The following is a 57,671-nucleotide window of genomic DNA, read 5'->3' on the forward strand; positions in this document are numbered from 1 at the left end:
GATTGTATTGCTTCCAGTTAGTTGTTTTATAGCGAGGTTTTGACACGATTGATGGGTGAGTTGATAGGCTATGCCGATCAGATCACCAGCTATGGTTTTAGTTCAACTGATTTAGGAAACAAAGCCCCTGAACACAGCCAAATGCAAATACCTCAACATCAGCAAACGAAGCTAAGTTATATTCAAGTACCGCACGCTGAAAGGGATGATCTTCTAAGACTAATACCCGAATCTTACTCATCAAATGTCCTTCAAATCTAACCATCTAAAATCTCATAGTATCCTTTCAGAATGAACTACAGCTTCCAGTTGCAGATAAATAGCTATACTTAGATAGGTTGCGCCACAAGTCGCTACAAGTTGCAACATACGTAAAGGGCGCCACCTAAATGTTATGAGTAGTAAAAAATAGTTCTCATTTCGTCTATCCTACGATAATTTTAAAAAAGAAATGCCTGAACACTGCGTAGGAAATATCCGAATAGCTATCTAGTATTTCCTACAAGAGCTTACAAAGGATAAAATCTGTACATAATGGTTATGGAGTTTTATTGATGAAGAAAAAAATATTAATAGTTGATGATCATCCGGTTGTAATCTTGGCATTGAAAATTATTCTTGAGCAAAATAACTTTAATATTATTGGTGAGACTAATAATGGCGTCGATGCTCTCAGGTTAATTAAAGAACTATCACCAGATGCTGTTATTTTAGATATAGGAATTCCACAACTTGATGGACTGGAAGTAATTGATAGATCACGAAGATTAAATAATAATCCACCTATATTAGTATTAACCGCACAACCATCAGAGCACTTTGTTTCTCGCTGTATTCAAGCGGGAGCATCTGGTTTTGTTTCAAAACAAAAAGATTTAACAGAAGTAACAGGTGCATTAAAAGCAATTCTTTCAGGGCACTCCTACTTTCCAATATTGGCAAATAGCAATGTGATCTCAAAGTCTAGTCAGGATGAAGCCGAACTAATTAAAAAACTCTCAACTAGAGAAATGGTTGTATTGCAACAACTCGCAACAGGGTTATCTAATAAAGAAATTGCTGATAGGATGTTGCTTAGTAATAAAACCATCAGCACTTATAAAACTAGACTTTTAGAAAAACTAAACGCTAAAACACTAGTAGACATAATAGAAATTGCGAAGAGACATAATTTATCATGAAAATTGCGACTATAATAAATCCAATTATTATAATAGCCATCACTATATTATCTTTTCACAAATCAACTGCACACACACTCGATAGTGATACTTTTTTACTGAAGGGACATCCGAATCTAGAAGCTGAGAGTACAGCATTAACTAAATCCGAAGAAGAATACCTGAGAAAATTTAAAATCATAAGAATTGCAATAACTGAGCCTAATTTCCATCCCTATGATATCGCTGATAAAGAAAGTCAATACTATCAAGGGATTAGTGCAGATTTTTTACAGCTAATAAAAGATTCTCTCCATACACAGGTTGAAATTATCCGTTTTAAAGTCAGAGAAGACGCAATTAATGCAGTCAAAAATGGAGATGTGGACTTACTAACCACAGCAAATAGTTACGAAGAATATAACGGGTTAAAGCTATCCATACCCTATATCTCAGATCGTCCAGCATTATTTAAAAATACGTCATTAAATGCTGAGGTCAAAACGATCTCAATGGCATATGATTACTTAGCAGATAAAGTTGTTAAAGAATACTTCCCGAATAAAACGATCATCAACTATCCAACAAAACAAGCAGCAGTTGCTGCTGCGGCTTTTGGTAAAACTGATGCTGTTATCATGGATTTATCTTCAGCAAATTACATGATAAATAACACATTTTACAAGAGGCTTCAGCTAGACGATTACTTACATATCGACTCAAAAGGCATTGCATTTGCAGCTAGTGATACCAATGATATGCTGCTAGAAATTTTTAATAAAGCGATAAAAACAATATCTAAAGATGAAAGCCGACTAATTCGTAAACGATGGAGTGGAGGTGGATATATTATTCCAGAAAAAAGCGAATTGCCTATATTTAATGAAGAAGAAAAAAACTGGATAAAAAGGAATGGAAAAATAAATGTTGTCTTTAACGAGTATATGGCTCCTCTATCCTATCTTAATAGTTCAGGACGTCCTGCAGGATACGCAATTGAGATCTTGGAGTTATTAAGATTATACTCTGGATTAGATATTGATTATACATCTTCAAAAGACTTTAATGAGCAGCAGGAACTAGTTTTAAAAAGCAAAACGCCATATATCACCATATTAACACCAAATAAAAACAGAGCAATTTTTTTTGACTTTTCATCAGAATTTTCCAGCTCACCTTACATTATTGTCCAAAGGAAAAACAACGTTGAAATTAATGATCCGATAATAGCAATACCCCGTGGTCATGCTATTGAAGAATATACTAGACAATATATTAAATTTAAAGAGATAAAGCTAACATCTAACTTTATCGAGGCTCTAGATACAGTAAAAAACAGTGAAGCTGATTACACCATTATACCATTAAATATTGCAGACTATTATAACCATGGCTATTTTGATGACATACTTGAAGTTAAAGAGGTGGTGGAGAAAATTCCGACTGCCGCGGCTAACTTTGCCGTGAAAAAGGAAGAGCACATACTGGTTGACATTATTAACAAAACATTAATTGCGATACCACCAAACGAACTACAAACTTTAGAAAATTACTGGAGAAGTAATTCTCTACCAGCAAAACAGACCTGGAAAGATTATCGTTATACAATTTATACCATTTTAATTTCATCATTAATTTTAATTTTAGTATCGATAGGTTGGACACTATACACTAGACAACACTATAGACAGCGGCTAAAAGCAACAAAAGCTCTTGATGGGCAATTGTTATTTATGCAACAGATCGTTGATGCTATACCACACCCCATCTATGTAAGAAATAAACGACGTGAACTTACTATGTGTAACGAAAGTTACCTTAGAACATTCAATTCTTCACGTGAAGAGTTATTGCACAAAACAACTATAGAAGGAACTATTCGTGCTATTGAGGCACCTCTGGTTGATAAGGAATATATACAAGCTTTAGAGGACGGCATTCCCATATTTAAAGATAGAGAGTTACATATTGACGGTGTAAAATATAATATTTACCACTGGTTCAAATCCTATGGTGACGATGCTGGAAATATTGAAGGTATTATTGGCGGATGGATAGATGTTAGTGACCGAGTCAAATTAATTAAAGAGTTAGAAAATGCAAAAGAAGTTGCAGATACGGCAAGCCAAGCCAAAAGCACTTTCTTAGCGACTATGAGCCATGAAATCAGGACCCCAATGAATGCTATAATTGGCATGTTAGAGTTAGCGCTTAAGAGTCCAAATTTACCAGTTTCGGAACTAAACACGATTAAAGTAGCTTACGACTCTGCAAACGGCTTACTTGAACTTATTGGCGACATTCTTGATATAGCACGCATTGAAGCAGGGCAATTAACATTATCTCCAGTAAGAACCAATTTAAAATCAATTGTTACTTCCGTGGTTAGGGTGTTTGAGGGACTAGCACATCAAAAAGGCTTATCACTAGAGCTTAACTTTGATACTCATATTAAAAATGATGTGCTAGTAGATCCCATGAGGATAAAGCAAATACTATCAAATTTAATCGGCAATGCAATTAAATTTACCGCAGTTGGCAGCGTAAAAATATCTGTCAGTTGTGCGAATCTAAGTAACAGCCAATGTTGCTTTATTTTCACGGTTATAGATACAGGCATAGGAATTTCACCGGAAGATCAGCTAAAACTCTTTATGCCATTTTCACAAGGTCATGAATCCCATAATAAATATGGTGGAACCGGATTAGGATTAATGATTTGTCGTTCATTGTGTGAAATGATGGGTGGAACATTAGAATTAAAAAGCCAGCTAAACTCAGGAACAGAGATTAGAATGGAGCTGAGATTAAATTTACTCGAAGAACTACCAAAAATAGTAGAAACACAGATAATAGATTATCATAAGGAAGAACAATCCTATAATATACTCATTGTGGACGATCACCCAGCAAATCGATTATTACTTGCTCAGCAATTAAAATTTTTAGGTCATAATGTTATTGAATCTGACAATGGAAAATCTGCTATTGATCTTTTTAAAGAAAACGAAATTCAGTACATTATTACTGATTGCAATATGCCTGAGATGGACGGATATGAATTTTGCAAGAATATAAGAAATATTGAAAAACACTATAGTAAGATTGCTCCTATTATAATTGGCTATACTGCTAATGCTCAAAAAGAGGTTAAGGACGCATGTTTAAAGGCAGGAATGAATAATTGTTTATTTAAACCTATTAGCTTACAAGAATTAAGTGATGCACTATTAATTCACAACCAAGTTTATAATAGTGATATTTCCGAGATCAGTTTTTCACCTGATGTTGTTAATAACCTAACTGGTAACAATAAAGAGCTGATTATAAAACTACTTACTGAACTTACTAAGAGTAATAAATCAGACAAAGAGACTTTAATCCAAGCTAAAAAAGGTATGGACTACCAAAGAATTAAAGATATTGCCCATAAAATTAAAGGCGCTGCAAGAATAATTGATGCGAAAAGACTTGTTGCATGTTGTGAAATCCTTGAGCAATCAAGCCATAACTCACTTGAAAATGATTTCTTATTACTCATTGATACGCTAGAAAAATTAGACAATGAAATTTCAGATTACATAGAGAAAAACAATTCTATTGAATAATTTCACTAAAAAATTTAAGCCAAAAGAGCACTGATAGCCCTTTTGGCTAATTTATTAACTTAGTATGTCTCGAGTTTATAACACCATCATCATCAATGTAGTCAAACTTAATTTTAATATCTTTAGAATTTAACACTTTGTCTTGACTAACTATGTTAATGGATTTGCTAGAGAATGGCGACAAGGTTTCTGGATAAATTTCAACTTCATTAAAACCATCTGAAATCGAAACCTTACTATAAACAATAAAAAATGGTGAATCATTTTTTATTGTTAATTTATTATTATCAATAGAAAAATATTGTTTATCAAATCTTGTATCCTGCTGCATTTTTAATTTAATTGGCCTTAAAAATACTTTTATTTGTGTTCTTATGGTTAAAATCATCAATTGATTATCAGAACTAGATACATCGTTACCTGGCTGAGGCGGTATTTCATAAATGTTTAGCCAATACATTTCTTCCTGATCACGCTTTTCAGTGTGATTCAAATTGATCAATCGAATACTTTTATGTTCTCCTGGGGTGAACTTTAACATTCCAGGCACAACCATTATTGGCGCCTTAGTATTTTCTGGCGTAGCATTGATATCACCATCATCAACCCATAATTGAGTGATTACAGGAAAGTCATTCGTATTAGCCAATGTTAGCTGTTGTGCTTGCTCATTGTCATACATAACGACTCTGGTTTTATCCATGACTACGCCTGCAATACAGTTTGTACTGGCCAACAAGATGAAGCCTAAGATAGCTATTTTATTGAACACGAATAAGCACTTGAGCCTGTGCATAATATTTACCTGCCGTAACGGTCACACCCGGTATTTTGGTTAATTTTGCCGTATAGGTTTCGTGCAAAATAGTCACTTTATTAATCGGATCATAGTCAATATTTGTACCAATGAATTTGCGCCAACCATCCTTACTGGAGTCATATATTCCCGTTCCAAGATCTGGGAAAGTTTTAATCACAAATGGTTGTGTAAGACCGTCTTCACGTTCCAATATCACCCCAACCCCTTGTGCATAACCAGGACTCCCATAGTTTCGGCTCAACAGATGACTCACGGCGGCTTGATCTGTTAGTCCCATAGCTTTAGCCCTATTAAAGCTATTTGTATCAATCTTAAAGCCAACAGCAAAATTTCCAGCTTGAGTGCCCGAAATAAAATCCCCCTGACACCTATAGCTCAATGACATATTGACGTTTACAGAGTGACCCTGCTCAAGCTCCTTGATTGTAGTTGTAGGAAAAAGAACATAGGGAGCAACGCTACTTACGGAGCAAGTTCCAGGAGTACGTCTTACTAGCATTTGTTGATAAAAACTAATATTGCCTGGCCATTGCGCGTACCAACCAGGATAATGCGATATATGGTCGATTCCCTCCGTGGGATGAGTTATTCCTGGGCCACCAAACGCGATATAACCCGCAGGTTGATTATAGGTATAAGCACTCTCGTATGGCCTATTAATAGCGCTGCTACCACTAACACCTCTAACATCCCGGATCCTAAATAACTCTACCGTAATATCAGTGAAGTTTTTCGCTTTCACTAAAATACGCCCTTGTGCATCTCGGTCTAGTCCTGTCATTGCCCGCTTTTGCCATATACGCGAAAAATATTCACCACTCTGATTATTTTTAAGCCTCGCAACAACATTTTTTATGTATGTTGAATATCCTTTATCCACACCATCAGCAACACCATCTTCATACATACCACTATATGCATTGTCCGCATTTACCGAATAGTATTCAAAGATTTCATTCTCATCCGCTGCATCGCAACGAAACAGTACCTGTTCAGGATCATAACCTCCTCTTTGCCCGTAAGTAATAAACGGTACTATTGATGACGCTAACATGGTTCCATTAGGTTGAAATGCGGTATCTGATATATGCACTATGGGTAAATTGAGGTCACCACGATTGGAGTCATGTGCACCATCCCAAATTGCGGTTTTACCATACAGAGGGTCAACATAGGATCCATTGGTTGGACTCGTAGTAGTGGTTGAGATACGTTGACATTTTGCATTCGCACCACTGGCGATTAATAGTCCCGAAGCCAACAAAAAAGTGACTGCAAACTTATAACAATTTTCGTTAGTTACACTCTTAAACATATCCTATTCACTCCTAGATGCTTGACTGACAATTAACAGGCATACGCACCAGTTCGGACGATAACTCAGCGTCTGATAAGGCATAATCAAAACTGCAAGTTTGTTCACTCAACTCACCCCAGGTCACTTTTAAATGCCCATTAGATGCAGGAGTACGGATATAAGCCATTCCAGCTTGGCCAACCATACCTAATATTTGGCCATTTTCATCGACCACTTCCGCACCAATAGGAATAACACCACCACTGGTCTTTTGAGTCATAAATAACACGGCATAGCCTTCGCGAGTCTCAAACTTCAACTTCACAATTGCCCCAGCATAAGGCGCAATCTGCTGCTGGGTCTCGAGTAATTCGGATGTACCAAGCATGTTTCCGGAGTCCAACGTCACGCGGTTCATTCTATAGGGGGTCAATGTTGGTATAACGGCATAACCGGCGGAATTAACTTCAGTCCCCCAGCTATTAATCACTTTTGCCCCATTTGCACCTTTGGCTTCAACAATAGCGAAGGTATCACTTAAATTTTGGCTTAATGTCAGACCGCCGGCATGAGCAACAACAGCACCACTTATTCCAGCACTCATTTGTTGATAGGAATCTGCTATTGAGTAACTGCCCGAAAGCGTTGCTTGGCTAAATCGCTTCTGTGTATTCACTCCAAGGCTCTTACTTGTACCATCATCACTCTGTAATGAAGCATTTACACCATACGTCCAAGATTGGTCTTCCAATACAGTTCCAGATACGCCCATGTTGTAACTATTCATTCCGCGCGATGAATGGCTGGCTCCCATGTTGACCATGTTTGATTGCCGACTCCCCAAGGGGATAGAAATCGTCAAACTCAGCAGATCTTCCTTGGTTCGTGGAGCGTTAAAATCTGTTAACGAGTCAAGATAATCATCGTTATAAGCATACTGCACTGGGACTTGACTCGAATATTGACGAGAGAATGTCAGCCCTAAACTCCATTGACCTAGATTGACCGAGTAACCGAGTTGTAGCTGGTCATCATCATCTCGACCATCCCTATATTGTCGTTTAGAGCCGCTGACATACAGAAAGCCGTAGTCATCAAGGCTTTGGTTAATACTCAAGCTCATCTCGCTTCGTTGCTTATAGGTCTCAGACGTGAAAATATCTGATCTTTCAAGCGCTTTTCGTACGCCTAAAACATCATTCAATTCGCGGAACGACTCAGTTGAATAATGATATCCAGCAAGTGCTACAGAGGTCCCCGTCTCAAAAGAACGACTATAGTTAACGCCTAAACGCCAACCATTCTCCCAATCATCAAGGCCAGCTTCCTTCGAGAGCTGAGAAAAAGAGTGGACAGCTGTAATACCAACGGCTCCCCACTCAGTCCCTAAAACTGTTCCAAGGCTGAGTGCATAATAATCTTCACCAATCCGTCCACCCGAATTTAGGGTCAGCATATTGTTAATGCCGTACTCATAATTCAAATCGATAAAGTAATTACCAGACCCTAAATAATTCACTTCACCAGCAGATAAACCATATTGTGAGTGACCTTCCCGAATTGAACCGGGAACCGCACTAAACGGAACAGTAAAGTCAGAAATTTTGCCATCTGCCTCTGTGACTTCTACAATTAAATCACCTTCATAACTCGTTGGATATAAGTCATTGATCACAAATGGCCCTGCGGCGACAGTCGTTTGGTATATTGCAATACCATTCTGTTTAATAACAACTTTTGCAGTAGAATTAGCTAACCCTCGTACAACAGGCGCATAACCTCTCTGCGAGTCGGGTAGCATTCGATTATCCGTCTGCAACTGAAACCCAGTAAAAGGTAAACTCCCTAAGACATTACCTCGGGTATATGAATCACCAAGTAGTAATTCACTTTCTATATTAGGTAGCGCGCGCATAGCATAAGTTCTTATTGAATTAAAATTATCTTTAGAATTGCTATCATAATCATTGTAATTATAGCTAGATTGATTTCTCAGACGCCATAAACCAATATTTACTCCAGAATTAAACCCAGTATAAAATGCACGCATATCACCGCCATTACCCGAGCTATTTGTCTGATAAAGGTTGGTGTTATAGCTAATATATCCTGCAGTATCTCCCATGTTCCATAATTCAGGATGCACATATCCTCTAGGAGATTTTTGCATATAAGCTTGGGGAATTGTTATGTCTAACTTCAATCTTTCAACGTCGAATTTAGCTGTTGCACCATTCACAGTCAGCTCAGGTGCTTGACATTGTTTATCTAGTAATTCTTGATTGATATAGGTAGAAATGACTGGTGATATTTTCCAAAAATTGGCATCAAGACATGGATAGATTTCATTTTCACCTTCCTTCACAAAATCAACAATTTGCCGACTTACGCGTATGCCATTAATATAAATATCAACCTGATATTTCCCTGGTGTAGCCTGTCCTACCGTATTAAAACGGGCGAGGTAGCTCTCTCCGTAGCCACCACCCAAAAGCAAGCTATCATCGAAAGTAAACTCCTGAAAATCATCCTCTTTAAGCTCGTCGGCAATCAATAAAGGCGCAACACCAAAATTGCAATAAAACAAGCCCAATAAGGATAACTTTGTGGCCAATGTAATACACTTTCTCATAATAGACATTTCACTTAATTTTATTATTTTATTTCATATTCATACTTTATAAACCCACCAAAATCATTGACGATAGTGAATTTAACTTTCATTGGATGAATAGAAACAAACTGTTGATTATATACCTTAATAAGCTTATTCCCTTTTGGCTCAACCATATCAACTGGAATTTTAAGCTCTTGATTGCCCGAGATAAGTTTCACGTCCACAAATGAAGCATAAAATGGCGATTTATTATTAACATCAACCTCTATACCACCATTCATATTTTTCACGTTAAAGCTAATTTCTTTTCCAATATTTTCAGGATTCGACCTAATCTCAACTGGCCTATAAAAAATCTTGACTCTATTTTTAAGCATAACTAACATCTGGTTTTCACCCGCATTATCTTTAGATATTGGGGGAATTTGTAAAAAGTTAAGATAAAATAAGCTTTCCCGATCTTTAGGAAGATTATCACCACTGTATATTAAGCGGAATAATTGTCCTCGATTAGGCTCTATTCTAAAGATCGCTGGTAACGCTAAAAATGGACCATCTGCATTTTCAGGAGTAGACTCAGAATTATTAATATCTGTCCAAACCTGAACTACGTTTGGAAAACTATCATTATTTCTTAACTGAACACTACGCTCTTTAGCATCACTAGGATAAATCACTCGAGTATTGGTCATCACAACACTTGCACTCGATGGGAAAACGATAATTAGTAATGAAATTAGAACTGATAAGCGCACAGATAAAGGAAGAATTGACATATTATTTCCACAAAGCCGGAGTGCTCACTCAGAGAGCTGAGTGAGCAAGATCAGAATTTAGCTTTAATTACAGGTAAGAAATCGCGTATTGAACAGAGCTAACTACAGTACCTGCTGTTGCTGCACCTTCAGCATAATATTGAACAGCAAAGTCATGTGATGCAGTGCTATCACCAGCGGCTACATTCAAGCCATCAACTGTTGCAACACCAGTCAAATCAACAGCATTACCACCAACAGCATCTAAAATTTGTAGCGATACGTTTGTTGCAGTACCTGTGTTACCTAAGTTACCAGCTGCAGTAACGCTGTTACCAACGAAAACAGTTTTAATTGGAAGAGCTTGAGTAGCATTGATAGTACAACCACTTACAGACAGAGTGAATGGTGTTTCACCAGCAACAGAGCCAGCGGTAGCTAAATCAGCAGTTGAAACTGTTGGTAATAATACCGTTGGATTAGCAGTTGCACCATTGATAGCAACTTCGCAAGTTTGATCAGAAACTTCACCTAAGAAAGTAATAGTATTATTTGCGTGAGCATTAGCGCCAAATAAAGCAGTTAAAACTAGTGCAGAAAGAGTTAATTTTTTCATCAGAAATTCGATCCCATAAAATTGTTAATGATACAATGGGTTTACTTATTAAACCTGCGTATACAATAGCAATAATATTCAGCAGTCCCCATAGGACTAACCTTGCACTGCTGTAGGAAATGTCTGATCAACTAATATCAATTATATAGGCAGCCTTAAATATTATGGCTGCCTATAATTAAACGAAGTTACTATTAGTTATAATTAAATGAAATCATCACTTCATTTCTATCCAACTGATTAAAGACCAGTGAGTTTATTTGGCTAAAATTAGTTGGAATATTTTTGGCAATGCCATCAATAGAAGTGATTTCGGAAAAGTTAAAGGATATTGCTTGAGTGTCGAATTGATGTGTAGATTGATTATAACAACTGATGGAAGATAAATCAGAGTAGCAACTAGGTTCTGCCACCTCACCTCGAAATGTAAGGGTACTAAACTCTGTTGCAGCTACCACTGAATTCAAACCCACAATGAGTAGTGCAGCACTACAGAGCTTGCCCCAAAATGTTAATTTTCTCATAAAGCACCTCTTCCGGCGTTAAGGACACATGATAAGTATCGGCCAGAATAGAGATGTCTGAAGCTAATTTTTCAAAATTAACAACAAATTATTTACTATGAATAACTGATTAAATTTTGAGATGACACACTAAAATTTAATATAAATATGAAATTTTAAACTTTAATTTAGTATACTTCCTCCATAAAGCTCTGAATTATTTAATTCTATCGTGTGTTTTTTCCACTGAATATAATAGATATTTGATATATTACTCGGCAATAGCCAACGAACTCTATCATCCTCTAAGAAGTATGGAATTTCATTAAAATCAAGAAATTCAACCAACTTTTGCAATGAAAATTGGCAAACAACAACAATCGATCCTAAAAAGTCGCTTAGGGTAATATCTCTCATATCACAGGGCATACCCTTGCTTAATAGCCAAAATAGGCTCTGCTGATACGCCTCAATCGAGGCCCCATTTCTGAAAGCAACTCCCCAACCAGGCTCTGAAGATAGGGCTAATTTGGAAACCATAGTGACCATAATTATCTGACCTACATATTGATGAAAAAACCGCAAAATGGGTATTAAACTTTGCCATGTTAGATTTGAATTCCCTGTTAATTTTTATCCATAACGACTCAATCTAACTCCCTAAGGCATCCTTACCAAATGACAAAGCCAAACCCATAATGCGAAGAGCAACACTATCGATATCAAGCTTCGATAATCACTTTTGAATGAGGCTCAAAAGTAAACATATTTTAAGAAGGATTCACTAGAGAATGCTGTAGGACAATTCCGTTAATAACGACGAAAAACCTTAGAAAGAGTTAAATATGCTATAAACAAACTAATTTTCACCATCATTAGTGAAATCTAGACAACAAAAAACCTGCCGAAGCAGGTTTTTGATATCTTGTCTTGAAAGAAAACGTAGCCTAATTAGGCTTCCATACAGGCTTTAAGCTTGTTCATGGCGTTTTTCTCAAGTTGGCGGATACGTTCTGCCGATACTTGATAGGTTTCTGCCAATTCCTGCAGAGTAGTTTTATCATCGTCTAACCAACGGGCACGCAGAATATGCTGGCTACGCTCGTCTAAGGTTTTGATGGCCGACAATAAACGACCTTGGGCATTAGATTCCCAGTTATCGTTTTCGATGTTTTCGGCTAAATCCGATGAATGATCTTCAAGATATTGCACTGGGGCAAAATCCTGCTCATCATCGTTATCACTGCTCAGATCAAACGCAGGATCCTGCGCCGCCATACGTGATTCCATCTCTGTCACATCGGCCTTAGAGACACCTAAGTTTTCTGCGACCATTGCGACTTCATCATCGCTAAACCAACCGAGGCGAGTTTTCGCTTTACGGATATTAAAGAACAACTTGCGTTGCGCTTTGGTGGTAGCGACTTTAACAATGCGCCAGTTTTTCAGCACATATTCGTGAATTTCAGCTTTAATCCAGTGCACAGCAAAAGACACTAGACGGACACCCACATCGGGATCGAAACGCTTAACCGCTTTCATCAGACCGATGTTGCCTTCTTGGATCAAATCCGCCTGCGGCAGACCGTAACCTGAGTAGCCCTTAGCAACGTGCACCACAAAACGTAAGTGCGACATAATCAGTTGCTTCGCTGCTTGCAGATCACCCGTTTCCTGCAAACGCTTGGCTAACTCATACTCAGTCTCAGCGTCTAACATTGTCATGCTAGTCACTGAATGGATATAAGCTTCTAAACTACTGCTGCCCTGAGGGACTGTTAGTGCCATTGATTGCGTTTGAAAGGTCATTCGCGCTCCTACTTTCTTGCTACTTATCAAATATAAGTCAATTTCATCCTGTGGTTTCACTCAAAACACCCTAAGGATGAGCTGACGAACTATCGGCTAATTGACAGAGTATGTCAACCTTCGCTCGTCTGGGGTGTTACTTTTAACCCCGTTGAATAGACATTGCAAGTGAACAAAAGTTCATCGCCAGCCATATTTATCAAGGTATTTAAACTATAAACGATTGATCATTAAGAAGGTTCAATCGATCTTAAATGTTGCCTTACCGAAAGGTAAGAACCTAGCCAACCTAAGAAAGAAGCCAAGCCCACTAATTGTAGCAGTTCGGTAAAGGTCAGAGACTTCATCTCTAGCTGACTACCATACAAACCGAGCAATTCGGCTAGGGCAGAATCCAGATACCAAACCAACAAGTTAATGATAAGCCAAGCTAATACACCGCCAATCACTCCGTACCAAATACCGGTATAAAGGAAGGGACGCTGAATAAATGCCTCGGTTGCTCCGACTAACTTCATCACTTCTATTTCACTACGGCGATTCATAATGGCTAAGCGAATCGTGTTACCTATCACTAATACCACCGCCAAGACGAGTAACGCCGCAATCGCCATTACTGTTCGTTCGAGTAAACGCACCACAGCCTGTAGCCGCTCTAACCATTCAATATCTAAGCGACCAAAACTGATTTCAGGCTCGCGCTCAAGCTTAGTCAATAATTCGCGGGCTCCCACTGGCGTGGAATAGCGCTGGGTTGGTGTCACGGTTATTACCGCTGGCAGCGGATTTTTATCAAGATAGGCTAACGCCTCACCAAATCCAGATAGACGCTGAAACTCCTCAAGCGCTTGATTGCGGTCGATATACTGTACCTTTTCTACCTCGGGATAAGCGCGGATACGCGTTAACAAACTTTGAATAGTCTGCTCGCTGCGATTTTCATCGATAAAAAGTGAAATCTCCGCCGCGCTATTCCAAGAAGTGGTAATAGTCTCGGCATTTTTAACTAGCACTTGCAGTGCTGCGGGCAAGCTTAAGCTCACCCCAAGCACCGCCATCGTCATCAAAGAAGAAACGGGACTGCGCCATAACTCGCCCATACTCGCCATGGCTTGCTGCACATGACGAATAAAAAACATCACGATGCGCCCTGAGATGGGCAACTTACTGCGCGTTAATTTGGCGTTATCACTCATAGCGCATTACCTCGAGCAGTCGCGTGTCCATGATGTAATTCCTGGGCACCGAGCATACGCCCTTGCTTCAAGGTAAAAGTGCGGTATTTCATCCGCGCGATCAGTCCCAGATCGTGGGTGGCAATGAGCACGCTCGTGCCTGCATCGTTAAAGGTTTCGAATAGGCGCAAAATATCCATCGACAATTTAGGGTCCAAGTTGCCCGTCGGTTCGTCTGCCAGCAATAGTGGCGGTTTATTAACGATCGCGCGGGCGATACCGACACGTTGCTGCTCACCACCGGATAACATGATGGGGTTATGGCGCTCTTTGCCATATAAACCCACCATATCCAACGCGCCAGCGACCCGTTTGCGGATCTCCCCATGGGAGAAACCTTCAATCACTAATGGTAAGGCAACATTGTCGAATACGCTTCTGTCCATCAATAGATGATGATTTTGGAAAATCATCCCAATATTGCGACGCAAATAGGGCACGTGTTTGGGGCTGATTTTGGCAATATCGTGGCCATTAATCGCCACACGGCCAGTGGTGGCGCGCTCGATCACTGTGATTAATTTCAACAGGGTACTCTTACCCGCGCCCGAATGGCCGGTTAAGAATGCCATTTCACCTTTTTGTAGATGAAAATTCACTTCCTCCAGCGCCATTTGGCCACCAGGATAAATCTTACTGACCTGCTGAAAATCAATCATAAATTAGCTATCCGCTTTCTCTTGAGTGAACAAGGCATCAATAAATTCTTTAGAATTAAAGGTACGCAAATCATCAATTTGCTCACCCACGCCAATATAACGTAGCGGGATTTTAAACTTATCGGCAATCGCAAACACCACGCCGCCCTTGGCGGTACCGTCGAGCTTGCTGATGGTCATGCCGGTAACGCCAACGGCTTCTTGGAATAGCTGCGCCTGGCTAATCGCATTTTGGCCAGTGCTCGCATCTAAGGTCAGCATCACTTCGTGCGGCGCTTCTGGGTCGAGTTTCTTCATCACTCGCACTACTTTCTTTAACTCTTCCATCAGATGCGACTTGTTTTGTAAGCGACCCGCTGTATCAGCAATTAATACATCAATTTTTCGGGCTTTAGCCGCTTGCAGCGCATCAAAAAGTACCGAGGCACTGTCGGCGCCGGTATGTTGGGCTATCACAGGGATATTATTGCGTTGGCCCCAAACTTGTAATTGCTCCACAGCTGCTGCGCGGAAGGTATCGCCCGCCGCTAACATCACAGACTTACCTTGGCGCTGGTATTGCTTTGCCAGTTTGCCAATCGTGGTGGTTTTACCCACACCGTTAACACCGACCATAAGAATCACATAGGGGCCGTTAGCATTTTCAGGCACTAATGGGATTGCCACAGGATCGAGTGTCTTTTGCATTTCATCGCGCAGCAGATCGTAGAGTGCTTCGGCATCCTTTAATTGCTTGCGCGACGCGTGTTCGGTCAGGCTCTGGATAAGGCGTGAAGTGGTTTCGACACCCACGTCGGCGATTAAAAGCTGTTCTTCCAACTCTTCAAACAGTTCATCGTCGATTTTTTTACCACGGAATAACCCGATGAAACCGCTACCAATATTTTCGCTAGTACGCATTAAGCCGCGTTTTAGACGCGCGAAGAAGCTTTCTTTGGCGGGTTTTGCCTGGGGTTCGGGTTGTTGCTCAAGGGGTTGTTCAGCTTGGACCTGTGCAGCGGCAATTCGCTCTGCTTCTGCTTGGGCTTCAGCAGCCTGCTCTGCGGCAACTCTTTCGGCTTGTGCTTGTTCAACGGCTAACTGCTCTGCCTGCGCTTGCTCCGCCGCTAAACGCGCGGCTTCGGTCGCTTGTTGTTCGGCTAAACGCGCAGCTTGCTCTTCGGCAACACGCTGTGCCTCTACTTGGGCTTTTGCGGCTTGTTCTGCGGCGACTCTTTCCGCTTGGGCATTTTCAGCGGCTAACTGCTCAGCCTGCGCTTGCTCCGCTGCTAAGCGCGCGGCTTCAGCCGCCTGTTGTTCGGCTAACTGTGCAGCTTGCTCTTCGGCAACACGCTGTGCCTCTGCTAGGGCTTTTGCGGCTTGTTCTGCGGCAACTCTTTCCGCTTCTGCTTTTTCGGCTGCTAATTTGTCGGCTAGAGCCTGTTCGGCGGCCGCCTTTTCAGCCGCGAGACGGGCTTCTTCAGCTTGCTGCTTTGCTAATGCTTCGGCTTGCTCGGTTTGCGATGGAGTAGAGACTGGGGTTTGCTCGACAACCTCATCTTGTGATTTATCTTTACGAAACCAGGAGAAAAAACCTTTCTTTGCCATGTGTAATTCCAGCGCTCTACTTCAGTGTTGAATTTAAAATAAGACCCTGCCGTTATACCAGATTACCGCGGCAATTACGCCCAAAAAGTCGGCAATTAGTTCTGCTCTATCAGCCTTCTCACCTTTTACTAGGAGTTTGATATAAAATAGTGGCCTTTATAAAGGTGGCATAGTCTACCACTTTCTTTCTTCAGGCAAAATCACGGGGGCACTTTGGCTAATAATCGTGCAAACAACAAGCAAGTGACCAAGAGTCAAACGGCCAACAAGAAAGCCGGTAGTGGCCAGGTGCGGATCATTGCTGGGCAATGGCGTTCGCGCAAACTGCCCATCCATGATTTAGACGGCCTGCGGCCGACCACAGATAGAGTCCGTGAAACCCTGTTTAACTGGCTTGCCAATGATATTGCCCACGCAAGGGTGCTCGACTGCTTCGGAGGCAGCGGCGCCTTGGCGCTTGAGTCCCTCTCACGCTATGCCAGTTACGCCAAGATTATCGAGTTGCAACGTCCAGCTGCCATGCAACTTAAAGCGAATCTCAATACCCTCAAGTGCGACAATGCCGAGGTACTCAACGCCGATACCTTAGTCGTACTGCAAAATGGCTGCGAGCAAGGGTTTGATGTGGTATTTATCGATCCGCCTTTCCGCAAAGGCTTAGCAGAAAAAACCATTCAACTGTTGGACAGCCAAGGTTGGCTTAATGATGGCGCGCTCATTTATGTGGAGATTGAGTCGGAATTAACTCAAATGGCAGTCCCTGCGACTTGGCAACCGCTCAAAGACAAAACCGCAGGGCAAGTTAGCTATCGCTTATATCAATACCAAGCCGAAGATACTCCGGCTAACACCGAGGAATAGCATGTCGTTTCTGATCAATATGGGCAAAGCCATTACCTTAATCGCGTGGCTGATGATGGCTTATAACCTTGTAATGCCTTTTGCAGGCAATATCAGCATTATTCTCAATATCTTGCTCGGCATTACTTGCTTGATGCATTGCTTCCAGGTTGCCATCTTCCATATGCTGTTTAAAAATCTGCTGACGCTGCGCAAACAAGATTATCTGCAAGTGTTTATCTTCGGCGTATTTAGTTTATTGAGCTATCGTCGACAGGTGTTAGCGCAGGCGTAAGCGCACTAAACCTTTGTCGAAAGGCACTCGGGGTTAGGCCGGTAATACGAGTAAACGCTTTGCGACAGGCACTCACATCCTCATAGCCAACTTGGTGCGCTATGGTCTCGAAACTCAGAGAACTATTTTCGAGTAAGTCGCAGGCCTTTTGGATCCTGAGTTTTTGTAGGTATTCATTAGGCTTATGCCCTGTCGCTTTCACAAAACGTCGCAAAAAAGTTCGCTCGCCCATACAGCACTGCTGCGCCAAAACCGCAACACTCATCGGCTCACCATAGTCGGTTTGTAGGCGATTTTGCAGACCCAAGATCACAGCATCCCCATGATCTCGTTTAGGTAAAAACTGTTGGTAATAACGCTGTTCACGCCCACCAGTGTCGATAACAAGGTACTTACCCAGTTGGCGCATGACTTTCACATGGCAAAACTGCGCGACTAACTCTAGCCCCAAGTCGAGCCACGACATCATGCCAGCAGCCGTGATGATATCGCCCTCGTTAACCATGATTTTTTCGATCTCGAGTTTCACCTGCGGATATTGGGTCTCAAACGTTTCCACTAGCCCCCAATGGGTTGTCGCCTTGCGGCCATTGAGTAAACCCGCTGCGGCCAGCACAAATGCTCCCGCACAGGCAGAACAGAGAATAGCTCCTCGGGCATGTTGCTGCTGTAACCATAATCGCAATGAAGGCGCTGCATTGAAGTAAAGCTCAGTCTCGATGCTCGGCGGGATAATCACTAACTGATAGCGATCTTCGAGATTCATCTCCTCTAGGGATAACCGAGTCACAGCAAAGCAACTTGAGCCTAGGGATTTATTTTCGTCAGCTAACATCAGCTTATTAGCCACCAGCAACATCTCTTCTAAGCCAAATACGGCTGAAGTTAAACAACCGGGTATGGCTAATATCGCCACTTTTAATGGGGATGGCTCGGCAAAATTTGTCAATTTAAGCACCATAGATGTCATTTCTGCCACTCTTAATGGCAATGAATCTACCGCAAACTCTCCTTCGAAGACATCTTTTGCAAGAGAAAACGAACAGGAGAAAAATATGTCGAGCTTAAACCAGATCCCAGAGAACAGCGCCTTAGTGATTATTGATGTGCAGAATGACTACTTTCCCCATGGGGCTTACCCACAATGGCAAGTCGATGAGGCATTAGCGCGCACCTTGCACTCAGTGCAATGTGCCCAGCAACAGGCAATACCGATTATTCTCGTGCAGCATATCGCCGATACTGCTCAGGATGACGCCCCCTTTTTTAACCCACACACTCAAGGAGTTGAAATCCATCCAGCGCTTTTAGCTGAGCTACCCAATGCCCCAATTGTGGTAAAACAATTTGCCGACAGTTTCGATGGCACAGAGCTAGCCAACTTACTCCAAGATATGCAAATCAAGCATTTACTCTTATGCGGTATCATGACTCAAAACTGCGTGACCCATACAGCGCTATCACCCGCGGCACAAGCCTATTCAGTGCAAGTGATTGCCGATGCCTGCACAGCTCCCACGCAAATGGTGCATCAAATTTCGCTAAGCGCCTTGTCCCGCAGAGTGGCATTAATCAATAGCCAAGACTTATAAGACGAGAAAGCAAAAAACCCTCGAAAGAGGGCTTTTTATTTGAATATCAAGCTATTGAAGCGCTAAACCTTATCCTTTTGGATAGGGGTGAGCAACACCTTTGTGGCAGTCCACGCAGGTCTTTCTTGCTTCAGGATCTTTCTTGAAGTTGTTGGTGTGCATTCTCACAGCCATTGGCTTCATTGTTTCAGGTTGATTTTCATAAATACGAGTATGGCAGTGTTGACAGTTAGCAGAGTCATTACCACGGAAGTAAGCTAAAGCTTTGTCAGCTTGCTCTTTGCGGTTTTCGTCTAGCCAAGCTTGAGTGTTAAAGCCATCGATAGTTAAGAAACCGTATAAGTCCTTAGATACGATGATTTTCTTGATCAAGTAATCCACTGGAGCATGTGGTAAGTGGCAGTCTTGACATTGTACGGTCACACCAGCACGGCCACCGCCATGGGCAGAAGCTAACACTTCATTTTTCAATGAGTGGTTGCTATGGCAGCTCATACAGAATGCGTCTTCACTCGTCGCATGTAAGGTTTGTTGGGTTGCAAAGTAGCCCACAACACCAATAACGATACCAACAACCAGTAGCGCTAGGATGGAATATTTCGCGCTGGGTTTAAATAGTGCACGCCAGTTCATCACTCTATCTCCGAAAATATGGTCAAAATTAGTTTTTATAAGACTATTTTATATTTTTTCATTTATTAGAAATTTGATTTCAAGCCTAAAATGCCGATTAATGTAAACTTAAAAGCGCAAAATGAGACTTAGCTCTAACTCTGAATAATACGACTCGCTAAAACCAGCTTAGCAGAGCATTAGGGTACTTCAACTCTCACTAATACATTCATCATTATGCTAAGCGACAAATGATTAAGTACTACCTTAAGAAGCTAAGGCAATGAAATCATTTTTAGAATACAAAAATGTGATCAAGACGACATTTAACCTTTGCTATAAAAGCCTGACGCCTAAAACTAAACTCAAAATGAAACTTTTTATGCAATTTGTTGGTCTTTAAGGATAGGTACATTGGCAACGGTTTTTTTTATGGCTAAGTTTTGGATCACCATAGCACTGTTATTTTCACTTATCGCTCAGTCGGCGATGGTGAATGCTATGCCAACTTCAGCGATGAATGACTTTCACGATATATCCAGCATGCAAATGGTTGATGGCAAAATAAATTGCACTATGCCCGATTGTCCCCCAGACGAATGCATGTTGCATTGCCAAGACTCTCTTACCAACCATTGCAAAACTCATTGCGTTGCACAGCTTTACCTCTCAACATCACAACCACAACTCGCGTTGATGAGTCATGCTAGTAATCGTATTACGAACAAAAGCTGGGCGATTCAAACCGCCGACCTTGGGTTGACCACACCACCACCCAACTCCGATTTGCTGTAACCGATCTTAATCATTAAATCGATTCAATCGCTCGCGAAGCTGCCACCACGATTTGGCGCTCACGCGATCACGCAAATTTTGGAGTTTATTATGAAAACGACCTTATTTAGTAAAATTTTCGTTGGCGTTACATTCATCATCAGTACTATTGCTATCAGCATGACGGCGAGTGCTGCGACCTTGAAAGGCACTGATACACTCAATGTGGTCAGCATTAATGGCCAAGCAACTAAATCCTTTAAACCAGTACAACTACCTGAAGGTAAAGTGCTAATTGAAGTAAAATATCAAGATCTATTCAGTTATCGCGCCGATGACAGTGGCACTTGGGTGAAGTCTGAGCCTCTATTCTTTACCCTAGATGTTGCACCACAGTCGAATTACCAGATCAGCACTCCAACATTAACTAGCGAGGCTGATGCCAAACGTTTTATCAATAACCCTCATATACAGCTCAGTGTAGATGGTGCCACACCACTGCCACTCGTCTTGCAAAATCACAGTCAGTTAATGGCAGAGATCTTACAAAATCAGGTCGCTAGATAATCCAACCTTAGGAGCGATGAGCTGAGGCATTAACTAAAATGTGAGTTAACGCATTGCAGCATAATGCCTCTGTGCTAGAATCCAAGCGTTCATTATCTGGAATTATTATGCATCAAACACTTAGTCGTTATTTATTAGTCATATTCACTTTACTCGCATTGGTCGGGCAAGGTGTTGTGTCTAATGGACACGCTATGGTGATGCGCTCAATGGAAATGGGCGCTATGGTTCATAGCCTTTCCAACCAAGGAATGGATCACGCGGCAATGATGCAAATGAACACCGAGCACCACGCTGACGCCAGTGCAATGGCCAATACAAATTGCTGTAACGATCAAATGCTTCCCGGCGCAAAACAGCATTGTTGTAATGGCACCACGTCCTGTCTTAACGATTGTGGACATTGCTTGACGATCTCAGTTGCTGGTACGCTTTTCAGTCCACATCTTTGGCCAAGTGTGAGTCTGAGTGATACCCCTATGGCCACTCCTATGCCTCATTTCCACTCTATCTCTTTATCGTCGGCCTTCAAGCCACCGATAGCCTAGTCCTAGCCTCATTGTGCCCTTTTTTCAGGGCGAACCAAGCTAACTATTTATTTTGCCGTTTATTGTGGTGCCCTCTTATAAAGCACCCAGAGTAAAGCTAAAACGTTGACTGTGCACGATGCTACCCATGGCATTAGTTTTGAGTATGCACTCAAGAAATAAGCTCAATCACGTTTTATGCACTCATATTCGGCCCTAAAACCCGATGGAGTGAATATGAAAACCTTAACTAATCTTGCCTTAGTTGCATTTTTAATGACCAGCACCAGTGTGTTTGCTACAGCAACACCCCATGAGCATCACCACCACAATGCCGCGCCACAGGAACAAACTGTAGCCTATGTTTGCCCAATGCATCCCGAAGTTACAGGTAACAAAGGCGATACTTGCCCTAAATGTGGCATGAATTTAGAGCCTAAAGCGACGACAGAAAAAATGGCTGACGGTGCAATGCACAAAGATCACGCGCACCACTAAGCTAGGCTGGAGATGAGGCATATGAACCAATTTTACAAAGTAAAAAAACCGTGCACTAAGGCTGTATTGATACTCAGTAGCTTTCTGCTGGGCACTCCTTGGTTAACCCAGGCTCAGCTTGTTGATCCTGCGGCTCAATCAGAGGCGGGGCATCAGCATAACAGCAATAGCGCCAATCAAGTCAAAACATATACTTGCCCTATGCACCCTGAAGTAGAAAGCCATGAACCCGGCCGCTGCCCTAAGTGCAATATGTTTCTCGTTGAGAAGGAAGAAACAAGCAATACTGCACAACATGACGAACATCAAGCACATACACAAAACGCCAACGCGGCTCAAGTGTTTGATACCCCAACGCCTAAAGCCAATAACTTAGTCAAAAATCAAAATTCTGGCGCAACGATTAAGTATGTGTGCCCAATGCATGCCCACATCATTAGTGATTTCCCAGGTACTTGCCCTATTTGTGGGATGAATTTAGAGAAGGTCGAAACAGGCGGCAATACGCAGGAAATTAACATTAATGTCTCTGGCGGTATGCAACAAGCACTTGCCCTTAAAGTCGCCAACGTTGAGCGCGATACCCTATGGAAGTTTGTCGAAACCGTGGGTCAAATAGACTATGACGAGAGCCAGATCAGCCATATTCATGCCCGCGTTACTGGCTGGGTTGAAAAGCTAATGGTTAAATCCATGGGGGATACCGTCAAAAAGGGGCAGCTACTTTATGAGATCTACTCACCCGATTTAGTCAATGCTCAGGATGATTATCTGCTCGCCTTAGATACAGCGAAAACCTCCGGTAGCCAAAGATACCAAGATCTGGTCCGCAGGGCAGGCTTAAGGCTGTCGTTCTTAGGGTTTAACGAACAACAAATCAAACAATTAGCCAGCTCACGCCAAACCCAATATCGAGTACCGTTTTACGCACAACAGGAAGGTGTTGTCGAAACACTCTCCATCCGTGACGGTATGTATATTGAGCCTTCTACTGAAGTCATGTCATTGGTCGATCTTTCTAAGGTATGGGTCATCGCCGATGTGTTTGAAAATGAACAAAGCTGGATTAGGGTTGGGCAAAAAGCCGAAGTCTCTGTGCCCGCGATGAATATCAACGGTATTGAAGGCACGGTTGACTATATCTATCCCGAGCTAGACCCTGTTACCCGTAGTTTGAGAGTACGCGTGGTACTGAATAATACCGATGTCTCTTTAAGACCCAAGACACTCGCTAAGGTTTCGCTCTTTGGCGGCCCAAATAAGGATGTACTCGTGATCCCACAGGAAGCGCTCATCCAAACGGGTAAAGAAAACCGCGTAATAGTCAAACAAGCCGATGACAGCTTTATCGCAAAAGCTGTCACTGTAGGCATGATGAGCCAAGGCAAGGCCGAGATAGTCTCGGGCCTAAGCGAAGGTGAACGTGTCGTCACCTCAGGGCAATTCCTGCTCGACTCCGAGGCCAGCCTCAAGGGCAGCCTAATGCGTTTAAGCAGCGGTCATCAGCACTAGGAGCGCATTATGTTGAAATATATTATCGAGTCCTCGATCAGACAAAGACTTATGGTGTTAATTATCGCCATCATGGTTACTGTCTGGGGCGTGCAGGAGTTGCGTAAAACGCCGCTCGATGCCCTGCCGGATTTATCCGACGTGCAGGTGATCATTAAGACCCCTTATCCAGGGCAAGCACCAAAACTCGTTGAAGAACAAGTGACTTACCCATTATCGACCGCCATGTTAGCCGTACCCGGAGCAAAAACCGTGCGGGGTTTCTCGATGTTTGGTGACTCTTATGTGTATGTGATCTTCGAAGATGGCACCGACATCTATTGGGCGCGTTCACGGGTGTTGGAGTATTTAAGCCAGATCAGCAGTCGCTTACCTCAAGGGGTACAACCCTCACTCGGCCCTGATGCGTCAGGTGTGGGCTGGGTGTTTGAGTACGCGCTGGTCGACCGCTCCGGCAACTTAGATCTCTCGCAACTTAAAAGCCTACAGGATTGGTACCTCAAACTCGAGCTGCAAAGCGTCGCAGGCGTATCTGAAGTTGCCACGGTAGGCGGTATGGAGCAGACCTATCAGATCGTGCTCGAGCCAGACAATATGGCGATCTATAAACTCGATATCGCCACCGTCAAAGAGGCGATAGAAAGAGCCAATAGCGAAGCTGGTGGTTCAGTGGTCGAAATGGCCGAAGCCGAATATATGGTGCGCGCCAAAGGTTATCGTCAAACATTAGCTGATTTTCGTGAAATCCCATTAGGGATTACTAGCCCTTCCGGAACAGCTTTACTACTCAAAGATGTCGCTACCGTGCGCAAAGGCCCCGCTGCTCGCCGCGGTATTGCCGAGCTTGATGGCGAAGGCGAAGTCGTGGGCGGCATTGTGGTGATGCGGTACGGTGAAAACGCACTTTCCACTATCGATGCGGTTAAAGCTAAACTGGAAGAGTTAAAAACAGGTCTGCCTGAAGGGGTGGAAATCATTCCAACCTATGACCGCTCTCAATTAATTCAAAAGTCTGTCGACAACCTATTCAGCAAAGTCATTGAAGAAATGTTGGTAGTGGGCTTGGTTTGCCTATTATTTTTACTGCATGCACGCTCAACATTGGTCGCGGTGATTACTTTACCGCTGTCGATTCTTATTGCCTTTATTGTGATGAATAAAATGGGGGTGAATGCCAATATTATGAGTCTTGGTGGCATCGCTATTGCCATCGGTGCCGTAGTAGATGGTGCGATCGTCATGATCGAAAACCTGCACAAACATTTAGAGCACTTTAAAACCGAACATCAACGCGAACCGTCGGTTAAAGAACACTGGGAAATTGTTAGCGCAGCTTCTATCGAAGTGGGTCCTGCACTGTTTTTCTCACTGATTATTATCACCTTAAGTTTTGTACCCGTATTTGCGCTAGAAGCGCAGGAAGGACGCTTATTTGCGCCACTGGCTTACACTAAAACCTTTGCCATGGCGGCAGCGGCATTATTATCCATTACGCTAGTGCCAATTCTGATGGGTTACTTTATTCGTGGAAAAATTCCTAGCGAGCGCAGTAATCCCATCAGCCGAGTGCTAATTACTCTGTATCAACCGTCGTTGAAACTGGTGCTGAAGTTTCCAAAAGTAACCCTACTAATTGCTTTAATGGCACTGGCCAGTGCTTGGTATCCCATGACACGTATGGGCAGCGAGTTTATGCCTGCGCTCGAAGAAGGCGATTTACTCTATATGCCAACGGCATTGCCAGGCATTAGCGCCAGCAAAGCCGCCGAAGTGCTACAACAGACGGATCGTTTGATTAAAACCGTCCCTGAAGTCGCTCGCGTATTTGGTAAGGTGGGGCGGGCCGAAACGGCGACAGATCCTGCGCCACTCACCATGCTCGAAACCACAATCATGCTAAAACCCCACAACGAATGGCGTGAAGGCATGACCTTAGATGGCATCATTAATCAGTTACAGCAGACGGTAAAAGTGCCTGGCCTCACAAACGCTTGGGTACAACCGATTAAGACACGTATCGATATGCTATCAACGGGCATTAAAACCCCCGTGGGCATTAAAATTACCGGTGCAGATGTCAATGAGCTGCAAGCCCTAGGCACCAAAATTGAGGCTATCTTAAGCAAGGTCCCACACACTAAATCGGCCTATGCAGAACGGAGTGGTGGTGGACGCTACATCGACATTACGCCAAAACTGGATGTTGCCGCTCGTTATGGTATGTCATTACAAGATATTCAGGATGTAGTGCGTTACGCCATCGGTGGTATGGATATTGGCGAGTCCGTACAAGGTGCTGAGCGTTACCCTATTAACCTGCGCTATCCAAGAGAGCTGCGTGACAATATCGAGAAACTGCGTGAATTACCTGTGATCACTAAATCGGGAAATTACTTACCACTTCGCAATTTAGCCGATATCGAAATCACCGATGGTGCACCAATGCTCACCAGCGAAAACGGGCGCTTAATCTCTTGGGTATTTATCGATATTGAGGGCACTTCTATTGGGGAATACATTAACACCGCGAAGCAAGCTTTAAATGCCGAACTCAAAATGCCGCCCCGTTATAGCTACAGCTTTGCGGGCCAGTACGAGTATATGCAGCGGGTCGACGCCAAACTAAAGCAAGTCATCCCAATGGCATTAGGGGTCATCTTTATCCTACTGATGATGACCTTTGGCTCTACCATGCAAGCGAGCATGATCATGCTGAGTCTACCCTTTGCCTTAGTCGGCAGCACTTGGCTATTGTATCTACTGGATTACAACATCTCTGTTGCCGTCGCTGTTGGTATGATTGCCCTTGCTGGGGTAGCAGCAGAATTTGGGGTGATTATGTTGGTCTATTTAAATAACGCCATCAAACATCGACAGGAGAAAAACCTTTACCACAGCGTTGAAGACTTAAAAGAAGCCTTGATAGAAGGTGCGGTCATGCGGATACGTCCTAAAGCGATGACAGTTGCCACCATCTTCTTCGGCCTACTCCCCATTATGTGGGGCGCAGGTTCGGGTAACGATGTGATGCAAAAAATCGCCGCCCCAATGGTCGGTGGAATGGTGACAGCACCAATACTGTCGTTGTTTGTACTGCCGGCACTGTATCTTCTCATTTACTCGCGTAAATTAAAGCAAGACGCAGTTCACTGATAGCACAGGCATAAAAAATCCCCCAAACCATAATAGTCTGGGGGATTTTTATTCAACCGCATTTAAAAGGGGTTATTGAACCGTGTTAACAAACACAGGGTTAGAATAGAACCACAGGTCGTTATAGTTACGATCATTAATCTTGTTATACCAAGACTGTACCGATTCACCTTCAGCTTGATTAATCACAGCTGACTTCAAAGGATTACCTCTTTCCGTCAGATTAGCTTGGTTATAATCTAAATTAGTCCCACGCAGACGGAAATATTGATGCCGATCCGCGATAAAACTGTAACTCATACTGTAGTAGCCATCGGCATCTTTATGCCAGTCGGCACGAGTAAAGGTTTTAACGACTAAGGTTGAATCGTTTGTTTCTTTTCTGTAAGCCGCGGTCCCAGGCTCAGCACGCTGACCCACGTTACCCGCAATCAAGTCTATGTGGTTTACACCAGGGTTAATTCCAGCATAAATTTCATTACCTATATCGGACTCTTTATTATTCAACGCCGGACTTTTAAAGCGGATAGTGAGTGTTAACTTATCGCCAGGTTTAGCCACTAAAGTTTGTCCCATGGTAACGCTATTCTTATTGCCATTTTCAAGCTTAAAATCCAAGGCATCGATCAAATCACCAAACACAGAAAAGCTATTACCCGAGCGTAATCCCTTCAAAAGCGCTGTAGTATCTTTGCCATCGACCCAAGTGTAACTTTTCGCATATTCACCGGGATAATAACTACTAGCGTAGGGAGTACGTGTTTTGAAGTGGATATCCGAGTTACCCATGTTCCAAATTCGACGACCTTCACCCAATAATGCATCCCACCAGCCACCGACCTCAGCAACAACCGGATCGACGCCGCCGTACACTCCACTACTACGCTCACCATAGTCACCACGGTTACCACTGAACTGGCCACCGACAAGACCTTCAACCATAAAGAAAACATTCGGAGCAACATCGTTCAGCTCTCTAACATCTTGAATCGTATAACTGGATAAATAACGGCGAGGATGATTTAGCATCCCGTAGCTGCTGTCTGGATAATGAGTCTCTAACCACTTCAAAGCAGCAATAGCATCCTCATGAGTCTTATTTTGACGGGTATCCCCCGCAGCCGTCCATGCAGCAACATCTTTGGGATCAAAGTTCGTGATATCATTTTTACTGCTAAATCTGTACTCAAAGGTCTTAACCGCAGACAGAACTTTGGCTTCATCACCTAAAATACCAATGTTAAAGTGCTCATGGGTTGGCATATCCCACTCAAAACTTGAATAAGCAATCTTGCCCTCATAGTTAGGCATGTTCTTCTTTAAACCGGGAATTTCATACTGAGTTAACGCATCGTAAAATAGTAATCCACCGACGTCGTTATCATCATTATCTTGACTGTTGTTACGCATATGATTTGATAATGAAACATAGTCTAAACCGAAGTCACCAAAGGCCCATTTCAGAATATCAGACTGGGTTTCACGAGCATCCTGCGAAACCGCAGTGTGAACGTGTAAGTCACCTTTTAGCCAACGCCCACTGGGCTCAATGGGTGTAGGATCAGTCTTATCAGAGTCAGAATTACAACCAGATAGCACTACTAGAGACGATAATAAAACAACATTGAGATTTATGACCTTATGCATGAATAACCTCTTTATATTCAAAAGTTTTAGCAATAAAACCCAAATATAAGTCGAATGCATGACACCCTAATGACACTGATGTTTGCGATCCATAAAATAAGCCTCTCAGTTTACAACGCTTATATGTACCATTAACGCAGCGCACCACAGAATTGACTCGACTCACTGCTGTAGAAAGGATGCCATCACATGACTAAGCCATCTTGTTTAATTATCAGCCAAATATGGCCACAAAGACTTTTCCTTAAAAAACGATTACATGTTTTACTCGCTTCGTTCAGTTTATGCTCTGCACTAATCATGTCAGCAGCACCCGCATATGCCATCCCCGCCACAGGGGAGTTTATTGCCAATAAACGCTGTGAATTGTTTCAGTCTAAAAATAAACAAACCAATCCCGATGATTGGCAGAGCAATATCGGTGAACGTTATCCCGTTACGGAGATTTTAGGAAACAGCGTCAATCCTGACTGGATTCGCGTCCGCACCAATGCCATCAGTTCACCGTTACGCTGGATTAAAGGTGATTGTGGACAATACAATACCAATGTAGCGGCGGCAGAGACTTATCAGCCAAACTCAACCAAAGAGCCTACGCAAACCACTACAGCCTCTGATATCAAAGCCATCAATCGTGAAAGCCTAAAAGAACGAGGTACGCCGGAGAAACGCCAAGGCCATGTGTGTCAAATCGAGGATAATTACGACTCCCATGTGCTTGCCTTAAGTTGGCAAAGCACCTTTTGTGAACTCTATGGCAGTCGTAAAGCAGAATGCCGCGCCTTAAGCCAAACCAGTGATGCGCCTCAATGGCAACACTTTAGCCTGCATGGCCTCTGGCCTAATCGCCAGCAATGTGGCACTCGTTACGGCTTTTGCAGCAGCGTAAAACAACAACCAAGTGATTTTTGCGATTATCCTGAAGTACCACTCAATGCCTCTGTGCAAAAGAATCTGGAAGAAGTGATGCCAAGTGCTCGCTACGGCACCTGTTTAGAACGCCATGAATGGTGGAAGCACGGTACCTGTCGCAATCAAGACCCCAATGACTATTTTTTACTGGCGACTCAGCTGACGCAGGAAGTCAATGCCTCGACATGGGTACAACAATTTATCCATGAAAGAATTGGTAAAAAAGTCACACAACAAGAGTTGAATCAAAGCTTTGATACTAGCTTCGGTAAAGGTGCACACACTAAGATCACGCTTGATTGCGCCAAGGGACTCTTAAGCGAAATCCGGATTAATCTTCCACAAGAGATCAAGCTATCAGACTCAATTCCGAGCCTACTTGCTAAAGCACCCAAGGCGAAAAAGACTAACTGTCCGGACCCACTCTCTATCGACAAACCAAACTAACTTAACCTGAACTTGGGGTAACGAGTGTCGAAAAAATCTAAATTTAACAAACCAAGATAATGCCATAAACTATTGTTTTTAAAATACAATTTCTTATGACTGAATGCGCAGATTTTTGTGCATATCAAGGCGCTCTGTCGTATGCCATAGCGAGCTATGGTTAGACAGAGCAACGCAGAGAGGCCCGAAAAGATGCCTATTCAGCGGCGCTACTTATCCCTGCTCAGGTTAACTTATTGGTTTTCATTTTGGGATAGGTGTATTACCGCGAAAGTAGCACCTTGGGCGTCAGCAATAACCGCAAAACGTCCCACATCAGGGATATCGCTTGGCGGCACGCATAGCTGTGCGCCCAGCCCCTGCGCCTTAGCGGCAAAAGCATCACAATCCGCCACCACAAAATAAGGCATCCAATGGGCGGGGATCTCGCCCCATTCCGGCATCATTTTCATCATGCCCCCCATAGACTGACCATCAATTTGCCACTCGGTGTAATCGATGCCGGGCACATGACTGGGGAGCGCGGTCCAAGGAAACACTTGAGTGTAAAAACTGGCTTCGGCGCTAGGTTCACGGCAAGCCAGCTCCACCCAACACAGGGTATTTTCTTCACCTTGGCGACGTGAGCCCGAGTGATTTTTCGCTTGCCACAGGGCAAAGCGCGCGCCTTCGGGATCGCTCACCTGCGCCATCACACCCGCATCACCCACCACATGCGGTCCCATGTGTAATTGCCCACCCGCAGCCAGGATGGCGGCAACCGTCGCTTCGATATCCTTAACCGCAAAATAAATCCGCCAATGGCTAGGGATCTGTGGTTCCGACTCAGGGATTTGATACATGGCCCCTAAATCGTCCCCCTCCAGATTGAACAGCGAGAAATGACCATTAGGAATTGCCATTTCCACCGCATTCCAACCAAACAGCGCATGGTAAAAACCCTCTGCACCCTGCCAGTCATGGCTCGCCAATTCAACCCAACAGGCCTGTCCCTGTGCGTACTGAGTAATCCTCATTGCAGACTCCAATCAAACAGATAATGTGTTCGAGTTAAGCTGGAGTTTATGCAACTGTCCAGTTTTGGCGGTAAAAAGATGAATACAAAGAAAAAGCCCTCTATTTGAGGGCTTGATTTGCGAGCGAAATACTTAGGAGAACTGTGGTAATAAATTCGCCATCGCGAGTAGATGACAAGCACCCGTCACGACACCAAACAACACCACAAGGATAATTAACGGCGTGCCACCAAAGACCCTAAAACCTTGATGATTAGGGAAGAGTTGTCTCGACTTGTAGGCCATCAGCGCTGGCACGATAACAGCCCATACGGTTGCCGCTAAGGCTGCAAATCCAATGGCAATTAAAAAGCCATCGGGAAACAGCAAACCAAATATGGTGGGCGGCACAAAGGTGACAATCGCCGTTTTCATCCGGCCAGAGCGCGTATCGTCGAATCCGAATAAATCGGCCAAATAATCGAATAAACCTAAGGTCACACCGAGGAAAGAAGACGCCACAGCTAAATTAGCAAATAGGGTTAACATGCTGTTTAACCAGCTACTTTCCATTACTTTCGACAAGGCGCCGACTAACACACCCATATTGCCACCCTGGGCAATAATCTCACTAAACTGGCTGCGGGGAATATTGCCCATAGTGGCGACCAACCAGCAGGCATAAATAATCAGCGCGATAAAAGTCCCGACAAAAATAGCTTTGAAAATGGTCGATGAATCTTTGCCATAATACTTCACCAGACTCGGCACATTTCCATGGTAACCAAAACTGGCTAGACCAAATGGCAAAGCCGCCCACAGATAAGGCATAAAGCTTTGCTTTCCATCCGGTTCGAGCAACTTAGTCACATCGATTTCGATCAGCAAATTACCAATCGCGAGGAAGAAAGTAATAATCATCCCGCCGAGCATAATCGTCGTAATACGATCCACCGCCTTGGTACTGATCAACACGATACAGGCGAGCACGACAGCAAATACTAATCCGGCGACACTTTGAGGCAGCTCAATCCCCATACCTTGGAGGCTATGGTTAACAATCGAGCCACCGCCACTGATGTAGGCGTAGGTTAAGATGTAGAGCACGAAGGCAATGGACACCCCATTCACGATGCGCCAAAACTGGCCCAGGGTTTCCTTGGTCAGGGTATCGAAACTCGCCCCCGGCTCGAAATGCAGGTTGGTTTCGAGCAGTAACAGTCCCGACATCAACATGCAAAACCAAATACCGAGTAACATCAGTACCGAGTAACCAAACCACATGCCAGCGCCCACGACAGGCAAAGAAAACATCCCCGCCCCTACTGTGGTACCGGCAATAATCATGGCACCACCGAGCAAAGACTTGCCCACCGGCTTATTCTTCGCCGCATTCATATGGTTAGCCATTAAGCGATATGCTCCGCGGTCACGCTGGCGACAATCGTCTGCCTTACAGAGGCTCTGAGTAAGCTATTAGCTTGATCGCGAATGCGCTCAACATCAGATTTATCTTCCTTACCAGAGAAATAACCCAACTCTTTTAGCTTAACACTCAAGGTGTTATAGAGTTTCTTATCGTAAAATTCTGGTGCGGTAATTCCATGCAGCGCCCCTAAACGTTGGGCAAGCAGATGGCTTTCAGACTCGAGATCCGAACGCTCCATCTTAGGTCTGTGGGCCAGCAGATTGAAGATAATGGCATAGCGTTGCAAGGTCTCACTAACGCTGCCAGCCAACAATAACATTTGGCAGGTGTGCTCTGTCACAACCGACAACATATCGCTTTCCTGCACTAGACCTTGCTCAATAAACAGCTCAAGCACTTGATTCACATAGCTTGGGAGATCTTTGATCCCCATAAACAATTCCGCCTTCAATAACGGATAAAAGTCGTTCACTATCCCAAGGATTTGCGCTCTTGAAATCTGTTTATTATTGATTAAACAGCTGGCAATTAATGACGGAATAATAAATAAGTGAATGATATTATTGCGATAGTATGTCATTGACGTCGCTTGTTTTTCATCAATTGACACTATCTCACCCAAAGGATCGGCATTGATGGAGAACTTGTTAAGCTCTAATCCTTGTTGTACTAAGTGCTTGCCATCACCTTCGGCAACCGACGTAAACGACGTGTAAGGCACACGCTTAAGCAAGGTCAGGTATAAATCTAACTGACGCTCGAGCAAACAACGCTCTAAGGCATTTTGCTCTGACGCCAACAACACTAAACTGGTCAAGGTAATAGAGCTGGCGGCAGCGGCGTCGTTAATCCGCGTCATCACCCGATTTGCTAACACGTTCACCGCAGGAGTTAACCAAGTCGGTTTTTGCTCAGGATCATCAGCCACTTCACTGCGCCAGTTTGGTGCCGTTTCATTCAAGAAGTTCTGCAATGTAATCGGCTCACCAAAGTTGACATAACCTTGGCCAAAATTACCTAATTTACGAATAGCACCAAAGACTTGCCATACAGATTCTTTCTGTTTTTTCTTACCGCTTAGCTCTTTGTGATAGGTCGCCACTTCCATCACGTGATCGTAGCCTAAATACACAGGCACTAAGGTGACTGGGCGTTCGATACCACGCAGCACACTGTTGATCGTCATAGCGATCATGCCCGTTTTAGGCGCCAATAGACGACCGGTACGAGAACGGCCACCTTCAGAGAAATACTCAACCGAATATCCCTTAGCAAACAGCTGATCGAGGTACTCACGGAACACGGCCGTATAGAGTTTGTTGCCGTTAAAACTACGGCGAATAAAGAAAGCCCCGCCACGGCGGAACAGCGGCCCCGCAGGCCAGAAGTTTAGGTTGATACCCGCAGCAATATGCGGTGGCACCATACCTTGGTAATACAGAATGTAAGATAACAGCAGGTAATCCATATGGCTGCGATGGCAGGGCACATACACAATCTCATGACCATCGTGGTGTAACTGCCGAATATGCTCGGCACCTTTGATGTTAATACCGCTGTAGAGCTTGTTCCATAACCACGTTAAAAAGCGCTCAGCAATACGTACGAGACTATCGGAATAATTCGCCGCAATTTCATCAAGATATTCAATTGCTGTTTCACGCGCTTGGGTTTCAGAAATCTTCTTGCTCGCGGCTTCTTCCTGAATCGCCTTGCGTAAGGATTCAGATTTCAGCAAGGAATGGAATAACGCCTGACGATTAGGCAACACAGGCCCCGTCATCACCTTACGTTGGCGGCGGAAATGCACTCTCGCTACTCGAGCCAATTTATGGGCAATGCCCATATCGGTACCATGTTCGTCGGCCATGTAACGCAGCGATACCGCATTAGAAAATTGCACAAAGTTATGACGACCTAAAAATAGGATCATCAAGCACTTACGTAACCAAGTAGGGTTCTCGCGCTCAAGCACTGCCGCCTTCATGGTGTCGTCTTCTTTACCCGGAGTACGACCCCAATACAGACTCACAGGCACCAGCTGTATATCTAACTCTGGCTTTTCCTTATGGACGGCCAACAAACGCATAAAACATTCGAGGAATGGCTCATTGCTGGCGCGTTCACCAAATAAGGGCTTACGACCTTCAAGGCATACCACCCGTGGCGCCACAACGCCATTCACCACCAGCGGCTCGTAAGGGCTTGGCAAACCAAGTTTCGTGGTGATCTCGCTTAACGCAGCAATATCACTCAGGGATTCTGTTTTCATTACATAAGCAAGCGGTCTGGAGGCATCCAGATTCAGATCGGCAAAGGGATCCTGTGGCACAACAATAGTGTGCACTAAGTGCTTTTGGATCCAACGTAATGATTTCAACCAAAGAGAGTCTTGTTTAGGCATTATTCTTATGCAATGTAAGTACGTTCATTAGCCCCATAGAATACCAGATTCTAGAGAATATACCCAAACAACCTAAAGATGCAGGATTCAGCGGCTGATTTTAATGACTTAGTAACGCACTTTAGGCAACGCCATTTATTGCTACCGTGCAAATGGCATTCACCCCATAGATGACGATTACGGTTATTTGCAGATCTAGCTGACCAAGTTAAAAGTGGTTAATACTTGCACTACCAATAATACTGTATATACTAACAGTAACTGTATAGAAAAACAGGAAAGACCATGAGACCGTTGACGCCACGCCAAGCCGAAATTTTAGAGCTGATTAAACGTAATATTGCCGAGACTGGCATGCCACCCACTCGGGCCGAAATTGCCACCCGTTTGGGTTTTAAAAGTGCAAATGCCGCAGAAGAACACCTTAAGGCATTGGCGAAAAAAGGCTGCATCGAGATCATGCCTGGTACTTCCCGCGGGATCCGTCTCCCTGTAGAGGAAGAAGTTAACCGCGAAACAGGCTTACCACTAATTGGCCAAGTGGCAGCGGGTGAACCGATTCTCGCCCAAGAGCATGTCGAACAGTATTACCAAGTCGACCCCAGCATGTTCCACCCTGCTGCCGATTTCCTGCTGCGCGTAAAAGGCGACAGTATGAAGAATATCGGCATCCTTGAGGGTGACCTGCTTGCCGTTCATAAAGTACAACAAGCACGCAATGGACAAGTTGTTGTTGCTCGCGTTGATGATGATGTAACCGTAAAACGCTTTGAAAAAAAAGGTAATTTAGTCTACCTACATGCCGAGAATGAAGACTATTCACCGATTAAAGTCGATTTGAGTTTCCAAAGTCTAACAATTGAAGGGCTCGCCGTAGGGGTGATCCGCAATGGAGATTGGCTATGAACAAACTATTAGGTAATGCCCCGCGTCACCCCGGTTTATGGCTCGATACGGTTCGAGATACAGAGACCGACTGGCAGCATACATCAATAGTCACTATGCCAACTCAGAGCCAAGGGCGCCAAGAGCTGACACAGCTGAGCAAACAACTTGCCCAACTGAGCCAACAGGGAAGATGGATAGTGCTCATCAACCCACCTAGTATTGGCTACAAGCAGCTATTAGCAAACGCAGGTGTGCGTATGGATCGCGTACTATTGGTTCACGCAAAAGATGAGGTCGAAACCCTTTGGGCGATGGAAAAAGCCTTAACCAGTGGCACATCTAGCGCAGTGATTACTTGGATTAACGCCCTAGATACTCGCGATAATCGTCGCCTACAAATTGTAGCAAAGAGCGCACGTGCAATGGGAATCGTGCTCGAAGGTACAACAATTGACTTGCCTTCAGATGCCAATCTCACACAATCGGCTAAATTTACTCAACCCGCATTTTTCAGCTCTGTTCATTAAAAATTTTTCACACCGTATTTAGCCTTGAAAGCCGCCTCACCTGTGAATGTGAGGCTTTTTTTTGGCAATTTTTCAGACAATTAGAAAAAGAAGTGATCTTGATCAATTTTTAAACAGCAAGTATGTTTGATTTAGGCGCACATGATATATCGCCTGTTTAGGCAGAAATATCGCGTTATTTTCGAATATCGCTCGCCCACAAAAATTGAGAATAATGGGTTTATTCAGCAGTATGTGCCAGTGTGGCTAATAACAGCAGTAACAATACTTGATCATAAGTAAGCCGCCAACGCACGTTGAAGTCAAAAAAGCTTTTTTGGGAACTGAAGAGTTTGCATAGAGTTGAGACTTACTGTGTTGCTCTTCTTTGTAGTTGCTATTTGCAATTAGCAGAGGAGAAGTCTTGTGAAGCAATGGTTGTATTGTTTACTCGTGGTGCTATTCGCCCCACCGTTGGCCGCAGCAGACATGCGGTTCAATATGACGCTTGGCGTAACAGAAATCAGTGGCAAGGTATACCACCTGCACATGACGATTCTGTATATCTGCTGCGCGATAGGCTTAGTGGTTTTTGGCGTTATGATTTATGCCATGATCAACCACAGAAAATCCAAGGGCGCGGTCGCGTCACACTTCCATGAGAGTACAAAAGTTGAAATCGCTTGGACGATAATTCCCTTTATCATTCTGATCTTAATGGCGATTCCGGCAACTAAAACTCTGATTGCCATGGAAGACCCCAGCAATGCCGATCTCACGGTAAAAGTCACAGGATCGCAATGGAAGTGGCATTACAGCTATTTCGATCAAGATATTGAGTTTTACAGTATTCTCGCCACACCAAGACCTCAAATCGAAGGTAGTGAGGCCAAGGGAGAGCACTACTTACTCGAGGTCGATAAGCCCCTTGTCCTGCCTGTAAATAGAAAAATCCGCTTTCTGATGACTTCTGAAGATGTTATCCATTCATGGTGGGTACCAGATTTTGCATTGAAAAAAGATGCTAACCCAGGGTTTATCAACGAGGCGTGGACCCGTATCGATAAACCCGGCATTTACCGTGGTCAATGTGCCGAACTTTGCGGCAAAGATCATGGATTTATGCCGATAGTGGTTCAGGCACTGCCCGAAGCCGAGTTCGATGCTTGGGTTGCAGAACAAAAACAAGCTGCCAATGCCGCAGCACAAGCCGCACAAGCCGCCTTATCGCAAACACTGAGTAAAGAAGAGCTGATGACTCAGGGTGAGCAAGTTTACCTTGGTCACTGCGCAGCCTGCCATCAACCTAATGGCGAAGGTCTCAAAGGCGTATTCCCTCATCTCAAAGGCAGCCCCATAGCTACTGGGCCGCTGAGCGGTCATCTTGAAATCGTGCTCAATGGTAAAACGGGTACGGCCATGCAAGCCTTCAGTAAACAATTATCGCCCCAAGAAATTGCCGCAGTGATTACCTATGAGCGTAATGCGTGGGGCAATAACACGGGGGATGCGGTGCAAGCCAAAGACGTTGATGCCCATAAATCCGGTGGCACCAATAGCGAACCAGTAGCAACGACTCAGCCCCCCTCAACCACCGATGCGCCCAAAGCAGCGACAGAGCCCATCGCCAGTGTCGATCCCGCGAGTCTTCCCACGCTCAGCCATGATGAACTGATGGCCGAAGGAGAACAGACCTATGCCACAGTTTGCGCCGCCTGCCACCAGCTAACGGGTGCAGGTATGCCTCCCGCCTTCCCCGCCCTTGCTGGTAGCGTTATTGCAACAGGCCCAGTCGCCAATCACATCGATATAGTGATGCACGGTAAACCGGGCACGGCGATGCAGGCATTTGGCAACCAACTCACGCTACAACAGCTTGCCGCCATCATTACCTATGAGCGCAATGCGTGGGGCAACAATACTGGCGATACAGTGCAACCCGCTGATATTGCTCGCCATGGACAGTAGGGGATTAAGATGAGCACACTGACTCAAGATCAAATTGCCGCCCATGATGAACACCATCACGGTGCACCTAAAGGCATCATGCGCTGGTTACTCACCACCAACCACAAGGACATTGGCACCCTGTACCTATGGTTTAGTTTCATAATGTTTTTAACCGGTGGTGCGATGGCCATGGTGATCCGCGCCGAACTCTTTCAGCCCGGATTACAACTCGTTGAGCCTAACTTCTTCAACCAGATGACTACAGTACATGGGTTAATCATGGTATTCGGCGCCGTGATGCCAGCCTTTACAGGGCTAGCTAACTGGCTGATCCCGATGATGATTGGCGCGCCTGATATGGCACTTCCACGGATGAACAACTGGAGTTTTTGGATCCTACCCTTCGCCTTTACTATTTTACTGAGCTCACTATTTATGGAAGGTGGCGGCCCTAACTTCGGTTGGACCTTCTACGCACCACTCTCGACCACTTACAGCCCTGACAGCACGGCATTATTTGTATTCTCGATTCATATCATGGGGATAAGTTCGATCATGGGCGCCATCAACGTGATCGTAACCATAGTCAACCTACGTGCTCCCGGCATGACGTGGATGAAGTTACCGCTGTTTGTCTGGACTTGGCTGATTACCGCCTTCTTGCTGATCGCCGTCATGCCAGTGCTCGCAGGCGCCGTCACTATGGTGTTAACCGATAAGTTTTTCGGTACTAGCTTCTTCGAGGCGGCAGGCGGCGGCGACCCTGTGATGTTCCAGCATATCTTCTGGTTCTTCGGTCACCCCGAGGTCTACATCATGATTCTGCCTTCCTTCGGCATTATCTCCGCCATAGTTCCGGCCTTTAGTCGCAAGAAATTGTTCGGCTATTCATCCATGGTGTATGCCACGGCGAGTATTGCGATTCTGTCCTTCCTCGTGTGGGCACACCATATGTTCACCACCGGTATGCCTGTGTTTGCCGAGTTGTTTTTTATGTACTGCACTATGCTGATTGCCGTGCCGACTGGGGTAAAAGTGTTTAACTGGGTAGCGACCATGTGGCGCGGCTCATTGAGTTTTGAAACCCCAATGTTGTTCGCCGTGGCCTTTATTATCCTGTTCACTATTGGCGGCTTCTCTGGTTTGATGCTCGCCATCACGCCAGCCGACTTCCAATACCACGATACTTACTTTGTGGTGGCTCACTTCCACTATGTGTTGGTCACGGGTGCGATTTTCTCCATCATGGCGGCAGCCTATTACTGGCTGCCTAAATGGACCGGACATATGTACAGCGAAAAGCTCGGCCAGTGGCATTTTTGGTGTTCGGTGATTTCGGTCAACGTGTTGTTTTTCCCGATGCACTTCTTGGGTCTTGCGGGTATGCCAAGGCGTATTCCCGATTACTCGATTCAATTTGCCGATGTAAACCAAATCGTATCGATTGGGGGTTTTGCCTTTGGCCTATCTCAGCTGATCTTCCTCGTGCTGGTAATTAAGTGCATTCGGGGCGGTGAAAAGGCGCCCGCCAAACCTTGGGAAGGCAGCGAAGGCTTAGAGTGGACGCTACCAAGCCCCGCACCCTACCACTCTTTCACCACACCACCCGAGGTGAAATAACATGCAAGGCCAACCCCATCAGCCCAACATCAAGTCCAACCGTAAGCTTATCAGCCTACTGGTGTTGGGCTGCCTTGCGATGTTTGGCTTTGGGTTCGCCTTAGTGCCGCTCTACGATGTGCTGTGCGAAAAACTGGGCATTAATGGCAAAACCTCCAATACTGCCAGCAGTTATCAGGCGATCACTGTAGATAAGAACCGTGTGGTAACAGTGGAGTTTATCTCGCAGGTACAGACGGGAATGCCGTGGAAATTTGAGCCACAAACGAAACGGCTCGAAGTGCATCCTGGAGAACTCATTCACACGGCATTTCTGGCGCAAAACGTCTCGAATAGAGCGACTGTGGGCCAGGCGATTCCCTCTATTTCGCCCGGACAAGGCGCGGCATATTTCAATAAAACCGAATGTTTTTGTTTTAACCAACAACACTTAGCCGCCGCGAGTCGTGCCGAGCTACCGTTGATCTTCTTCGTGGATCCTCAATTACCCGAGTCTATCCACACCTTAACCCTCTCTTACACCCTCTACGACATTACCGACAAGCAGTTAGCGTCTGCCATAGAGCAAGGAGCTGCAAAATGACCACTAAACATGAGACTTACTACGTCCCCGCCCAGAGTGCTTGGCCAATTGTGGGAGCTATTGGCTTATTCTTAATAGCTTTTGGCGCAGGGCAGTTTGTAACACAATTAAAATCCGGCAACTCTGGAGGTGGATACATCCTATTTGCGGGAATTGCCGTGATCTTATTTATGCTTGTAGGCTGGTTTAGAACCGTGATCCAAGAATCGATGACGGGCCTCTATTCCCATCAAATGGACAGATCGTTTCGCCAAGGCATGAGCTGGTTCATCTTCTCCGAGGTGATGTTCTTTGCCGCCTTCTTCGGTGCCTTATTTTACGCCCGCATGGTCGCAGTGCCTTGGCTAGGCGGTGCCTCCAACAATGCCATGACCCACGAAGTCCTGTGGCCACACTTCGAAGCCGTTTGGCCACTCCTCACCACGCCAGATGGCACCAAAACCGAAGCCATGCCATGGAATGGGCTACCGCTAATCAACACGATTGTGCTGCTGACTTCCTCAGTCACGCTGCATTTTGCCCATATCAGCTTAGAAAAGGGTAAGCGTTCGGCCATCACCCTCTGGCTAGGGCTCACGATTTTACTGGGAATTAGCTTCCTTGCTTTGCAGGCGGAGGAATATAGCCATGCCTACCATGAGATGGGGCTAACGCTCACCTCGGGCGTGTATGGCAACACCTTTTTCCTGCTGACGGGTTTCCACGGCATGCATGTCACCTTGGGCACTATCTTTCTATTAGTCTTGTTTTTCAGAGTGTTAAAAGGCCACTTTAGTGCGGATAAGCATTTTGCCTTCCAAGCAGGCAGTTGGTACTGGCACTTTGTCGATGTGGTTTGGCTCTGCCTGTTTATCTTTGTTTATGTACTTTAAATATTCATTAAAACAATAAGTTGAAAACTTAAGGCGTGGGATTGAGACCAAGCAGTCCAGTCCCTAAAGCCACCAGCAAGAGCAGGATAACCAGTACAGAAAATATCACCCTTCGGCCCAAATAGCGGCTCATTGGCACCGGGTGTTTAGCGGTTTGGTCGTCACCTTTAACCATAATAATTAAGGCTCTGCCTAGGTTAAAAATGATAAACAGCAACAGCAGTACTAAAACACACTTAAAAATGAGCGGGATGTTCATACGCTATCCTTATGTTTTGCTGACCAAATTGATTTGGTTACCAAGATATATTTGGTTGCATAGGGGAGTGTCGTTACTACTGATATTGACTGTGGTGGTATTCGTGGTTTTGGTCAAGCTAGGTTTGTGGCAAATGGATAGGGCAGTTAAAAAAACCGAACTACTCGCACAAATGGAGGCAAGACAATCCGCTGCCACACTCAATCCTGAACAGCTCATCGCTGAATTGGCTAAAGGCAGCGTCACGGGCTACCGCTTACAAGTTCAAGCAAAACCCGCGAATCCACAAATCTGGTTACTCGACAATCAGGTCTATCAAGGGCAAGTGGGCTATCTCGCCTTTCAATTACTGCAAATAACGTCAGCAAATCAGGCAAGTAATACCGAGCAGCCTTGGTTGTTACTCGAACTCGGCTTTATCGCCGCGAAATCCCACCGAGATGCCTTGCCCGAAGTCAGCCCCATAGTCGGTGAACTGGCTCTTACAGGCCGTCTCTATCAAAAACAGATTAATCCCTTAAGCCATCACTTATTGGCAGAACCCTTCACCACGGAACAAGGCGAACGGATTCGGTTTCAAAATCTTAATCTACCCGAAATGGCACAAATGTTAGGACATCCTATCCTGCCCGCGGTGTTACAACCCGATGCCTTACCCCAATTACAACCCGCGCAGGCCTTACCCCACCCTTGGCAGCCTTTCCCCCTCTCGGCCCAAAAACATTGGGGTTATGCATTGCAATGGTTTGCCATGGCAACTGTGTTTGCGGGGCTGATGGGTTGGCAAACAATGAAATACCTCAAAAAATCACGACAACGGCATCAAGCCGATAAGGAGGCGACTAAGACCGAGTGACAGATATCAGCAAGATGTTAATAAAAAACAATAAAACAAAGCATTAGGGACAATAAGAGGAGCAAATATGGACTCCCAACAAACAGCCAAATACCGCGCATTGGGGTTATTACTACTGGCCTTTATCGCGCCTGTGGTCATCGCTAAGTTAGTGCTGAGCATGCATTGGTATCAAGGCGGCTCCACCAACTACGGTGAGCTCATCAGCCCAGAAACCAGCTATACCAGTCTTGGCCTTAACAATCCTCAGCCTAAGGAATGGCAACTGCTGTATTTATTGCCCGCAAAGTGCGATGAAGCTTGCCGCGAACGCTTGTATATCCTGCGTCAGAGTCATACCGCCTTAGGGCCAGATCAGGCTCGCGTCGAACCGCTTATTCTTGTGAATCCAGACAGTGACTTAAACGCATTAACCAGCTTTAACTTCAACACTCAGCCCGCCAGCCAAAGCCTCAGCCATTGGCTTGACCAACAGCAGCTGATTATTGTCGATCCACTCGGCGCACTCGTGCTGCGTTATCCCCAAGTGCAAGGTAAGGCGGCGCATTTAGCTCAGGGTAAAGCCTTGGTCGCGGATCTGCGTAAGTTATTAAAACTCTCGAGGGTAGACTAATGCAACTGACTTGGCTCCTACGCATCACCATAGTCTTTACCCTGTTAGTAATTTTAATGGGGGCTTACACTCGGCTCTCGGACGCAGGACTTGGCTGCCCAGATTGGCCCGGTTGTTACGGCCATATCAAAGTACCCACCCACGACCATGAGATCTCCCATGCCCAAACCCTGTTTCCCGACCACGATATCCATCCCGAAAAAGCCTGGCTCGAGATGATCCACAGGTATATCGCGGGCGCCTTGGGCATCCTAGTGTTACTGATTTTGATCCTTTGCTTGAAAACATCCCAAGCCCCAAAAAAGCTGCCCTTTGCCATAGTGTTACTCATCATCTTTCAGGCGGCGTTGGGGATGTGGACTGTGACAATGAAATTAATGCCGATTGTCGTGATGTCCCATTTAATTGGCGGCTTTAGCTTGCTCTCGCTCCTGCTCTTGCTGTATCTGCGAACACGTCCGAGGCGAATTTTCGAAACCGCTGATATTCACAATCAGCGTGTTGCGAGCGCAGGATTTAATGGCGCCCATGGTTCGCGGATAGGCACGAGCCTTAAATTTCTCGGCCAGAGTAAACACTTACCGAAACTGGCGTTGCTAAGTCTGGTGGTGCTTATCGGCCAAATCATGCTCGGCGCTTGGACCTCCTCCAACTATGCCGCCCTCGCCTGCACGTCTCTGCCGATTTGCGAAGGTAATTGGATGGATAATCTCGCGATTGCCGATGCGTTTTCCCCTTTCCAAGGGCAACATCCAAGCTTTGAATTTGGCGTATTGGATTACCATGCGCGCATGACCATTCATATCGCCCACCGTGTTGGCGCCATCATTACCGCCAGTCTATTGTTGTTGCTCGCCTATCGGTTATTTTTCAGCACCCAGCTCAAGGCTCTAAGCCTGTTGTTGGTCGCCTTAGTGATACTGCAGGTGAGTTTAGGGATTTCAAACGTGGTGATGCATTTACCACTGGGGATTGCCGTTTCCCACAATGGCGGCGCGGCGCTGTTACTACTCACCTTAGTCGCGATTAACTATTTCCTTTGGCGCAGGGCACCTTAATCATCGGGGGATTTATCATGGCAAAACCACTTTCTATCAGCAGTAACCCCAGTGTTCACTTGGCTTGGCGTGCCTATTTCGAGATGACCAAACCTAAGGTGGTGGCCTTAATGCTGCTCACCGTCTTAGTCGGCATGTGTTTAGCCATGCCCACCATACTGCCCGTTAAACCTTTAGTGGCAGGCTTGCTCGGCATCGCTATGATGGCGGGGTCGGCCGCCGCCTTGAACCATCTGATTGACAGGCGAATCGACGGCATGATGGCACGCACCTATAACCGTCCGCTGCCCAAGGGCCGAGTTTCGGCGACGAGGGCGCTGTTGTTTGCGGCACTCTTAGGCAGCCTAGGTTTTGTAATCCTCTATGTTTTTACTAATCCACTCACCGCTTGGCTCACCTTTGCCAGCTTGATTGGTTACGCCTTGATTTATACCGCCTATTTAAAACGGGCCACGCCACAAAACATTGTCATTGGCGGTTTAGCGGGTGCGATGCCGCCGCTCTTGGGTTGGACGGCGGTGACGAATCAATTCCATGGTCATGCGCTATTGCTCGTCATCATCATATTCCTGTGGACGCCGCCGCATTTTTGGGCGCTGGCGATTCACAGACGCGCAGAATATGCCAAAGTGGATATTCCCATGCTACCCGTGACCCATGGGGTAGAATTTACTAAGACCTGTATCTTGCTCTATACGATTTTGCTGGCGATTGCTTGTCTATTGCCCGTACTAGTCGGGATGAGTGGACCGCTCTACTTTGTGTGCTCAAGCTTGCTCAGCACGGGATTTATTTATAAAGCGTGGCAGTTAAAGTATCAGGACAGCGAAGGGCTGGCGATGCAGGTGTTTCGTTTTTCGATTTATCATTTAATGTTGTTATTCATGGCATTACTGCTCGACCACTATCTTTGGGCTTAATGTGCAACGAGCAATGGGGCGAGCATGGTCAAAGGACAAAATATGCAAACAAGAATCTCCAACAAGATCTTAGTGATAGCGATTCTATTAATAGGATTGGGCGGACTATTTGCAGTAAAGTTCAATCCACCTAAGCCCGTTGAGTTAGAGAGCGGTTTTTTGTTTCCCGAGGCGTTCGAGCTAGCGCCCTTTGAGCTTGTCGATCAACATCAACAACCCTTTACCAATGCAAGTTTGAAGGACCAATGGAGTCTATTCTTTATCGGCTTTACCTATTGCCCCGATGTCTGCCCGACCACCTTAAACAAACTCGCCGCCGCCTATCCTGAGCTGAAAAAAATTGCGCCCATTCAAATCGTGTTTTTATCCGTAGATCCGAAGCGGGACACCCCAGATAAACTCCTCACTTACGTGAATTTCTTTAATCCTGAGTTTAAGGCGGTGACGGGTGAGCAAACCCAAATCTTCCCCCTCACCCGCAGCCTAGGACTCACCTACGCTATGGTAGGTGAAGGAGAAAATTATCAGGTCGATCATAGTGCGGGCTATGTGCTGGTTTCCCCTCAAGGCACGCGGGTAGCGGTGTTTAAACCCGCAGTCACCTTAGGTAAAGCACCTCAGATTCTAAACGAGGCCTTAATCAGCGACTTCGATAAAATCGTCAACAGCTATAAACCTAAATAGCCATCGCAGATGAGACTATTCTTTGACCCAAGAACCGTCGTCTTTGGGTCTCACCCAAGGCTGAGAAAACCAGTAAAAACCATTGCGCGTCTTACTTGGTGCCGTACAGTTGTAGCGCGAGCGGCCAGCTGGCAAGGCTAAATCGGCTTGAATGCTAAACTCGTTTTCACTTAACCAAGTAGGTGTTTTAGCGCCTTGCCCTTGGATATAACACATCACTTGCTTGGCCGAAATATCGCTCATATCGAGCTTCACCTTAAGCTCGGGGCGCCAATTTCCGCCCTTAAGCTCAGGATCGCTAGGTGTTTGCTCAAGCACTGGCATATTGAGGCTGTATAACTTGGCTTTTAGGCTCTTTAAATCCGCATATTGCCCCGCCACAGGGAAGCGCGGCAGCGCCGTGAGTGGCGAATAAGGCCCCGCCGCCCCTGACTGCTGGCCAAAGGCAACGAAGCCGTTTTCGGTCAACATGTCTTGAATCGCTTGATTGTATTCGCCATAGGGATAGGCCAGCATTTTAAAATTCTGCCCCGTTGCCTCGCGAATCGCATTTTCGGTGTCCTGAATATTGGCCTTAATTCGCGCCAACCATTGGCTTTGAGATTCATTGTCCAGCCTGCGGATCAGATGCTCATGGGCCCAGCTGTGGTTAGCAATATCGGCCCCTTCTTTGGAGAGCGTGATGAGCTGCTCCCAAGTCATCATCTCGGTAAACTTTTGTTTAATAGGCTCAATTGCCACAAATAAGGTGTAGGGAAAACCAAATTCCTTTAGGATGGGATGCGCTGTGGTCGCAATGCTGCGATAACCATCATCGAAAGTAATCGCCACCGTTTTGGCGGGTAAATCTTGTTTGTTTTTTATCGCTTCGACCACCTGCGATAACGGAATCACCTTAAAGCCATCATCCGCCAAGAACTGCATTTGCTCACGAAATTGTGCAGGCGTGACGCTCGTCGCCGCCGGCGTGGTTTCTGACACATGGTGATACTGTAAAATGACCACGGCATTGGCCGAAAAAGTCATCAACCCGAAGAGTGCCAATAACGCACGTTTAACCATAATGTGAATACCTCCAATATCAATGACTACTGCAAAATCTACCGCACTCGCGCTGCTGTTTAATGGCGCTAAAAATCGCCAACTGTTCGCGCTTGCACTGCCGATGATCCTCTCCAATATCACAGTTCCGTTATTGGGATTAGTGGATACCGCTGTGATAGGGCATTTGAGTGACGCCTATTATTTAGGGGGCGTCGCACTCGGGTCAACGATTATCACATTAATCATTTGGTTATTAGGCTTTTTACGAATGGCGACCACAGGCTTAGTCGCACAGGCCTATGGCGCAAACGATACCGCGAGCCAATTAAAATTGCTGGTTCAAGGCGCGATGCTGGCGACTGGACTGGGTATCGCGGTGATCCTATTGCAGCTCCCGATATTGAATTTAGCGCTCGGCCTCTCCGAGGCGAGTATGGAAGTGGAGCGTTATTGCCGAGAATATTTTCAAGTCCGCGTTTGGTCGACGCCATTCGCCCTACTCAATTTAGTTATGCTCGGCTGGCTCCTTGGCCGGCAACAACCCAAGGCGGCGATGTGGCAGCTTATCCTCGCCAATTTAGCCAATATTATACTCGATGTACTGTTTGTAATGGGATTCGGCTGGGGCGTAAAAGGCGCAGCACTCGCTTCAGTATGTGCCGACATCACCGCCTTTAGCGTTGCGCTCTACATGGTATTACAACAGCTTAAGCTGTCGTCTCAATTTAAATTTGACCAATTGCGTGTCCATCTGACGTTTGCCGGTTACGGCAAACTGCTCAAACTCAATAGCGATATTTTTATCCGCAGCCTATGCCTGCAAGCTGCCTTCGCCTTTATGACCTTTCACGGTGCAGGCCTTGGGGACAATACCGTCGCAGCCAATGCAGTGTTATTGAATTTACTGCTATTAATCTCCTACGCCCTCGATGGCATCGCCTATTATGCCGAGGCCGAAGTGGGCAAAGCCTATGGTCAAAAGCGTGCGCAGCAATTGCATGAAGCCGTGGTGCTGGCTTGGTGTTGGTCTGCCATCACAGCAGTTGGGTTTACACTGATCTTTAGCCTTTGGGGAAGCCATATTATCGAACTGTTGACCAGTATTGATAAGGTCAGAACCACAGCACAGACTTATCTGATTTGGTTGGTATTGCTACCGCTTTGGTCTTTTAGCTCTTACCTATTCGATGGTGTTTATATCGGTGCGGCGCAGGGTAAAGTGATGCGTAATAGCATGATTATTGCGACATTTGGCGCCTTCTTTCCGACATGGTATTTACTACAATCGCTATTGCCTTCTGAGCAGGCTAACCATGCTCTGTGGGCGGCCATGACAGCCTTTATGTTAATGCGTAGCCTGACCCTTGCAGCACATTATCGCTTTAGTAAGACATTTATTGTTAGGGCGTGTTGACGTTTCGAGATTAGATTTTGTTCGTTCTGGCAAGCAAGTGCTCGCGAAACGAGGAATGATGTGTAGTTATTCTACTCAAATGACGAGTGACAAAGAGCAAGGGCTTGCCAGACGAACCCTTCGGGCAGCATTTGGCTGGCTTTTCTGCCGCGTTATCGTCCGTTTATGTAGAATAACTACACTGCACGGACTTTGCCTTGCATAAAAGCCAGCCACATTGCTGCAAAAATAACCCTGAAATGTCAACACGCCCTAGCTAACTCAGTAAAGACAGTAGCTTACTTAGGTTTGACCGATTAATATACGCACAACTTTTGTAATATAAATGTGATATAAAATGAAAAGGATTTTACCTCTACTGCTCCTGTGGCTAAGCCTGCCACTGCTTGCCCAAACGGTACCACAACTTCCCGTCGAGGCTTTTGCTAGTATTCCCGATGTCAGCTCTGTGCAATTGTCACCCGATGGTAAAAAAATTGCCTCCATTGTTCGTGTCGAACAACCTAAACTCAAGGGAACCGTTGTCAGCATTCTCGATTTAGAAACGGGTGAAAAAGGCGTTGCAGTTCATACTGATAACCAAAAATTTGTAATGCTGTCGTTAAGGTGGGCAAACAATACTACATTGTTAATAAAAGCTCAGTTTCCAGCAAATCGTTATGGAACACCAACAACCGAAACCCGCCTAGTTAAGTACGATTTAACCACACGAAAGACTTCGAGTGTACTCGCTCCTAGTGTTATCGATCGACTCAGTTGGATCCCACAACATCAAGGGCAAATTATCGATCTGATGCCAGATGACTCGGAACATATTCTGCTATCCCTTGATGGCATGGGCCAAAATGTAGGGGAAGACAGCGTACTCAAAGTCAATCTGTCACAGGGAAAGTCCTCCTACATTCAAAATGCTAAGCGTAATATCATCGGCTGGGTTACCGACAGGCAGCACAAGGTCCGAATTTCCATCTATAACGATGATACTGAATACCGCATCTACGAACAGCCCGAACAAAAAGCAGAGTCTCGCTTGCTTTGGAGCTTTAAAGCTTTCTCTGAAGAGAGTGTCTGGCCACTGGGGTTTGATGCCGACCCGAATATTCTGTACGTACGCGCCTATCACCAAGGATTTGAAGCTATCTTTAAGGTGAATTTAACCGATCCTAAGCTCACCAAGGAGCTGGTGTACGCCAACGAAAATACCGATGTCGAAGGCGATCTCATCTATTCAGAATTAAAGAAAAAAGTTATTGGGATCAGTGAGGGTGATGGCGAAGAGTATACTTTTTGGGATCCTGAATATGCGGGCCTACAAAATGGGCTGAAAGCGGTATTACCCAATGCTCACAACTACATCACCCAATTTAGCGCCAATGAACGCCGCTATATCGTCTACTCCACCAGCTCGACTCAGCCCGGCACTTATTACTTTGGCGATAGGGATGAGAAGGCGCTGTTTCCGATTGCTGAGAGATATAGCAAGCTCAGCAGCGAGCAACTCGCCGACACGCAATACTTAAGCTACGAAGCGCGGGATAAACTCAAAATCGATGCTTACCTGACAGTGCCAAAGGGCCTCGAAGCCAAGCAACTGCCAACCATTATCTTCCCCCACGGCGGCCCCATTAGTTACGACAGTAATGACTTCGATTATTGGGCACAGTTTTTTGCCAACCGTGGCTACGCAGTATTCAGAATGAACTTTCGGGGTTCAGCAGGCTATGGCTATGAGTTTATGAAAGCCGGCCTAAAAAGCTGGGGGCTCGAAATGCAAAACGATGTGGAAGATGGCACGCGTTACCTAATCAATCAAGGGATTAGCGATCCGCAACGTATCTGTATTGTCGGCGCGAGTTATGGTGGTTATGCAGCACTCATGGGCGCCGCAATGACACCCGAACTGTATCGCTGCGCAGTCAGTGTTGCTGGGGTGACAGACGTAGCTTACCTAGTAAAATCCAGTCGCCGTTTTACCAATTATGAAGTCGTCAAAGAACAAATTGGCGATGACTTTAACGTCCTCTATGAACGCTCGCCCATCAGCAAAGCCGATAAGATCACCATCCCAGTATTACTACTGCATGGCGATAAGGACCGAGTGGTCAAGGTACAACACAGCCGCGAAATGTTTGACGAGCTAAAATCTCGTAAGAAAAACGTCGAATATATTGAGCTTGAAAATGGTGACCATTATTTGAGTAACAATGACCACAGATTAACCACCTTTAAGGCGCTGGATAAGTTTTTAGCAGATAACCTAAAAACTCAGTTGTAGCATCAAAGCCAAATATAAAAAACGCGACTCAAGGTCGCGTTTTTTATATTTAGCTCAACTCAAAAGCTTAAGCGTAAGAATGCTCACCGTGTTGGTGATCGGTTACGTCACGCACACCCGTTAATTCACCTGGGAACATATCTAACAGTTGTTTTTCGATACCATCCTTTAAGGTGATATCCACTTGCGAACAACCATTACAACCGCCGCCGAACTGCAATACTGCAACGCCTTCTTTGGTGATCTCCACCAACATAATGTTGCCGCCATGGCTTGCTAATTGTGGGTTGATTTCTGATTGGATCACGTATTCGATACGCTCCACTAAAGGCGCATCACCCGCAACTTTACGCATTTTCGCGTTTGGCGCTTTAAGGGTTAATTGCGAACCTAATTGATCGGTCACAAAGTCAATTGAGGCTTCTTCTAAGAAAGGTGCACTCTTTTCGTCTACCATAGCGCTAAAGCCATTGAATGCTAATTCAATATCATCGCTCTCAACGGCATCAGGTGGACAGTAAGACACGCCACACTCAGCTTGTGCGGTACCTGGGCTTATCACAAATACACGAATATGAGTGCCTTCAGGTTGATCTGCTAACAACTTTACAAAATGGGCTTGAGCCGCATCGGAAATCGTAATCATGGAAACCAGCTCCGTCAGGGGATACCTGAGTGTTTTAGTAAGAATTAGCCGTATGATACTCCTAGTCACTCGCGCTTTGTAGTCCCCTTGGGCGCAAGTTTATGGATTTTTGCCATAGTGATCACGATTCAAGCCTTATTTAGCAATTTATAAATAACACTTAAACATCAGCATTATGCATGAGTAAACAAGCATTAATAAAAAGAAAAGCGACTCAATTGAGTCGCTAAAAAGATCCTATAAAAGACAAATTATTTTGCGGCTTCTTGTCCGGCGATACGGCCAAAAACAATGATATCTGTATAAGCATTACCACCGAGACGATTGGTTCCATGGGTTAACCCCGTCACTTCACCCGCAGCAAATAAGCCCGGAATGACTTTTCCTTGTTCATCCAGTACACGAGTACGTGTATCAACCACAAGGCCGCCCATCGTATGGTGCACAGAAGGTGTCGCTTTTAAAATCCAATAAGGTCCTTTACTTAAATCGACTAATCCTGAGCGATGATTAAAGGCCTCATCCTTTCCTGTTGCGGCATAGTGATTAACGTCTTTAATCGTTGATAACAGCTTATCTTCAGGAATATTAAAGACTTTAGCGGCTTCTTCTAGGGTATCGACCTTGTACATTAGCCCATCTTTTGTGAATTCCTTCAGTTCACCTTGATGCATTTCAACTGTATGGGCAACGTTTTCAATGTCTTGATTCCAAAGCACATAAGTATAGCGGCCTGGCTGGGCTAGAATAGCCTGTGAAATCACATCTCGACGCTCCAATTCCTCAACAAAACGCTCACCCTTCTGGTTGATTAACACCGCACCAAAAAAACGAGAGTCTGCAATCAAGGCTATCGCGCCCGAGGTTGGGCTACAAATAGGATATGACTGGATATATCCCATGTTTTTAGCCGCTGCGTGAATTTTCTCTGCCATAACAATGCCATCACCGGTGCCGCCCGCATGGCCTGTACTACCATAGCGCTCGTCGAGTTCTGGATTGTATTTCTTACGCATCTCCATATTAGAGGAGAAACCACCCGTCGCAATCACAACACCGCGTTTAGCATGGTAAGTAATGGTTTTACCATTATGTGTCGCTTCTACACCCACAATGCGACCCGTTTGATCTTGGATTAACTTTTCAGCCTTAGTATTGGTATGGATCGGTAAACCGACTTCATCAGCTTTAATCGAAAACTTACTAATGACCTCAGCCCCAGTATGACCTTTAGGGATTAATGCCCGTTTAACGCTGTGTCCACCAAACTGAAATAATTGATCTGGGTAGAATTCTACTTTGACGTAATCCCTTAGCCATTCTGCTGCACCGACGGCATTATCGACCATGGTTTTAACCATTTCAGGATCACCTTTGAAATCGCCACCTTTTAGCGTGTCGCTTATAAACAGCTCTTTGCTATCGGTAATCCCCATATTTTTTTGCACCCAACTACCGGCCACATTCATCTCAGCGCCAGAGATCAATGAGTTACCACCAATAATTGGCATTTTTTCAATAATAACAGCGGAGCGACCTGCAGCTTTCGCCTCTAAACCCGCGCTAAAACCTGCTCCACCCGAGCCAATAATCACCACATCATAGGTATATTCTGCAGGGGTTAACGCCTCACTTTTCTTAGCAGAAGCCGTTGCAACAAGAGTAACTCCCGCGGCTTCAATACTTTTCCCCACAGCTTCTTTAAGCGCTTTAGACGTTACGGTGGCGCCAGCAATGCCGTCAACCTCGATAGAGTTATTATCAATAATTGCCTGTTTAACATCTTTAAATACGGCGCCAGCAAGGACTTTATTTTCCTTTTGCTTGAGTACATCAATCGCAACAATATGTCCGTCTTTAAATGTGGTTTCGACCTGCACTTCGCCATGCTTACCTTGAGCTGTTCCCTGGCTTTTTACTATTTGATGGGTCACTTGACAGCCAGCAATAATTACTGTTGCAGTGACAGCAATACCAATAATGGATTTTTTATATTGCATTACAATTCCCTTATTATTTTTGATGAAAAATAGAACAACACCAAATTAAATGAGATTTAACTTATTAAAATTCGATAACCGATTAAAACTGATAACCAACAGATACACCGTATTCAATCCCATCATTATATTGTGATCCCCAGCTATCATAATGAGTGACATATATTTTTGAAAAAATTGAATCAGTGAGGCTTGTTTGTAATGTTGTGATTATCTGATGGCCATAGCTGTCATATGAAAATAATGCTTGATGCGCTTTATCTCTATCAATTTGCGCCTCATAATTCAAACTTAAGCTATGTTTAAACCCTAGTAATTCAAACGGATACTTTGCATTTAAAACTACTGCATAACCTGACAGGTCGTTAAACTTCTCAGAGGTAGGGGAAAAGCTACCAATGGTATAATTTAAACCGACCCCATAGTTGAGTGATAGATTTTGAATTTTTGCATTATGGGTAACACCTAAATAAATATTATCTTCCACTAGCGTTTCACTCGCAGAGATAAAGTTCTGAGTCCAAAAGTTGAACTGCGATTCTCCGAGCTTATTTTCAAGTATCAATAATGACTTAATGGTAGTTTTGCCATCAAGGTGCTTCTGATTTTCCGCGATTTCAGCAGGATTTTCGAGCTTAAGATTAGCAAAGTAAGTCCCCCAATCAGCAATTCCCAAATGATTCAACTTTACAAAAGGCTGATTAAAAACACCTGGGTTATCATGTTTTGCGTCACTGGTATAAAACTTATAACCTAAATCCACGCTAGTTTTATTCACATCAGCACATACTGAACCACTAAATACTATTGTACTAACTAAAATAGATGCCACACTTTTTTTACACATAGAACCCTCTCAACCATGTATTCTAGGAAGTATTTTTAAATACCTGCCAACCAGTAAACTTTATATAATAACGTTACTACGAATAATATGATGACTATGTGATCTAAGCACGACAGTGCTTTTGCATTTTAAAAGTGTGTGGTTTTATGCAGTAAAATTACAACTCCAATTATTTAATTGTTAGATATTTCTAATCTAGCGGTAAATAAATTATTTTTAGATGAGCTAGTAAAAATCCAACCCAGTTGATTTGCGAGGCGCTTCACCAGTAAAAGCCCTAAACCAAATCCATGGCGACCATTACTATTATAGGAATTAGTTATTTCTACATAATAACCATCTTGAGTAATGCTAATATCCATCCCACCATGTTCAATACTATTCCTTAATAAATTGCTTAATATTATTTTTAGCGGATGAAGTTGAACGGGCAAACAAGTATCGTCAGAAAATAATTGAATTTTTTGCTCATGACCATGAACCCGTTGCTGCTCCTCGATAATACTGGCAAGTAAAGGCGATAACGCGACGTTTTCCTTTTCTAAGCTGGAACACTCTTTATTAGTCAACCACAGTAAGGTTTCAATGAGTGACTTCATTTGATTGGTCGCTTGGGAAGCATACAGCGTTGGCCCTGTAAGCTCACCTTGTTGTAATGCGAGGATTTCGAATGAAGATTGGCATATGGCAACTGGCGTTCTTAACTCATGGCTAGCAAAGCGTAAAAAATTAAGTTCGCGTTGCTGAGCCTCTTGAAGCTGTAAAATCGAGTTATCTAAAGCATCAACAATAGCTTTTAATTCAGCATATTCTTGTTGCGGCAAACTCAGTTTGCCTCCGGCTTCCCAGTCATGCTGCTTAATCGCATGGCTAATTTGATGCACAGGCGTAATCACTTTGCTTTGCATATAAAACGCTAAGCTTGCACTGGCACAGAAGGTTATCAGCACTAGCAGCAAAATGGCCGTCATGTTTTTAGGGGCAAATTGCAAGTCATGGGTAACACTAAACTGCAGCCAAACGTAGAGCGGCTGGCCAGCTTGGGGGTAGTACACACTCAGCGCGTTAACAATGGGGCCTTCTGCATGCTCATAGCGAATTTTGCTCGCATCTGTTAAGACTTCATTGTGACTTAACTCACGAATGTGTGGCGGAATATCTAGCCAATGAGAATAGACGGTTAAGTTATCGGTTTTTAGAATCGGCTGATGCTGTAATGGTTGCTGAGTTGGCTGCGCCACCTTCAGTAATGCTTCGGCTGCTTGCCCTGCATTATGCATTGTGACTTCATGCATAGAAATCATACCTGCACACATCATGCAAAGCGGGATAAAACTATTCACGCCTAAGGTTATTAATAGAAAAATCACTCCCCACACTTGATAGCTACGCTTAAGGCTAAATTTAGGCGCTTGCATTGATGTCATCCCTAAGGCTTAAGCCAACGCCACGAATTGTATGTAATATTTGCCGCTCAAAGGGGCGATCGATCACTCGGCGCAAAAGATGAATATGGCTGCGCAAGCTGTCACTATCTGGTGCACAGTCGGGCCAAAGCATTCGCTCAATCTCTTCTCTACTCACGGTTTCTGGACTACGACGCGCTAATAAAGCCAGGATCTGCCATCCGGTTTTAGACAAAACCAGCAGTTGCCCTTGCCGATACACCATGTGGTTTGCAAAATCGATTTCTAGGTCACCAATAGCCAACCTTTGGGGCGCGGGACGGCGCTGGGCAACCACCTTTAGCCGCGCGACCAGCTCCTCCATCGCAAAGGGTTTGACTAAATAATCGTCCGCGCCAACAGCAAAACCACTCAAGCGATCATTCAGACTACTACGTGCAGTTAACATGATTACTGGTGAGGGAATGCACTGTGCTTTCCAGCGTTCACACGCCTCAATGCCATCACCATCCGGTAAATTAAGATCGAGAATAATGGCGTCAAACTGCTGCTGGCTGATCAATATTTCGGCTTGCGCTAGGTTGAACGCGTAATCACACTCTATGCCACTCAATTCAAGATATTGGATGATGTTGTTAGAAAGAAGCCGATTGTCTTCAACCAGTAATACCAACATATTTAGATCAACTCATATTGATGGGCCAGATGAATTAAGTTTGCTCTATTCGTCGCCCCAAACTTCCTACGCATTGATTCCATATGATATTCAACTCCCCTAATGCTTATCGGGAGCTGGATTGAAATTTCATCATTCTGCAGGCCGTTTGCGACCATAACTAAGATATCTCTCGCATTATCTTTCAGTAGAGAACTTTGAAGAAACGGATTAAACAATGACTTATTACATTCAAATAGCTTGTTTTGGGCATCCTTTAAGGTCGCGCTCAAATCCGTTAATTGGATATCCGAATCATCCAGATGACTCAGCAGGATAAAGCGACCCACCCAATGTCGATTGCTATGGCATCCAACGGGCCAACTTAATACGGTCTGAATATGGTGTTTATTGAAAAGTCGGCGGGCCTTGTCACTTTTCTCACACGACAAGCGATACATATAAGATTTTGATGTATCTAACGAAAAACCAAAATTAAAGTCACTAGCGGCAATCTGACTTAAATAAAAACGCTGCAATTGGGCAACTTTAGGGGATGAAGCTACGCTGGCAGTGGGTTTACGCAGCGAGACTTGCGAGAACAGGTTGGTTTCTTTTGGAAAGTGATAGTTTTCATACGCACAATGTGCGACCCCTTGAAACCAGAATCCACTAAAACCGTGCGGTTTCAAAGCAGTACTTATCGCTTGAATAACGTCTTGTAATGTCGATGCCGTATTGGCATTTGATAGCGCCCGTTTAGCGTCCATAAATACCCCCAAACAAAATATGATTAGAAGGTATCTCAATACAAGCAACAAACAAAACTTATAGATACATATACTTACATTTGATCTCAAAACTAAAAGTTATTTTTTACATCCCGTTTTTTTGACATAGTTTTGACGTTCGTAACGCTAAACTGCAACGATCTTTGCTAACTATAAGTCGATTGCCTCCAACAAGCCTGGCGCTTCGGCTCGTGCAAGACACCATATTTGAACATGCACGTATCGCGCTTCAAATAAACGGGCGATTTCCGCAACCGTCGTGCCTGTCGTCACCACATCATCCACTAACGCAATCCGTTGATAGGCAAAATCGGCATTTAACTCAAAGGCATCCTGTAGATTTCGTCGCCGCTGCGCGCCATTGAGTCCAGCTTGTGGGCGGGTATCTTGCAGCCGAACCAATCCGTCACTGATCAGAGGGAGCGAGAGCTGCTTCGATAACTCATGTGCGATGAGCCAAGCTTGATTAAATCCGCGCTGCCTTAATCGGTTGGGGTGTAAAGGAACTGGTACTATGGCCTGTGGTAGAGTGGTTAATCCTTGCTGTTCAAGCTGACCGACGCGCGCCACTAAGGCTTGGCACAATAGGGGTAAGGCGGCGAGTTGTCCCTGATATTTGATAGCGGCTATCCAAGGGCCAAAGCCTTGATGATAACTACAAGGAGCGATGACTTTTCGCGGCTGATGCTTTTGGCATTGACCACAATATTCCAGCTCAAGTTGCATGGATTTGCCGCAACCTAAGCAAATGGGGCTGTGATACAAGCCAGTTTGCAGGCATACCTGGCAAAATCCTGCTTCCGTTGAATTTAGGGATTGGTGGCACAGTAAGCAGCGGTTAGGTAAACTGCCTGCCAAGCAACGATGCACCCAATGCGAGACTAAGCGTAATAGCTTCGCCCCCTGTTGCGACC

The 57,671-nt window shown here is 44.7% G+C and carries 52 protein-coding genes (1 of these 52 running past the window's edge); 25 read left to right on the top strand and 27 right to left on the bottom strand.

Translation table 11 applies throughout. The annotated features are described in order from the left end of the window. Positions 1–97: 97 nt before the first annotated feature. Positions 98–241, bottom strand: a complete 144-nt coding sequence (locus IEY09_RS09085; RefSeq protein WP_229777802.1) for a helix-turn-helix domain-containing protein — start codon at positions 239–241, stop codon at positions 98–100. Between the two features lie 313 nt (positions 242–554). On the opposite strand from IEY09_RS09085, the gene IEY09_RS09090 reads away from it, so the two are divergent. Together IEY09_RS09090 and IEY09_RS09095 are read left to right on the top strand one after the other, a co-directional pair. After that, a complete protein-coding gene (locus IEY09_RS09090; protein WP_088586326.1) occupies positions 555–1,181 on the top strand; it encodes a response regulator transcription factor in 627 nt (208 codons plus the stop codon). Beyond that, the gene (locus IEY09_RS09095; protein ID WP_188870750.1) at positions 1,178–4,768 is read left to right on the top strand and encodes a response regulator; all 3,591 of its coding nucleotides are present in this window, start codon (positions 1,178–1,180) and stop codon (positions 4,766–4,768) included. The genes IEY09_RS09090 and IEY09_RS09095 overlap by 4 nt, the downstream gene beginning before the upstream one ends. Before the next feature lie 46 nt (positions 4,769–4,814). Here the strand turns inward: IEY09_RS09095 and IEY09_RS09100 are convergent, their stop codons facing one another. The 11 genes from IEY09_RS09100 to ftsY all read right to left on the bottom strand — a co-directional run bounded on the left by IEY09_RS09100 (position 4,815) and on the right by ftsY (position 16,666). Continuing rightward, positions 4,815–5,471, bottom strand: coding sequence for a fimbrial biogenesis chaperone (locus IEY09_RS09100; protein WP_188870752.1), 657 nt, complete (start codon positions 5,469–5,471; stop codon positions 4,815–4,817). Positions 5,472–5,529: 58 nt separating this feature from the next. After that, positions 5,530–6,903 carry a fimbrial protein gene (locus IEY09_RS09105; protein ID WP_188870754.1) on the bottom strand — a complete coding sequence of 458 codons (1,374 nt, stop codon included), beginning with the start codon at positions 6,901–6,903 and terminating at the stop codon, positions 5,530–5,532. Positions 6,904–6,916: 13 nt separating this feature from the next. Then, positions 6,917–9,499: a fimbria/pilus outer membrane usher protein gene (locus IEY09_RS09110; RefSeq protein ID WP_229777809.1), complete on the bottom strand. Its 2,583-nt coding sequence runs from the start codon at positions 9,497–9,499 to the stop codon at positions 6,917–6,919. Positions 9,500–9,540: 41 nt separating this feature from the next. Beyond that, positions 9,541–10,278, bottom strand: a complete 738-nt coding sequence (locus IEY09_RS09115) for a fimbrial biogenesis chaperone (protein ID WP_188870757.1) — start codon at positions 10,276–10,278, stop codon at positions 9,541–9,543. A 67-nt stretch (positions 10,279–10,345) separates the two neighbouring features. Beyond that, on the bottom strand, positions 10,346–10,873 hold the full coding sequence (locus IEY09_RS09120) for a fimbrial protein (RefSeq protein ID WP_188870760.1): 528 nt from the start codon (positions 10,871–10,873) through the stop codon (positions 10,346–10,348). Between the two features lie 194 nt (positions 10,874–11,067). Then, positions 11,068–11,397 (bottom strand): hypothetical protein, encoded by a 330-nt coding sequence (locus tag IEY09_RS09125; RefSeq protein ID WP_188870762.1) that lies wholly within the window; start codon positions 11,395–11,397, stop codon positions 11,068–11,070. A gap of 162 nt (positions 11,398–11,559) precedes the next feature. Further along, positions 11,560–11,925: a hypothetical protein gene (locus IEY09_RS09130; protein ID WP_023266424.1), complete on the bottom strand. Its 366-nt coding sequence runs from the start codon at positions 11,923–11,925 to the stop codon at positions 11,560–11,562. Between the two features lie 402 nt (positions 11,926–12,327). Then, positions 12,328–13,185 carry an RNA polymerase sigma factor RpoH gene (rpoH, locus tag IEY09_RS09135; protein WP_047537943.1) on the bottom strand — a complete coding sequence of 286 codons (858 nt, stop codon included), beginning with the start codon at positions 13,183–13,185 and terminating at the stop codon, positions 12,328–12,330. Positions 13,186–13,415: 230 nt separating this feature from the next. Beyond that, positions 13,416–14,381, bottom strand: coding sequence for a permease-like cell division protein FtsX (ftsX, locus tag IEY09_RS09140; protein ID WP_037423624.1), 966 nt, complete (start codon positions 14,379–14,381; stop codon positions 13,416–13,418). Then, on the bottom strand, positions 14,378–15,079 hold the full coding sequence (gene ftsE, locus IEY09_RS09145) for a cell division ATP-binding protein FtsE (protein ID WP_037423627.1): 702 nt from the start codon (positions 15,077–15,079) through the stop codon (positions 14,378–14,380). Before ftsE ends, ftsX begins: the two co-directional genes overlap by 4 nt. A gap of 3 nt (positions 15,080–15,082) precedes the next feature. Further along, positions 15,083–16,666 (bottom strand): signal recognition particle-docking protein FtsY, encoded by a 1,584-nt coding sequence (gene ftsY, locus IEY09_RS09150; RefSeq protein WP_188870763.1) that lies wholly within the window; start codon positions 16,664–16,666, stop codon positions 15,083–15,085. A gap of 213 nt (positions 16,667–16,879) precedes the next feature. Between ftsY and rsmD the strand changes: the two genes are divergently transcribed. Together rsmD and IEY09_RS09160 are read left to right on the top strand one after the other, a co-directional pair. After that, entirely contained in the window at positions 16,880–17,527 is a 648-nt protein-coding gene (gene rsmD / locus IEY09_RS09155) for a 16S rRNA (guanine(966)-N(2))-methyltransferase RsmD (RefSeq protein WP_144375861.1), read from the top strand. A gap of 1 nt (position 17,528) precedes the next feature. Then, entirely contained in the window at positions 17,529–17,801 is a 273-nt protein-coding gene (locus IEY09_RS09160; protein ID WP_188870765.1) for a DUF1145 domain-containing protein, read from the top strand. Here the strand turns inward: IEY09_RS09160 and IEY09_RS09165 are convergent. Continuing rightward, positions 17,758–18,759 (bottom strand): GlxA family transcriptional regulator, encoded by a 1,002-nt coding sequence (locus IEY09_RS09165; protein WP_229777826.1) that lies wholly within the window; start codon positions 18,757–18,759, stop codon positions 17,758–17,760. The two genes, IEY09_RS09160 and IEY09_RS09165, sit on opposite strands and share 44 nt — an antisense overlap. A 97-nt stretch (positions 18,760–18,856) precedes the next feature. Between IEY09_RS09165 and IEY09_RS09170 the strand changes: the two genes are divergently transcribed. Further along, a complete protein-coding gene (locus tag IEY09_RS09170; RefSeq protein ID WP_188870771.1) occupies positions 18,857–19,393 on the top strand; it encodes a cysteine hydrolase family protein in 537 nt (178 codons plus the stop codon). A gap of 69 nt (positions 19,394–19,462) precedes the next feature. Here IEY09_RS09170 and cymA read toward each other — a convergent pair whose 3' ends face one another. Further along, positions 19,463–20,026, bottom strand: coding sequence for a NapC/NirT family cytochrome c CymA (gene cymA / locus IEY09_RS09175; protein ID WP_037423641.1), 564 nt, complete (start codon positions 20,024–20,026; stop codon positions 19,463–19,465). A gap of 411 nt (positions 20,027–20,437) precedes the next feature. Here cymA and IEY09_RS09180 point away from each other — a divergent pair, with 411 nt between their 5' ends. The 6 genes from IEY09_RS09180 (at position 20,438) to IEY09_RS09205 (ending at position 27,036) form a co-directional block, all read left to right on the top strand. Beyond that, complete coding sequence (locus IEY09_RS09180; RefSeq protein WP_047537921.1) at positions 20,438–20,800, top strand: hypothetical protein; 363 nt, start codon at positions 20,438–20,440, stop codon at positions 20,798–20,800. Between the two features lie 90 nt (positions 20,801–20,890). Then, on the top strand, positions 20,891–21,346 hold the full coding sequence (locus tag IEY09_RS09185; protein WP_088586341.1) for a DUF2057 family protein: 456 nt from the start codon (positions 20,891–20,893) through the stop codon (positions 21,344–21,346). Between the two features lie 107 nt (positions 21,347–21,453). Next, complete coding sequence (locus IEY09_RS09190; RefSeq protein ID WP_047537915.1) at positions 21,454–21,894, top strand: hypothetical protein; 441 nt, start codon at positions 21,454–21,456, stop codon at positions 21,892–21,894. A 216-nt stretch (positions 21,895–22,110) separates the two neighbouring features. After that, positions 22,111–22,371 carry a heavy metal-binding domain-containing protein gene (locus IEY09_RS09195; RefSeq protein ID WP_188870773.1) on the top strand — a complete coding sequence of 87 codons (261 nt, stop codon included), beginning with the start codon at positions 22,111–22,113 and terminating at the stop codon, positions 22,369–22,371. Between the two features lie 21 nt (positions 22,372–22,392). Continuing rightward, on the top strand, positions 22,393–23,883 hold the full coding sequence (locus IEY09_RS09200; RefSeq protein WP_188870775.1) for an efflux RND transporter periplasmic adaptor subunit: 1,491 nt from the start codon (positions 22,393–22,395) through the stop codon (positions 23,881–23,883). Between the two features lie 9 nt (positions 23,884–23,892). Beyond that, on the top strand, positions 23,893–27,036 hold the full coding sequence (locus IEY09_RS09205; protein WP_188870777.1) for an efflux RND transporter permease subunit: 3,144 nt from the start codon (positions 23,893–23,895) through the stop codon (positions 27,034–27,036). 72 nt (positions 27,037–27,108) lie between these two features. Here IEY09_RS09205 and IEY09_RS09210 read toward each other — a convergent pair whose 3' ends face one another. Next, a complete protein-coding gene (locus tag IEY09_RS09210; RefSeq protein ID WP_055647314.1) occupies positions 27,109–28,683 on the bottom strand; it encodes a CehA/McbA family metallohydrolase domain-containing protein in 1,575 nt (524 codons plus the stop codon). A 189-nt stretch (positions 28,684–28,872) separates the two neighbouring features. Between IEY09_RS09210 and IEY09_RS09215 the strand changes: the two genes are divergently transcribed. Then, positions 28,873–30,042 (top strand): ribonuclease T2, encoded by a 1,170-nt coding sequence (locus tag IEY09_RS09215; RefSeq protein WP_088586345.1) that lies wholly within the window; start codon positions 28,873–28,875, stop codon positions 30,040–30,042. 233 nt (positions 30,043–30,275) lie between these two features. Here IEY09_RS09215 and IEY09_RS09220 read toward each other — a convergent pair whose 3' ends face one another. From IEY09_RS09220 to plsB, 3 genes are all read right to left on the bottom strand, one after another. After that, positions 30,276–31,058 (bottom strand): VOC family protein, encoded by a 783-nt coding sequence (locus IEY09_RS09220; RefSeq protein ID WP_144345304.1) that lies wholly within the window; start codon positions 31,056–31,058, stop codon positions 30,276–30,278. 132 nt (positions 31,059–31,190) lie between these two features. Next, positions 31,191–32,447, bottom strand: coding sequence for a tryptophan permease (gene mtr / locus IEY09_RS09225; protein WP_037423680.1), 1,257 nt, complete (start codon positions 32,445–32,447; stop codon positions 31,191–31,193). Beyond that, positions 32,447–34,870, bottom strand: coding sequence for a glycerol-3-phosphate 1-O-acyltransferase PlsB (gene plsB, locus IEY09_RS09230; RefSeq protein ID WP_188870779.1), 2,424 nt, complete (start codon positions 34,868–34,870; stop codon positions 32,447–32,449). Before plsB ends, mtr begins: the two co-directional genes overlap by 1 nt. Positions 34,871–35,155: 285 nt before the next feature. Between plsB and lexA the strand changes: the two genes are divergently transcribed. The 6 genes from lexA (at position 35,156) to IEY09_RS09260 (ending at position 41,289) form a co-directional block, all read left to right on the top strand. Further along, positions 35,156–35,776 carry a transcriptional repressor LexA gene (gene lexA, locus IEY09_RS09235; protein WP_188870781.1) on the top strand — a complete coding sequence of 207 codons (621 nt, stop codon included), beginning with the start codon at positions 35,156–35,158 and terminating at the stop codon, positions 35,774–35,776. After that, positions 35,773–36,285, top strand: coding sequence for a cell division inhibitor SulA (locus tag IEY09_RS09240; protein ID WP_188870783.1), 513 nt, complete (start codon positions 35,773–35,775; stop codon positions 36,283–36,285). Before lexA ends, IEY09_RS09240 begins: the two co-directional genes overlap by 4 nt. Before the next feature lie 405 nt (positions 36,286–36,690). Continuing rightward, positions 36,691–38,232 (top strand): cytochrome c oxidase subunit II, encoded by a 1,542-nt coding sequence (coxB, locus tag IEY09_RS09245; protein ID WP_188870786.1) that lies wholly within the window; start codon positions 36,691–36,693, stop codon positions 38,230–38,232. Positions 38,233–38,241: 9 nt separating this feature from the next. Next, positions 38,242–39,834 carry a cytochrome c oxidase subunit I gene (gene ctaD, locus IEY09_RS09250; protein WP_011718710.1) on the top strand — a complete coding sequence of 531 codons (1,593 nt, stop codon included), beginning with the start codon at positions 38,242–38,244 and terminating at the stop codon, positions 39,832–39,834. A 1-nt stretch (position 39,835) separates the two neighbouring features. Beyond that, positions 39,836–40,417, top strand: coding sequence for a cytochrome c oxidase assembly protein (locus IEY09_RS09255; RefSeq protein ID WP_188870788.1), 582 nt, complete (start codon positions 39,836–39,838; stop codon positions 40,415–40,417). Next, positions 40,414–41,289, top strand: a complete 876-nt coding sequence (locus tag IEY09_RS09260; RefSeq protein WP_188870790.1) for a cytochrome c oxidase subunit 3 — start codon at positions 40,414–40,416, stop codon at positions 41,287–41,289. The genes IEY09_RS09255 and IEY09_RS09260 overlap by 4 nt, the downstream gene beginning before the upstream one ends. Before the next feature lie 28 nt (positions 41,290–41,317). Here IEY09_RS09260 and IEY09_RS09265 read toward each other — a convergent pair whose 3' ends face one another. Next, on the bottom strand, positions 41,318–41,548 hold the full coding sequence (locus IEY09_RS09265; RefSeq protein WP_188870791.1) for a DUF2909 family protein: 231 nt from the start codon (positions 41,546–41,548) through the stop codon (positions 41,318–41,320). On the opposite strand from IEY09_RS09265, the gene IEY09_RS09270 reads away from it, so the two are divergent. From IEY09_RS09270 to IEY09_RS09290, 5 genes are all read left to right on the top strand, one after another. Continuing rightward, the gene (locus IEY09_RS09270) at positions 41,493–42,404 is read left to right on the top strand and encodes an SURF1 family protein (RefSeq protein WP_172588811.1); all 912 of its coding nucleotides are present in this window, start codon (positions 41,493–41,495) and stop codon (positions 42,402–42,404) included. The two genes, IEY09_RS09265 and IEY09_RS09270, sit on opposite strands and share 56 nt — an antisense overlap. 67 nt (positions 42,405–42,471) lie before the next feature. Continuing rightward, complete coding sequence (locus tag IEY09_RS09275; protein WP_188870794.1) at positions 42,472–43,017, top strand: redox-active disulfide-containing membrane protein; 546 nt, start codon at positions 42,472–42,474, stop codon at positions 43,015–43,017. Further along, the gene (locus IEY09_RS09280; RefSeq protein ID WP_188870796.1) at positions 43,017–44,075 is read left to right on the top strand and encodes a COX15/CtaA family protein; all 1,059 of its coding nucleotides are present in this window, start codon (positions 43,017–43,019) and stop codon (positions 44,073–44,075) included. Before IEY09_RS09275 ends, IEY09_RS09280 begins: the two co-directional genes overlap by 1 nt. A gap of 17 nt (positions 44,076–44,092) precedes the next feature. After that, positions 44,093–44,995 carry a heme o synthase gene (gene cyoE / locus IEY09_RS09285; protein ID WP_188870798.1) on the top strand — a complete coding sequence of 301 codons (903 nt, stop codon included), beginning with the start codon at positions 44,093–44,095 and terminating at the stop codon, positions 44,993–44,995. Positions 44,996–45,049: 54 nt separating this feature from the next. Next, on the top strand, positions 45,050–45,679 hold the full coding sequence (locus IEY09_RS09290) for an SCO family protein (protein WP_188870895.1): 630 nt from the start codon (positions 45,050–45,052) through the stop codon (positions 45,677–45,679). Positions 45,680–45,694: 15 nt separating this feature from the next. On the opposite strand, the gene IEY09_RS09295 is transcribed toward IEY09_RS09290, so the two are convergent. Next, positions 45,695–46,741: a polysaccharide deacetylase family protein gene (locus tag IEY09_RS09295; protein ID WP_188870800.1), complete on the bottom strand. Its 1,047-nt coding sequence runs from the start codon at positions 46,739–46,741 to the stop codon at positions 45,695–45,697. Between the two features lie 22 nt (positions 46,742–46,763). On the opposite strand from IEY09_RS09295, the gene IEY09_RS09300 reads away from it, so the two are divergent. Continuing rightward, the gene (locus IEY09_RS09300) at positions 46,764–48,137 is read left to right on the top strand and encodes an MATE family efflux transporter (RefSeq protein ID WP_188870802.1); all 1,374 of its coding nucleotides are present in this window, start codon (positions 46,764–46,766) and stop codon (positions 48,135–48,137) included. Between the two features lie 337 nt (positions 48,138–48,474). Then, entirely contained in the window at positions 48,475–50,412 is a 1,938-nt protein-coding gene (locus tag IEY09_RS09305) for an alpha/beta hydrolase family protein (protein ID WP_144345314.1), read from the top strand. A gap of 67 nt (positions 50,413–50,479) precedes the next feature. Here the strand turns inward: IEY09_RS09305 and nfuA are convergent, their stop codons facing one another. The 7 genes from nfuA to IEY09_RS09340 all read right to left on the bottom strand — a co-directional run. After that, the gene (nfuA, locus tag IEY09_RS09310) at positions 50,480–51,058 is read right to left on the bottom strand and encodes a Fe-S biogenesis protein NfuA (RefSeq protein ID WP_037423725.1); all 579 of its coding nucleotides are present in this window, start codon (positions 51,056–51,058) and stop codon (positions 50,480–50,482) included. A 251-nt stretch (positions 51,059–51,309) separates the two neighbouring features. Beyond that, on the bottom strand, positions 51,310–53,058 hold the full coding sequence (gene urdA / locus IEY09_RS09315) for a urocanate reductase (RefSeq protein ID WP_188870804.1): 1,749 nt from the start codon (positions 53,056–53,058) through the stop codon (positions 51,310–51,312). 82 nt (positions 53,059–53,140) lie between these two features. Beyond that, positions 53,141–53,905 (bottom strand): nucleoside-specific channel-forming Tsx family protein, encoded by a 765-nt coding sequence (locus tag IEY09_RS09320; RefSeq protein WP_088586356.1) that lies wholly within the window; start codon positions 53,903–53,905, stop codon positions 53,141–53,143. 173 nt (positions 53,906–54,078) lie between these two features. Continuing rightward, complete coding sequence (locus IEY09_RS09325) at positions 54,079–55,323, bottom strand: sensor histidine kinase (protein ID WP_188870806.1); 1,245 nt, start codon at positions 55,321–55,323, stop codon at positions 54,079–54,081. Further along, the gene (locus tag IEY09_RS09330; RefSeq protein WP_088586358.1) at positions 55,310–55,987 is read right to left on the bottom strand and encodes a response regulator transcription factor; all 678 of its coding nucleotides are present in this window, start codon (positions 55,985–55,987) and stop codon (positions 55,310–55,312) included. Before IEY09_RS09330 ends, IEY09_RS09325 begins: the two co-directional genes overlap by 14 nt. A gap of 2 nt (positions 55,988–55,989) precedes the next feature. Beyond that, entirely contained in the window at positions 55,990–56,736 is a 747-nt protein-coding gene (locus IEY09_RS09335) for a response regulator transcription factor (RefSeq protein ID WP_188870808.1), read from the bottom strand. 171 nt (positions 56,737–56,907) lie between these two features. Next, a protein-coding gene (locus tag IEY09_RS09340; RefSeq protein ID WP_188870810.1) for a ComFC family protein crosses the window boundary here: on the bottom strand, positions 56,908–57,671 show its 3' portion. Its footprint extends 25 nt past the window's final position; 764 of the gene's 789 nt are visible here — the last part of the coding sequence; the start codon falls outside the window, past its right edge; its stop codon occupies positions 56,908–56,910.

The organism is Shewanella xiamenensis (assembly GCF_014647135.1).
Lineage (GTDB): Bacteria > Pseudomonadota > Gammaproteobacteria > Enterobacterales > Shewanellaceae > Shewanella > Shewanella xiamenensis.

Coding starts and splice junctions, on each gene's coding strand:
- ftsE (WP_037423627.1), bottom strand. CDS start 15,079: ATGATTGATTTTCAGCAGGTCAGTAAGATTTATCCTGGTGGCCAAATG.
- IEY09_RS09090 (WP_088586326.1), top strand. CDS start 555: ATGAAGAAAAAAATATTAATAGTTGATGATCATCCGGTTGTAATCTTG.
- IEY09_RS09260 (WP_188870790.1), top strand. CDS start 40,414: ATGACCACTAAACATGAGACTTACTACGTCCCCGCCCAGAGTGCTTGG.
- IEY09_RS09305 (WP_144345314.1), top strand. CDS start 48,475: ATGAAAAGGATTTTACCTCTACTGCTCCTGTGGCTAAGCCTGCCACTG.
- IEY09_RS09085 (WP_229777802.1), bottom strand. CDS start 241: ATGAGTAAGATTCGGGTATTAGTCTTAGAAGATCATCCCTTTCAGCGT.
- IEY09_RS09190 (WP_047537915.1), top strand. CDS start 21,454: ATGCATCAAACACTTAGTCGTTATTTATTAGTCATATTCACTTTACTC.
- IEY09_RS09100 (WP_188870752.1), bottom strand. CDS start 5,471: ATGGATAAAACCAGAGTCGTTATGTATGACAATGAGCAAGCACAACAG.
- IEY09_RS09280 (WP_188870796.1), top strand. CDS start 43,017: ATGCAACTGACTTGGCTCCTACGCATCACCATAGTCTTTACCCTGTTA.
- plsB (WP_188870779.1), bottom strand. CDS start 34,870: ATGCCTAAACAAGACTCTCTTTGGTTGAAATCATTACGTTGGATCCAA.
- IEY09_RS09200 (WP_188870775.1), top strand. CDS start 22,393: ATGAACCAATTTTACAAAGTAAAAAAACCGTGCACTAAGGCTGTATTG.
- IEY09_RS09215 (WP_088586345.1), top strand. CDS start 28,873: ATGACTAAGCCATCTTGTTTAATTATCAGCCAAATATGGCCACAAAGA.
- IEY09_RS09300 (WP_188870802.1), top strand. CDS start 46,764: ATGACTACTGCAAAATCTACCGCACTCGCGCTGCTGTTTAATGGCGCT.
- IEY09_RS09220 (WP_144345304.1), bottom strand. CDS start 31,058: ATGAGGATTACTCAGTACGCACAGGGACAGGCCTGTTGGGTTGAATTG.
- IEY09_RS09205 (WP_188870777.1), top strand. CDS start 23,893: ATGTTGAAATATATTATCGAGTCCTCGATCAGACAAAGACTTATGGTG.
- IEY09_RS09130 (WP_023266424.1), bottom strand. CDS start 11,925: ATGGTCACTATGGTTTCCAAATTAGCCCTATCTTCAGAGCCTGGTTGG.
- rpoH (WP_047537943.1), bottom strand. CDS start 13,185: ATGACCTTTCAAACGCAATCAATGGCACTAACAGTCCCTCAGGGCAGC.
- urdA (WP_188870804.1), bottom strand. CDS start 53,058: ATGCAATATAAAAAATCCATTATTGGTATTGCTGTCACTGCAACAGTA.
- ftsY (WP_188870763.1), bottom strand. CDS start 16,666: ATGGCAAAGAAAGGTTTTTTCTCCTGGTTTCGTAAAGATAAATCACAA.
- IEY09_RS09120 (WP_188870760.1), bottom strand. CDS start 10,873: ATGAAAAAATTAACTCTTTCTGCACTAGTTTTAACTGCTTTATTTGGC.
- cyoE (WP_188870798.1), top strand. CDS start 44,093: ATGGCAAAACCACTTTCTATCAGCAGTAACCCCAGTGTTCACTTGGCT.
- IEY09_RS09240 (WP_188870783.1), top strand. CDS start 35,773: ATGAACAAACTATTAGGTAATGCCCCGCGTCACCCCGGTTTATGGCTC.
- lexA (WP_188870781.1), top strand. CDS start 35,156: ATGAGACCGTTGACGCCACGCCAAGCCGAAATTTTAGAGCTGATTAAA.
- ftsX (WP_037423624.1), bottom strand. CDS start 14,381: ATGAGTGATAACGCCAAATTAACGCGCAGTAAGTTGCCCATCTCAGGG.
- IEY09_RS09115 (WP_188870757.1), bottom strand. CDS start 10,278: ATGTCAATTCTTCCTTTATCTGTGCGCTTATCAGTTCTAATTTCATTA.
- IEY09_RS09295 (WP_188870800.1), bottom strand. CDS start 46,741: ATGGTTAAACGTGCGTTATTGGCACTCTTCGGGTTGATGACTTTTTCG.
- IEY09_RS09160 (WP_188870765.1), top strand. CDS start 17,529: ATGTCGTTTCTGATCAATATGGGCAAAGCCATTACCTTAATCGCGTGG.
- IEY09_RS09105 (WP_188870754.1), bottom strand. CDS start 6,903: ATGTTTAAGAGTGTAACTAACGAAAATTGTTATAAGTTTGCAGTCACT.
- nfuA (WP_037423725.1), bottom strand. CDS start 51,058: ATGATTACGATTTCCGATGCGGCTCAAGCCCATTTTGTAAAGTTGTTA.
- IEY09_RS09265 (WP_188870791.1), bottom strand. CDS start 41,548: ATGAACATCCCGCTCATTTTTAAGTGTGTTTTAGTACTGCTGTTGCTG.
- IEY09_RS09255 (WP_188870788.1), top strand. CDS start 39,836: ATGCAAGGCCAACCCCATCAGCCCAACATCAAGTCCAACCGTAAGCTT.
- cymA (WP_037423641.1), bottom strand. CDS start 20,026: ATGAACTGGCGTGCACTATTTAAACCCAGCGCGAAATATTCCATCCTA.
- IEY09_RS09195 (WP_188870773.1), top strand. CDS start 22,111: ATGAAAACCTTAACTAATCTTGCCTTAGTTGCATTTTTAATGACCAGC.
- IEY09_RS09330 (WP_088586358.1), bottom strand. CDS start 55,987: ATGTTGGTATTACTGGTTGAAGACAATCGGCTTCTTTCTAACAACATC.
- IEY09_RS09210 (WP_055647314.1), bottom strand. CDS start 28,683: ATGCATAAGGTCATAAATCTCAATGTTGTTTTATTATCGTCTCTAGTA.
- IEY09_RS09170 (WP_188870771.1), top strand. CDS start 18,857: ATGTCGAGCTTAAACCAGATCCCAGAGAACAGCGCCTTAGTGATTATT.
- mtr (WP_037423680.1), bottom strand. CDS start 32,447: ATGGCTAACCATATGAATGCGGCGAAGAATAAGCCGGTGGGCAAGTCT.
- IEY09_RS09185 (WP_088586341.1), top strand. CDS start 20,891: ATGAAAACGACCTTATTTAGTAAAATTTTCGTTGGCGTTACATTCATC.
- ctaD (WP_011718710.1), top strand. CDS start 38,242: ATGAGCACACTGACTCAAGATCAAATTGCCGCCCATGATGAACACCAT.
- IEY09_RS09335 (WP_188870808.1), bottom strand. CDS start 56,736: ATGGACGCTAAACGGGCGCTATCAAATGCCAATACGGCATCGACATTA.
- IEY09_RS09270 (WP_172588811.1), top strand. CDS start 41,493: ATGATAAACAGCAACAGCAGTACTAAAACACACTTAAAAATGAGCGGG.
- IEY09_RS09095 (WP_188870750.1), top strand. CDS start 1,178: ATGAAAATTGCGACTATAATAAATCCAATTATTATAATAGCCATCACT.
- IEY09_RS09320 (WP_088586356.1), bottom strand. CDS start 53,905: ATGTGTAAAAAAAGTGTGGCATCTATTTTAGTTAGTACAATAGTATTT.
- IEY09_RS09325 (WP_188870806.1), bottom strand. CDS start 55,323: ATGCAAGCGCCTAAATTTAGCCTTAAGCGTAGCTATCAAGTGTGGGGA.
- IEY09_RS09275 (WP_188870794.1), top strand. CDS start 42,472: ATGGACTCCCAACAAACAGCCAAATACCGCGCATTGGGGTTATTACTA.
- IEY09_RS09125 (WP_188870762.1), bottom strand. CDS start 11,397: ATGAGAAAATTAACATTTTGGGGCAAGCTCTGTAGTGCTGCACTACTC.
- IEY09_RS09180 (WP_047537921.1), top strand. CDS start 20,438: ATGGCTAAGTTTTGGATCACCATAGCACTGTTATTTTCACTTATCGCT.